A 57,671-nucleotide genomic window follows, 5' to 3' on the forward strand; every position below is an offset into this window, starting at 1 on the left:
CGCATCCAGCCCTGACACCCATGATTGAAGATCATCAGCGGTTAACTCATCAGGCATGACCACAGCCTACAGATCACAAAGCCTGGCTGTAGTACTAGGACTCCGGGACGAAGAACCGCCCGCCTTTGTGGTGGCCCGGCACGAATCCCGGCGTCGCCGCATGTCGTACGGTCACCAGGGAGCATCTGTGCGTCGACCGAGTTGGAGAGAGTGTGAAGATCACCGGAGTAGAGCTGCGCCGGATCGCGATGCCGCTGGTGTCGCCGTTCCGCACGTCGTTCGGCACCGAGACCGCCCGGGACGTCCTGCTGGTCAGGGTGGTGACCCCCGACGCCGAGGGGTGGGGCGAGTGCGTGGCCATGTCCGAGCCGCACTACTCCTCCGAGTACGTCGACGGCGCCGCCGAGGTGATCCGCCGGTTCCTGCTGCCGGCCCTGCCGAAGAACGTGGACGCGTACGGGGTCGGCCACGCCCTCGAACCGGTCAAGGGCCACCGCATGGCCAAGGCGGCGCTGGAGACCGCCGTGCTGGACGCGCAGCTCAGGGCGTCCGGCGAGTCGTTCGGCCACTTCCTGGGCGCGGTCCGCGACCGGGTGCCGTGCGGGGTGTCGGTGGGCATCATGGACTCGATCCCGCAGCTTCTCGACGCCGTGGCCGGCTACGTCGAGGAGGGGTACGTCCGCATCAAGCTGAAGATCGAGCCCGGCTGGGACGTCGAGCCGGTGCGCGCGGTGCGCGAACGCTTCGGCGACGACCTGCTGCTCCAGGTGGACGCCAACGCGGCGTACTCGCTGAGCGACGCCCGCCGGCTGGCCCGGCTCGACGCGTTCGACCTGCTGCTCATCGAACAGCCGCTGGCCAACGACGACCTCGTCCAGCACGCCCGCCTGGCCCGCCAGTTGCAGACGCCGATCTGCCTGGACGAGTCCATCGAGTCGGCCGAGCACGCGGCGGCCGCCATCGCGCTCGGCTCGTGCTCGATCATCAACATCAAGCCGGGCCGGATCGGCGGCTACCTGGAGGCGCGGCGCATCCACGACCTGTGCCGGGCCAACGGCGTGGCGGTGTGGTGCGGCGGCATGCTGGAGACCGGTCTCGGCCGGGCGGCGAACGTGGCGCTGGCGGCGCTGCCGGGGTTCACGCTGCCCGGCGACACCTCGGGGTCGCGCCGGTACTTCGCGACCGACGTGACCGAGCCGTTCGAGCTGGTGGACGGTCATCTTGAGGTGCCGTCGGGGCCGGGGCTCGGCGTCGAGCCGATCCCGTCCGTGCTGGAGGAGGTCACGACGTCCACGGAGTGGATCCCGTCGTAGGCCTGGGCGGAATAATGCGTTGCGCGGGCGTGCTGAGCACCGCACCATGTTCTTCATGTTCCTGCACGCTCGCCGTCTCGCACCCGCCGCGCCGGGTGTGTTCGAGCGTGCCTGCGACGGCCTGGAGCGCTGACCTCTCCTCGTAAGTCCTGATGTGACCCGGCGGGGGGAGGTTGCCGACCCGACACGGGTCACACACGGTCCCAGGTCTTCAGGGAAGGAATCATGGCCAAGCAGGCCTATGTGCGGAACAAGCCGCATCTCAACATCGGCACGATGGGGCACGTCGACCACGGCAAGACCACGCTGACGGCGGCGATCACGAAGGTGCTCGCCGAGCGCGGGCAGGCGACGTACACGCCGTTCGAGCGGATCGACCGGACGCCGGAGGAGGCGTCCAGGGGGATCACGATCAACATCTCGCACGTCGAGTACGAGACCGACACCCGCCATTACGCCCACGTCGACATGCCGGGCCACGCCGACTACGTGAAGAACATGATCACGGGGGCGGCGCAGCTCGACGGCGCGATCCTCGTCGTGTCCGCGCACGACGGCATCATGCCGCAGACCAGGGAGCACGTGCTGCTGGCCCGGCGGGTCGGGGTCGGGCACCTGGTGGTCGCCGTCAACAAGGCCGACGGCGCCGACCCGGAGCTGACGGACCTGGTGGAGCTGGAGCTGGCCGACCTGCTGGCCGAGCAGGGCTACCGCGACGTCCCGATGGTCCGGGTGTCCGGGCTGCGGGCGCTGGAGGGCGACCCGGTCTGGACGGCGTCGGTCGAGGCGCTGCTGCGGGCCGTGGACGAGCACATCCCCGTCCCGGTCCGGTACGTGGACGCGCCGTTCCTGATGCCCGTGGAGAACGTGCTCACGGTCACCGGCCGGGGCACGGTCGTCACCGGGGCCATCGAGCGCGGCACCGTGCGCGTGGGCGACACGGTGGAGGCGGTCGGGTTCGGCGACGGGTTCACGGCGGTGGTGACCGGCGTGGAGACGTTCGGCAAGACGATGGAGCGGGGCGAGGCCGGGGACAACGCGGCCGTCCTGCTGCGCGGGGTGCGCCGCGAGCAGGTGCGCCGGGGCATGGTCCTGGCCGCGCCCGGCAGCCAGAGCGCCCGCACGTCGTTCACCGCCCGGGTGTACCTGCTGACCCCGGAGGAGGGCGGGCGGCGGCGTCCGATCGCCTCGGGGTACCGGCCGCAGTTCTACCTGCGGACCACCGACGTGCCCGGTGAGCTGGCGCTGCCCGCGCCCGCCGAGCCGGGCCGGACGGTGGAGGTGACGGTCGAGCTGGGCCGGCCGGTCGCGGTCGAGCCCGGTCTCGGGTTCGCCGTCCGCGAGGGCGGGCTGACCGTCGGCGCGGGCACCGTCCTCACGGTGCCACCCGCCTGACGGTGCCACCCGCCTGACCACCGGGAGGCCGGGGTCCTGAGGGACCCCGGCCTCTGGCGTGCGTGGTCAGGACGGGGTGAAGCGGAGGTGGAGGGTGGCCGGGGCGGCGTGCAGGTCGTACCGGGGCAGGGTGCCGGGGCCGCAGGTGGCGGTGCCGATGCCCTGCTGGGCGAGGTCCAGGTGGAGGTGCACCCGGTCCCCGGCCACCAGGTCGGGGCGGTGACGGGCGGCCTCCAGCTCGGCGGTGCTCCACCGGCGCGCGGTCAGCCCGAACACCGGGTCGCCCTCCACCCGGAACCCGGGCGTCCCGTCCGGGCCGCCGAACTCGGCCCACCGCACGTCGGCGCGGCGCCCGTTCTCCTGTGGGTAGACGTAGGGCGTCTGGAGGTCGTCGACGGTGGCGCTCCAGCGGCCCACGCGGGCGGCCATGCCGGTGTCGGGGTACGCCTCCCCCGGCCCCCGGCCGAACCAGGTGACGTGCGCGATCTCGCCGGGCAGCGTCAGGTGCACGCCCAGGCGCGGGATCGGGTCGGGCCACTCGCCCTCGGGCTCGACGTCCACGGTCAGGTCCAGGGTGTCGCCGGAGGTCACGGTCCAGGTCCAGGTGGCGCGCATGCCGAGGTCGGTGGCCGCGGGGGCGACCCTGGTGCGGACGGTGAGGCCGTCGCCGGTCTCGACGCCGTCCACGCGGTGGGTGAGACGGTGCAGGCCGAGCTGCCGCCAGGCGCGGCCCAGGCCGCCGTAGCGGTCGTTGTCGGTGGGGGCGCGGTAGAGGTCGAGGCGCGGGCCTTCGACGTCCAGGCCGAACAGGCGGGCCAGTCGGCCGGTACGCGCGTCGAACTCGCCGCCGCCCAGCACCAGCCGCCCGCCGCCCGCCGCCTGCCGGTGGGCGGCGGGAACGGGGGCGAGCAACGGTCCCGCCCGGTCGGCCGGACCGGAAGCCAGGTCAGAGGTCGGGCTGGAAGCCGGGCCGGGAGCCAGGCCAGGTGTCGGGCCGGAAACCGGGCCGGAAACCGCGTCAGGAGCCGGGCCGGGGGTCGGGCCGGAGGCTGGGGTGGGCAGGGGGGTTTGGGACCAGGCGAGTTCGTGGCCTGCGGGGGCCCAGGGCTGGTCGGCGGTCAGGGTGGCGCGGATCGTGAGCCGGCGTTCCCCCGCGCCTTCCCCGGGCGGCAGGGCGGGCAGCTTCACCTCACCGCCGGACGCCGGCACCTCCAGCGGGAACTCCGCCACCGGGACCCCGTCCTCCTCGACGACGGCCAGGAAGCCGAGATGGGCGAGATCGCGGAAGTCGTACCGGTTGTCCACCCGGACCACGCCGTCGCCGAACGCGAACCGTACCGGCTCGAACACCTTCTTCAGGTCCAGCAGGCCCGGGGAGGGCGTGCGGTCGGGGAACACGAGCCCGTCGATGACGAAGTTCCCGTCGTGCACGGGCTCGCCGTAGTCGCCGCCGTAGGCGTACTCGTGGCGGGGATGGGTCAGGCCGTGGTCGATCCACTCCCACACGAACCCGCCGGCCAGCCTCGGGAAACGTTCGTACAGCTCCTGGTACTCGGCCAGGCCGCCGGGCCCGTTGCCCATGGCGTGGGCGTACTCGCACTGCAGGAACGGCATCGCGCGCCGCCGCGCGTCCAAGGCGGGGTCGTCGAGCGGGTCCTCCTCGCCGCGCCCGATGGCCTCGACCTCGGCGTGGGTGGCGTACATGCGGGAGTAGACGTCGGTGTGGGCGCACGACCAGTCGCCCTCGTAGTGCAGGGGCCTGGACGGGTCGCGCTCGCGTGTCCAGTCCGCCATGACGGCGAGGTTGCGGCCGACGCCCGCCTCGTTGCCCAGCGACCACATGATGACGCTGGGGTGGTTCTTGTCCCGTTCGACCATGCGGCGCATGCGGTCGAGCAGGGCGTCGGCCCAGCGCGGGTCGTCGGTGGGGTTGCGCCGCCAGCCGACCTGGCCGAAGCCGTGCGTCTCCAGGTCGCATTCGTCGATGACCCACAGGCCCAGTTCGTCGCACAGGTCCAGGAAGTCGGGGTGCGGCGGGTAGTGGCTGGTCCTGACGGCGTTGACGTTGTGCCGCTTCATGAGCAGCACGTCCTCGCGCATGGTCTCGTACGGGACCGCGCGGCCGTGGCGGGGGTGGAACTCGTGCCGGTTGACGCCCTTGAGCAGCAGCGGGCGGCCGTTGGCCAGGAGCACGCCGTCCTCGACGGAGACGGTGCGGAAGCCGACGCGCAGCCGTACGGTCTCGTGCGGGGTGGTGAGGACGGCCTCGTAGAGGCGGGGCGTCTCGGCGGTCCACGGCTCGGCCTCGACGGTGATCTCGACGCCGGGTTCCAGGTCCCGTACGCCCAGCTCGGGGACGCTCAGGCGGCCCTCGGCGGCCTCGAAGCTCAGCCTGCCGTCGTGGGAAGCGCGCACGAACACGTCGGCCGAGGAGAGGGTGAGGGTGACGTCCCGGAAGATGCCGGGCAGCCACCACATGTCCTGGTCCTCCAGGTAGCTGGCGGCCGACCACTGGTGCACGCGCACGGCCAGCACGTTGCGTCCCGGACGCAACCACGGCCCCGCGTCGAACTCGACGGGCAGCCTGCTGCCGGTGGAGAAGCCCAGCTCGTGGCCGTTCAGCCAGACCCTGGCGAAGGAGTCGACGCCCTCGAACCGCAGCCGGCCGCCGCTCCAGCCGTCCGGCAGGTCGAAGGCGCGCCGGTAGTCGCCGGTCGGGTTCTCGCCGGGGACGTGCGGCGGGTCCACGGGGAAGGGGTAGGAGACGTTGGTGTAGGCGGGGGCGCCGTGGCCGTGCAGGGGCCAGTGGGCGGGCACCGGCAGCTCGTCCCAGGCGGCGTCGTCGAAGCCGGGCCGGGCGAAGTCGTCGGGGACGTCGGCCACGGGCGAGAGGCGGAAGCGCCACAGGCCGTTGAGGTCGAGGGCGGGGGCGTCGGAGCGGAGTGCCGCGCGGGGTTCGAGACGGCCCGAACCGGGGGCGAAGGTTTCGAGATCCATCCCTTTCGACACTAGAGGCCGTCGGCGGTTTCGTCAGCGATGCCCCTTCTGGGGGTGCTTGGACTTCCCTGACGCGGTTGTTGGAGGAATGGACGCGACAGGGTGGCGGGGGTTCAGGCGTTCCTGGAGAACAACATCCCGTTCACTCCGGCGGGGCCGGGCAGCGCGGAGGCCGCCGCCAGGTAACCGGCCAGCAGGCTCTCGGCCACCGCGCCCACGGCGGCGTCGCCGGGCAGGAACTCGGGGCTGTGCAGGCCGGCGGCGGTGTCCACGCCGACGAACATCATGAGCGACGGCGCCACCGAGGCGTAGTGGGAGAAGTCGTCGGCCCCGCACGAGCGCAGGCCGCCGTCGACCGTCCAGCCCTGCTCGCGCAGCAGCCCTCCCGCGCGTACGGCCAGCCCGGCGTCGTTGACCAGCACCGGCTCCCCCGGCAGGATCGTCACCTCGGCCACGCAGCCGCACGCCCTGGCGACGTCCTCGACCACCTGGGTGAACCGTTCGTGCAGCTCCTGGCGCCAGGCCTCGGACATGGCCCGGAGCGTCCCCCTGGCCACGGCCTCGCCCGGCACGGCGTTGGGCGCGGTGCCGGCGTTGACCGTGCCGAAGGTGACCACGGTGGGCATCATCGGGTCGGCGGACCGGCTGACGACCTGCTGGGCGGTCACGATGACCTGCGCCATGGCCACCACCGGGTCCCTGGTGAGGTGGGGGTAGGCGGCGTGGCCCTCCGCTCCCCTGACGACCACCCTGAACTCGTCGGAGGAGGCGTTGACCGCCCCCGGCACGGAGGCGACCACGCCCTCCGCCAGGAGGGGCTGCACGTGCGCGCCGATCATGGCGCCGACCCGGTGGCGGTGCAGCGCGCCCGACGCCACGACGTCGGAGGCCCCGGAGGGGAAGCCCTCCTCGCGCGGTTGCAGCACGACCAGCAGAGGCGGGTCGGCGCCGAGCCGGTCGAGGGTCCTGGCCAGGGCGACCACGGCCGCCAGGTGCACGTCGTGCCCGCAGGCGTGCATCGCGCCGCCGCCGGCGGCCCACTCGACGCCGGTGCGCTCGACCAGCGGCAGGGCGTCCAGCTCGCCGCGCACGCCCACGGCCGGGCCCGGACCGCCGACGCGCAGCACCGCGCCGGTGCCGGCCACGTGCTCGACCGTCCCGGCGGGCAGCGCGTCCAGCAGCCGCGCCCGCGTCGGGCCCTCCTGGCCCGACAGGCGGGGCGCGGCGTGCAGCTCGCGGCGCAGCGCCTGCGCGGCGGGCAGCTCCCGCCACAGCCCTTCCCGCAGCACCGCGTACGCGGTGCTCTCCGTCGTGCCGTTCCCGATGACGGCTCCGTCGACGGGCCCGTTGATCGTACGGCCCCCGAGGTCGTTCACCCCGTGCTCTCCTCCCGTGTTCCCAGTCCGTAGACGCGTCGCGCGTTGTCCGCGCCGACCATCGCCGCCACCCGCATCGCCTGCGCGGCCGACCACTCGCCGTCGAGCACGAGCCGGCCGAGCACCCGCGCCATCGCCCGCCGCCACAACACCGCGCCCAGATGGTGCAGCTCGGCCGGCCCCCACCCGTCGGACGAGAACAGGACCTTGGCGAACGGCGCCACCTCCAGGCTCTCGGCCACCAGCGCCACGCTGCGGGCCCCGGTGTAGGTCACCCCGAGCCCCACGTCGAAGAAGACGTTGGGATAGGCCTGCGCGAGGAACCCCGCGTGCCGCTGGAACGGGTAGCAGTGCAGCAGCACCAGCGGCACTCCGGACGGCTCGGCGCGTTCGACGAGGCCGCGCAGCAGCAGCGGGTCGGCCCGGCGAAGGTCGAGGTCGGGGTCGCCGAGGCCGGTGTGGAACTGGATCGGCAACCCTCGCTCGATCCCGGTCCAGATCACGTGTCGCAACAGCACCGGGTCCGTCAGCTTACCGCCGCCTGAGCCCAGCCAGCGCCCGGCCGCCTCGGTGACCTCGGCCCGGCTCGGCGGCTCGGGGTCCAGGTCGAGGCCGTGACGGTAGGCGGCGACGCTCTTGAGCCCGCGCGCGCCGCCGGTGCGCGCCCACAGCTCGCGCGCGAACGCGTCGGCGAACGAGGACGCCTCGCAGCCGCCGGCCGCGACCTGCTCGGCCACCGTCTCCAGCCGCACCACCTCGTCGGCGGGCACGCCGGTGAGCTCCGCCATGCCGGACGGGCCCACCAGCTCCTCGCTCCGGTAGCCGGTCTCGACCAGATAGTGGGCCACGCCCGTGGCGCCCAGCAGCAGCCGGTTCACCTCACCGGCCCCCAGCCGGGCCCTCCTGGCCAGGTACTCCTCCGGCGTGCAGTGCGGTTCGAGGCCGAGGACGGGCGCGCAGTGGCGCAGGATGGCGTACCCGGTCTGGGAGTCGAACTGCGTCATCCAATCCGGCACCGGCCGGTCGGACTCGGTGATCAGCTCCTCGAACGCGCTGCGCGACAGGTCGCGGGCCACCACGCCGTGGGTGTGGTGGTCGACCAGCGGCAGCTCCTCGATGGCCCGGACGAACCCGGCCGGGGCGAGGTCGAGCTCGGTGGTGGCGTACACGTCGGTCACGGAGAGAGCTCCTCCCCCGTGGGCGCGAGGATGAACCACCCCGTCCCGGTCCGGCCCCTCGTCTAGCGGGCCGTGGCGGGCTCGGCCAGCTGCTGGACCAGCCACGGCAGCGCCTGCGGCAGCTCCCGGTTCCAGGTGTTGAAGTTGTGGCCGCCGCTGGGCAGGATCAGCGACGAGGCCCGCATGGGCGGTTTGACCGCGTTCAGGAACCGCTCGGTCGGCAGGTAGTCGGCCTCGCCCTTCCTGCTGCTGGTGACGAGCACGTCCACGGGCGGGGCGGGCAAGTGGGCCAGGCGCCACATCAGGTCGTTGCGGTCGGCGAGCCCCTTGTCGCCGTGGAACAGGTCGCCGGTGGTGCCGTCCACGATCGTCTTGTAGTAGCCCGACAGGGAGACCGCGGCGGAGAACGCGTCAGGACGGCTCATCGCCAGCTTCAGCGCGCAGTAGCCGCCGGTCGAGCCGCCGAGGACGCCCCAGGAGTCGCCGCCGGGCGCCGCCCGGTAGTGCGCGGTCACGGCCTGCCGGACGTCGGTGGCGAAGTACGTCAGCACCTGCGGGCCGCCCGGCACGTCCACGCACTCGGTGTCGCGCGGCAGCACCACGCTCGGCCGCATCATGACCAGGACGGCCGGGTTGACCTGGTGCAGGGCGATGGCGTGCGCCAGCCGTCCGGGCAGGTCCATCCGGGTCATCAGGTTGCGCGGGTCGCCGGGGTAGCCGGTGAGGGCGAGGATCGCCGGGAACCTGCGCCGCGGGTCCTTGAAGTAGGCCGACGGCAGGAACACGTACGCCTCCTCGCTCAGGTGCGTGGTCGCGCCCGGCAGGACGACCTCCTCGACGCGCCCGCCGGGGACCGCCCGGCTGTCCAGCACCCGCAGCCCGGCCGCGGCCCCGGCGGCGGTGATCTGGGCGGTGCCGGTGTCGGAGCCGAGCAGGTCGGCCCAGGAGCCGTAGAAGCCGAAGTAGTAGTTGACCAGCAGCGCGAGCGCCGCCACGGTGAACGTCTGGCAGGCGGCCAGCAGGCCCGCCCGGCCCAGCACCGGCGGCAGCCCCCGCCCGGCCAGCCGCGGCCACACCCAGACGGTGGCCGCGAGCGCGGCCACCGCGAGCACCGCGGCCGCCGCCAGCAGCGCGATCGAGGTCAGTCCCATGAACAGCAGGAATATCCCGGACGGCGTAAGCGCGTGGTTAACGGCGAGATTAACCGGCAGGAGTTTCAATCAGTATTTGTGAAGCGTCCTTGGATCCCCGCGCTGGCGGGTTACGCGTCGCTGGTCATCGGCCTGCTGGACATCCTCAAGGCCGTGGCGCCGCGGCTGGAGCACACGCGGATGGGGCAGTGGTCGGACCTGCTGCCCGGGACGGTGACGACCGTGGCGCGGGCGACGTCGCTGGTGGTCGGCATCATGCTGGTGATGATCGCGCACGCGCTGCGGCGCGGGAAGGTGCGGGCCTGGCGGGCGGTGGTGGTGCTGCTGCCGCTGAGCGCCGTCATGGGCGTGCTGCACCTGCGCCCGGTGACCGCGGCGATCAGCGTCGTGCTGCTGGCCGTGCTGGTGGCGGGCCGGCGGGAGTTCACGGCGCTGCCCGACCCGCGCTCGCGCTGGCGGGCGCTGTGGAACCTGCTCGTGCTCGGCGCGATCGACCTGGGGCTCGGGTACGTGATCGTGAGCGCCCGGCCGGGCGCGCTGGTGGACCATCCCGGGGTGGCCGACCGGCTGGAGCACGTGGCGCTGGGGCTGGCGGGCATCGAGGGGCCGGTCACGTTCAAAGTGGAACGCGTCTCCGACCTGGTCTACTTCTCCCTCGTCGCGCTGGGCGCGCTCACCGCCGTGACGACGCTCTACCTGGCGCTGCGTCCCGAGCGGCCGGTCGCCGAGCTGACCCCCGACGACGAACGCCGCCTGCGCGCCCTGCTGGCCGTCCACGGCGAGCGCGACTCGCTCGGCTACTTCGCGCTGCGCAGGGACAAGAGCGTGATCTTCTCGCCGTCGGGCAAGGCGGCCGTGGCCTACCGCGTCGTCTCCGGCGTGATGCTGGCCAGCGGCGACCCGATCGGCGACCGCGAGGCGTGGCCGGCGGCGATCGGCGCGTTCATGGCCGAGGCGCGGCGGCACGCCTGGGTGCCCGCCGTCATCGGGTGCGGCGAGACGGGCGGCGAGGTCTGGACGCGGGTGGCGGGGTTGTCCGCGCTGGAGATCGGCGACGAGGCGATCGTCGAGGTCGCCGACTTCACGCTGGAGGGCCGCGCGATGCGCAACGTCCGGCAGATGGTCAACCGCACCCTCCGCGCCGGGTACGTGTGCCGGGTGCGTCGTGCCCGCGACGTGCCCGAGGAGGAGAAGGAGCAGATCCGTCACGCCGCCGGCCTGTGGCGCGGCACCCAGACCGAACGCGGCTACTCGATGGCGCTCGGCCGCTTCGGCGACCCCGCCGACGCCGAGTGCCTGGTGGCCACCGCCTGCAAGGACGGCGACCTCAAGGCCGTGCTGCACTTCGTGCCGTGGGGGACGCGGGGCGTCTCGCTGGACCTGATGCGCCGCGACCGCGACGCCGACCCGGGGCTCAACGAGCTGCTGATCGCCGAGACCCTGCGCGCCGCGCCGTCGCTGGGGATCACGCAGGTGTCGCTCAACTTCGCGATGTTCCGCGCGGCGCTGGCCCGCGGCGACCGGCTCGGCGCGGGGCCCGTGCTGCGGGCCTGGCGGTCGGTGCTGGTGTTCCTGTCGCACTGGTTCCAGATCGAGTCGCTGTACCGGTTCAACGCCAAGTTCCGCCCGATCTGGGAGCCGCGCTTCGTCGTCTACCCGAACGCCCGCGACCTGCCCAGGATCGGCGTCGCGGCGCTCCAGGCCGAGGCGTTCATCCCCTCGGGCCTCCCGCTGCGCGCCCGCCTCCGCCTCCCCCGCCCCTTCCACCACGACCCCGCCGCCGCCGCCCCCCAGACCCCGTGAGCCGCTCGGTTCAGAGCGAGGTGGCGGTGCCCGGGGCGGGCCACATGGTGTTGAGGCGACCGGCGGTGGCCTGGTAGGCGCGTTCGGCCTCCGGGGTGAGGACGATGTCGGCGCCAGGGCCGGCGGCGGCCAGGCGTTCGCGCAGGACGATGGAGTCGGCGGTGTCGGCCAGGTCGAGCAGGCCGGTGAAGCGGGCGGCCGCCGAGACCAGCTCGGTGGCGGGCAGGTCGGTGCCGACCGCGTCGAGGGCCTGGCGGACGACGCCCTTGCCGACCGCGCCGAGGCCGAGCGCCACGGCGGCCGCCGACAGGGTGGCCACGTCGAGCGGGTCGACGTCGACCAGGCGCAGCGGCACGTGCTCGACCCGGCCGCCGGGGGCGTACAGGCGGCCGGCGAGGCGGGAGGCGGCGGCGCGCCTGCCCTGCGTGGGGCCGATCACGCGCCAGAGCCGGCGCAGCGCGCTCAGGGCGATGCCGCCGGCGAGCGGGCCGGGCAGCGGCGAGCCCACGGACTCGGCGGCGCGCAGCACCAGCAGCAGCCTCTCCAGCTCACCCACCGCGCGGGCCAGTTCCTCGCCCAGGTCGGGGACGAGGACCGCGCGCGGGCCGAGGCCGGTCATGTGGGGCTCCTCACGGAGCCCTCGTCGTCGAGCGGTCGTCAGGCGGCGGAGCAGTCAACCGGAGGGTCACCATCGGAGCGTACGCCGCCCCGCCGACGCCGCACACCCCAGCGGAAGGCACGCCCTCGCGGGAGGTGCACGGGCCCCGTGCACGCAGCACCCCATGAGAAGCGGGCGGCCCGGGCGTGTGGGAGGATCTGGCCTCGATGGGTCCATGGTCGGTGGTGCGGTGGCTGCGTGCGGCGAGCTTCGCCGGCACGTGCGCCGCCCTGGCCGCGCTCGCCCACCTGGCGGGCGGCGGCTGCTTCGACCCCGGGGCGCTGCTGGCGGGGTTCCTGCTGGTCCTGGCTCCGGCCCTGGCGCTGACCGGGCGGGAGCGCACGCTGGCCGCCATCGTGCCCGCGACGGGCGCCTCGCAGATCGTCCTGCACGTGCTGCTCTCCTTGAGCTGTGACCATCCCGCCCCCGCGCCCGCCCCGGACGCCGCGAGCCTGGGTCACCTGCACGACACGGGCGTCCCTGGGTTCGGGATGCTGCTCGTGCACGCGGCGAGCGTGCTGCTGACGTCGGTCTGGCTGCGCTGGGTGGAGTCGGGGCTGTGCGCCCTGGTCCGCGAGCTGGCCGGACGGGTGCTGCGCCCGCTGCTGGTGCTGTTCCTCGCCGTGACCGGGTGGGCCGCGCCGGCGCGCACGCCGGTGACCGGGCGCGACGACGTCACCGCGCGCGTCCGGCTGTTCCTGCGGCACGTGCTGGTGCTGCGGGGGCCGCCCGCCGCCGGACCGGAGCCGTGGTGCCCGGTCCGTCCGACGGTCGTGGGCCTGCCCGCCTGAGAGCGCGCCCGCGGTCCTTCGCGCGCCCGTCCTCCGCGGTTCCTCCGACGACATTCCCGGCTCGCCGCCGTGCCCGCCCCCTGGCCGGGGGCCGATGCGGCGTGCGCGCCTCCGGACCCGACTCTGAGGACATCACCCATGAGACCTTCCCGTACCCGCCGGGCCTCGGCGATCGCGCTGGTGCTGCTGGCCGCGGCCTGCGGCGCGCCCGCGGCGACCGGCGGCGAGACGGCCACCGTCGCGCCGGCGTCCGCCGGCCGGACCGTCTACCCTCTCACCTTCGACAACTGCGGCACGCGGGTCACCTTCCGCCGCCCGCCGCAGCGCGTCCTGATCCTGAACGGCACCAGCGTGGGCGAGGTGGAGAGCTTCCTGCTGCTCGGGCTGGACCGCAGCATCCTGGCCAACGCCCAGAGCTACGGCGTGTCCGACGACCCGTCCATGACCGCCCGCATCAAGGCGCTGCCTACCGGCGGGCTGACGATGAACAAGAACTTCGACGTGCCCGCCGAGCAGGTGCTCAGGCTCAAGCCGGACCTGGTGGTGTCCACCTGGTCGGGCGGCTTCGACCCTGCCAGGGGCTTCGCCACCCGCGAGCAGCTCGCCGCGGCCGGCATCACCTCGCTGGTCAACCCGGTCAACTGCGCGATGGGCAAGCCGGAGGCGACCGAGCAGGAGAAGCGCGCCTACCGCAACCAGTCGATCAACTCCTCGCTGGAGTTCCTCGGCCTGCTCGGGCGGGTGTTCGACGTGCAGCGCAAGGCGTTCGACCTGATCGGCGAGCTGCGGGCGCGGGTGGAGTCCGTACGGGCCCGCGTCGCGGCGCTGCCGCCCAGGAAGGTGCTGGTCGCCTATCCCGGCATGGCCATGATGAACGCCAACGGCCTGCCCGCCGTGATGACCGGGGGCATCTACGACGACGTCATCAGGGCGGCCGGCGGGGTCAACGCCTTCGCCGGCCAGACCGCCGACATGACCCGCACCCTCAACCGCGAGCAGCTGGCCACCGCCCAGGTGGACGTGCTGGTCGTCGGGCTGTTCACGCCCGAGGAGAAGGGCGAGGAGGCGGCGGCGAAGCTGTTCGCCGCCTACCCCCACTGGGCCGCGGCCAAGTCCAGGACCTTCACGGTCGTCTCCGACGGCGTCTACCTCGGGCCGCTCAACGCCTGGGCCGTGGAGAAGATCTCCAAGGTGGTGCATCCCGGTGGCTGACGCGCTGACCGCCCCGCCGCGCCGGACGGCGCCCGTCCCGCCGCGGCGGCCGCACGCGGTGTCCGGGCGGGGAACCGGGTTCCTGCTGGCCGGTCTCGGGGCCGCGCTGGTCGGGGCCCTGGTGATCGGGATCTCCGCCGGGTCGGTGAACCTGCCGCCGGACCAGGTGTGGGGGGTGGTGTGGGCGTACCTGACCGGGCGGGGCGGGCAGGCCGATCCGCTGCTCGCGCAGGTCGTATGGGAGATCCGCACGCCCCGGGCGCTGCTGGCCGCGCTGGCCGGGGCCGCGTTGTCGGTGGCCGGGGTGGCGTTGCAGGCGCTGGTCCGCAACCCGCTGGCGGACCCGTACGTGCTGGGCGTCTCGTCGGCGGCCTCGCTGGGGGCCGTCCTGGTGCCCGCGCTCGGCGGCGGCGCGCTGGCCGGGCTGACGGGGGCGCTCGGCGTCACCGGGGCCGCCTTCGCCGCCGCGCTGCTGTCGGCGCTGGTGGTGTACGTCCTGTCCCAGCGTTCCGGGCGGCTGCTGGACTCGTGGCTGGTGCTGACCGGCGTGGCCGTCGGTTACCTGTGCTCGGCGGCCACCACGTTCGTGCAGCTCCAGCTCAACCCGACCGAGCTGCAGGGCATGATGTTCTGGCTGATGGGCAGCGTCGCCGGGGCGTCCTGGGCCGATCTGGGCGTGCCCGCGCTGCTCGTCGTGTGCTGCGTGGCCTGGCTGTCCTCGCAGGCGCGGGCGCTCAACGCGCTGCTGGCCGGTGAGGAGGCCGCCGTCGCGATCGGCGTGCCGGTCGCGGCGCTGCGGATCGGGCTGCTGGCGGCCGGGTCGCTGCTGACGGCGACGGTGGTCAGCGTGGTCGGCGGCATCGGGTTCATCGGGCTGATGGTCCCGCACATGGTCCGGTTCGTGGTCGGGGCCGACCACCGCCGGGTGCTGCCGGTCTCGCTGCTGGCGGGCGCGGTGTTCCTGGTGCTGGTCGACCTGGCGGCGCGGGTGGCCGACCGGCCGAACGAGCTGCCGGTGGGGATCTTCACCACGGGCCTCGGCGTGCCGTTCTTCCTGTGGCTGCTGCGCCGGCGACGGACGGGCGGAGGCGGCGATGCGGCTTGACCTCGCGGGCGTCAGCGCGAGCATCGACGCGCGGCCCATCGTCACCGACGTCACGCTGAGCGCCGGGCCCGGCGAGTTCGTGGCGCTGGTGGGGCCCAACGGCAGCGGCAAGTCCACGCTGCTGCGCACCGTCTACCGGTCGCTGCGCCCGTCGGGCGGCGTCGTCCGGCTGGACGGCGACGACCTGTGGCGGATGCGGCCCCGACACGCCGCGCGGCGGCGGGCGGTCCTGCCGCAGCACAACCCGGCCGGGGACGGGTTCTCCGTGGCCGAGGTCGTCGCGGCCGGGCGGCACAGCCACAAGGGGGCGCTGGACCGGGAGAGCGCCGGCGACCGGGCGGTGGTCGCCACGGCCCTGGAACGGGTCGGCATGGACTGGGCGGCCGACCGGCTGATGACCACGCTGTCCGGCGGCGAGCGGCAGCGGGTGCTGCTGGCCCGCGCGCTGGCCCAGGAGGCGCCGCTGCTGATCCTGGACGAACCGGGCAACCATCTGGACGTGGGCTCCCAGCTCCTCCTGCTGGACCTGATCCGCTCGCTGGGCCTGACGCTGCTGGCCGCGCTGCACGACCTGGACCAGGCCGCCGCCTACGCCGACCGGATCGTCGTCCTGCGCGACGGCCGGGTCGCCGGGCAGGGGCCGCCTCTGGAGGTGCTGACCCCGGCGTTCATCGAGGAGGTCTTCGGCGTGCTGGCGCACGTCGGGCCGCATCCGATCACCGGGCGGCCGCACGTCGCGGTGGCGTCCAGGGCGGGAGGTAAGCGCCTGCCCTAGGGCCGGTCAGCAGTCGTCCCCCGGTGCGGAGCCGTACCCGGCGCCGTCCGTCCGCCCGGCTATAAACGGAGCGGAGTGGATCTTCGTCGTGAAGGGGCCGGGAGACCGTGTCGATCAGCAAAGTAGGACGAATGGCAGCCGGTGTCGGCCTGCTCGCGGCGGTGTGCGTGCCGGAGCGGGCCGTCGCCGTCCCGGCGCGGCCCCCGCTCCCGGCCCCGGTCGGGGCTCCGGCTGCGGCACCGGTGCTGAACCTGGTGCTGGACGGCGGCCGGTTCGCGCTCCGCGACGCCTTCGCGATCCTGGCGGGCCGTCCGGTGCTCGCGCGGGTGTCGGACGCCGCGCGGGCCCGGATGGCCCAGTCGCGGACGGGGGCGCTGGCGGCCCTGAGCGGCCAGCGGGTGTACGGCTGGAACCAGGCGCTCGGCCCGTTGAAGGACCGGCCGCTCTCGCCGGATGAGGCCGAGCAGTTCCAGCGCAACGTGCTGCGCTCGCACGCGGCGGGCGTCGGCCCGGCGTTCCCGGACGACGTGGTCAGGCTGGCCCTGGTCCTCAAGGCCAACCAGCTGGCCAGGGGGAAGACGGGCGTCCGGCCGGAGGTTCCGCAGCGGTTGTTGTCCCTGGTGAACGCCGGGGTCGTGCCGGTGATGCCGCAGATCGGCTCGCTCGGCACCGGCGACCTGCAGCCGCAGGCGGCGGCCGGGCTGGCCGCGCTGGGCGAGGACGCGCCGGTGCGCTACCGGGGCGAGGTGGGGCCGGCCTCGGCGATGTTGCCACGGGCCGGGCTGCCCGCGAGCTTCACCTTCGAGGCCGGGGAGGCGCTGCCGATCGTCAGCGGCAGCACGGTGGTGGCGGCCACGCTGCTGCACGCCGTGCACCGGGCCACGATGCTCGCCGACCAGGCCGAAGGGGCCTTCGCGCTGTTCATGGAGGCGACCAGGGCCGAGCGCGGCTCGCTGGACGCGCGGACGCACCGCGAGCGGCACATCCCGGAGGAGGACGCGATCGCGACGCGGCTGCGGGCCATGGTGGCGGGCTCGGGGTGGATGACCGAGGAGGGCCGCAGGCGGCTCGACCCGGCCGGTTACACCCCGCGCGTGCAGGACGCGGTGTCCGTGCGCGCGGCCCCGCACATCATGGCCGGGCTGCGGCAGGTGCTCGCCGCCACCCGCCGGACGCTGGCCCGCGAGGCCAACTCCTCGACCTCCAACCCGCTGGTCTTCCGGCGCGAGCGCGGCCCCGGCTACGAGTTCGTGATGGGCGGCAACTGGGACGGCTCGATCATGGGCCACCTCGCCGACAGCCTGAACGCCGAGATCACCGACCTCGGCGTCCTGTCCCAGGAGCTGTCGGGACGCCTGCTGTCGCCCCGCTGGAGCTACGGCCTGCCGGCGAACCTGGCCGGCGGCAGCGTGGGCCTGAACTCCGGGATGGTCCAGGCCCAGTCGGTGGCCGCGGCGGTGGTCCCCGAGATGCAGGTCAGGGCCCACCCCGCGGGCACGTTGTCGCGTCCGGTCAAGGACGGCCAGGAGGACCACAACACGATGGCGATGGCCTCGGTCCGCGACCTGCACGAGAACCTCGACCGCCTGGAGATCGTGCTGGCGGTGCAGTACCTGATGGCGGCGCAGGGCATCGACCTGATCGCGGCCCGGATGACCGGCCTGCCGCTCGGGACGGTGACCCGCGCCCTGCGCGACGAGCTCAGGCAGTACGTCGCGCCGCTGGGCGACGACCGCTACCTGACCCCCGACCTGCAGCGGACGATCTCGCTGGTGCACGAGGGCCGGCTCACCCCGTACCCCGCCCGCTGACGCCGCCTACGGCCGCCTGTACGCGGACGGGCGGCCCGCCGGGGTGGGCCTGCGGGACGTGACGTACGTGCCGCGGTTGACCGCGTCGCGAGCCGTGCCGCGGGCTGCCGTGTCACGGGCGGTCACGTCCTGGGCCGCGGGAGCGCCCTGGGCCACGGTGGCGTCCTGGGCCGTCGTGGCGTCGTCGGTCCTGACGGTGGTCACCAGGATCGGCTCGATCTCCTCCAGGTAGCCGTTCGCCAGCAGCCAGCTCACCGGAACCTCGTCGCTGGTCTGCGGGGCCTCCGGAATGTACCTGCTGACCACGTGGTACTGCGTGCCGCCGCCCTGCTGCTCGAACGCGGGCGCCGCCGGGCCCACCTCGACGCGGAACGACTTGAGCACCCGGAACGCGTGGTAATTGCACAGGTGCTGCGGATCCTGCGGATTGGTGTTCAGGTTGCGGGGCGGCAGTGCGCGCTTGATGAACTGGTCGCCCAACGGCGACAGGAACGCTCCGGTGTACCCGCCGAAACGGTCGAGCCTCATGCCGATCTGCAGAAACGTCGTCTTGAGCAGGAGTCTTCCGTTGGGGTAATTACCGGAACGGGCGAATCCGGAGTCGGGCGGGAATCGGTAATTGCCCGTGGCGTAGTCCCAGTAGCGCGAGAGGAAGTGCTGCGGGTTGAGGCCGCCCAGCGGCACGTAGTCACGCAGCAGGGCGCCGAGGTAGCCGGTCCTGGGCAGGATCGTCGGCCCCAGGTCCGGGTCGCCGGTCACGTACGGAGGCCCGCAGACCAGCCCGCCGATCTCCGCGCTTCCCGTGCCGGGAGGAGGCGCGGGCTGGGCGGCCACCGGCCGGATGAGCGGGGCGGTCTGCCGAGGTGTGCTGTCGGCATGCGCGGGCACGCCACCCAGGGCGTCGGCCACCAGGGAGATCGCGGCGGCCAGGACGGCGCTTCGTCGGAGATATCGCATGACTTTTCCCGTTGATTCGTGCGGAAGAAGCGAATGAAGAGAGATCACGAGCGATTCAATGACACCCACGACGGCGGCCTGGACGCTATGTCCGGATATTCATCAATAATGTCCGCGCGTGCGTAAGTCAGGTGTCGAATGCGTTGATCGACAGCTACATTCCCCATCGTCGCCCATATCGCATCTTCGGCATCGCCAGAGAAGAGCAAAGAGTGCAGCCGCGAAAGCGGCTATACTCGCCAAAGGCGAAATATCCCCGAATGACGCGCTACGCGAGCTTCGCCGGGCCGAGCCCGACATCGCTTCGCCGCTATGCGCGATCCTCCCTTCGCCGCTCCGGGCCCGATCAGCCCTTCGCCGGAGGCGCGGCGGGCAGCAGGCGTACCGCGTCCAGGGCCAGGGCGAGGTCCACGATGTCGCGTGGGCGGGTGAGCGAGCGCCCGGTGAGCTGCTCGATCCTGCGGACCCGGTTGATGATCGTGTTGCGGTGGCAGAACAGCCGCCCGGCGGCCCTGGCGGCCGAGCCGTCGCAGGCGAGCCACGTCTCCAGGGTGCTCAGCAGCGTGTCGCGGTCGGCCGGGTCGAGCGCGAGCAGCCGCCCGAGCGCGCCGTCGACGAGATGCCGGGCGACGCCGGGCTGGCCGATCATCAGCACGGCCGGCACCCGCTCGTCCAGGCGGGCGATCTCGGGGCCGCCGTCGGCGCAGGTGCGCATGGCGAGGGAGGCCAGCTCGTGCGCGGTGCCCAGCTCGTCCAGGCCGGTGACGACGGGGCTGACGCCGGCGACGCCGCTGACGATCAGGCTCAGCTCCTGGCACAGGTCGTCCAGGGTGGCCCGGCCGAGCGCGACGACGGCGACCTCGTGCCCGGTGCGCATGCGCCACAGCAGCCGCAGCGCGCCCAGGGTCGCCGGCAGCCGGACGTCGTCGTGGTGCCGCCCGCCGGGGAAGCGCACGGTGACGACGGCGTAGCGGGCGCGTTCGGGCAGGTCGAGGGAGTCGGCGGCGGCGCGTACGACCCCCGCGTCGGCGGCGCCGTCGAGCAGGGCGTCCAGCAGCGCGTTGACGCGTTCCTTGCTGCGGCCGAGGATCTCCTGCTCGCGCCTGCCGTAGACGTCGCAGGCCACCAGCGACTGCCGGTCGATCGCGTGCCAGACGTGGCCGGCGGCGCGGACCAGGACGTCGAGGCGGTCGGGCCGCTCGCGTTCCATGTGGTCCACGATCGCCGACCAGGTGACCTGGCCGGCCAGGCGGTACATGCGCAGCAGCGACTCCAGTGGGAGCCCCTGCTCGGCCCGGCGCTGGGCCATCGCCCGGGTGAAGACCAGGTCACGCCGCTCGGACGGCTCCTGGAGGATCGCGGTCAGCCCCAGGCGCACGCCTTCGAGGGTGCTCTTCCAGTGCTCGTCGTAGGGGACGCAGGCGCTGTAGACGTCGTCGCCGCCGCGCGTCCTGGCGACCAGCTCGCCGGTCAGCTCGGGCAGGCGTTCGAGCAGTGCCCTGGCTGCGGTGCGTAACGTCTGGCGGACGTCCTCGTCCACGACCGTAGGGGGACGCATTCCCCGAGGCTGCCACCGGCCGCCGTACCAGAACAAGGCTCTGTAGCGTTTTGTGACCTCGCGTTGTGCGGCTGCACAACGGGCCCCCGGCCGCGGTGGGCAGGGAGCCCGACTTCGCCGCCGACTCTGGACGGCGGCCCCGGACGCCGGTTTGGGTGGGCCGCCATGGGGTCCTGTGAGGAAGACGAATGGCCGAGCTGAGGGTGGACGGTCTCGTGGTGGACTACGGTCCCGTCCGCGCCCTGGACGGCGTGTCACTGAGCGTGCCGTCCGGGGCGGTGGTGGCCGTGCTGGGCGCGAACGGCGCCGGGAAGTCGACGCTGCTGCGGGCGGTCTCGGGCACGCTGCGGTTTCACCGGGGCCGGATCGCCGCGGGCGGCGTCACCGTGGCCGGGACGCGCGTGGACGGGCAGGCGACCTCGGCCGTGGTGCGGCGCGGCGTCACGCACGTGCCCGAGGGCCGCCGGGTGTTCGCCCGCATGACGGTGGAGGAGAACCTGCGGGCCGGCGGGCTGGGCACGCCGCGCGCGGCCGCCGCGCGGGCCAGGGAGCGGGTGCGCGAGCTGTTCCCCGTGCTGGCCGAGCGGGCGCACCAGCGCGCCGGGCTGCTGTCCGGCGGCGAGCAGCAGCTGCTGGCCATCGGCCGGGCGCTGATGGCCGCGCCGTCGGTGCTGCTGCTGGACGAGCCGACGCTCGGCCTGGCTCCCCGGGCGGCCGCCACGATCGCCGCCACGATCCGGGCGATCAACGCCGCCGGCACCTCGATCCTGCTCGTCGAGCAGAACGCCGCCACGGCCCTGGCGCTGGCCTCCCACGCGTACGTGCTGGAGGTCGGCGCGGTCGCGCTGGAGGGACCGGCGGCCGAGCTGGCCCGCGGCGACGAGGTGCGTCGCCGCTACCTGGGCGTGGACGACGCGGCCCCGGCGGCGCCGACCAGGGCCGGGCTGTCGAGGTGGTCCGCGTGACCCCCACATACCAACCGGATGGTATGCCCGCTCTGGAGGTGAGCGACGTGACCGTGCGCTTCGCCGGCCTGACGGCGCTGGACGGCGTCGGCTTCACGGTCGCGCCCGGCACCGTGCACGCGCTCATCGGCCCGAACGGCGCGGGCAAGTCCACCTGCTTCAACGTGCTGTCCGGCGTCTGCCGGGCGGCCTCCGGCAGCGTCAGGTTCGGCGGGAGCGAGCTGACCGCGCTGCGCCCGCACCGGATCGCCGCGCTCGGCGTGGCCCGCACGTTCCAGAACCTCGCGCTCTCCCCCGGCCGGCCGGTGCGGGACAACCTGCTGCTGGGCCGCCACCGGCTCACCCGGGCCGGGTTCGTCTCGGCCGGGCTCGGCCTGCCGGGCGCGCGCCGCGAGCAGCGCGCCCACGCGGCCAGGGTCGCCGAGATCGCCGCGTTCGCCGGCCTGGCCCCGGTGCTGGACACGCCGGTCGGGCTGCTCCCGTACGGGGTGCAGAAGCGGGTCGAGCTGGCCAGGGCCCTGGCCATGGAACCGCGCCTGCTCCTGCTGGACGAGCCGGTCGCCGGGATGAACGGCGGCGAGCGGTTGGAGATGGCCGAGCTGATCGGGTCGGTACGGGAGAGCCTGGGCATCTCCGTCCTCCTGGTCGAGCACGACATGGGCCTGGTCATGCGGCTGGCCGACCGGGTGACCGTCCTGGACTTCGGCCGCCGCATCGCCGACGGGCCGCCCGCCGAGGTGCGGGACGACCCGGCGGTCGTCGGCGCGTACCTGGGCGTGGAGGAGACGCGGTGATCACCTTCGTGGAGCTGCTGGTCAACGGGCTGTCCCTCGGGGCCGTCTACGCGCTGATCGCGCTCGGCTTCGTCGTCATCTTCAAGGCCACCGAGGTGGTGAACTTCGCGCACGCCTCGCTGCTGCTGGCCGGCGGGTACGTGGTGGCCCGGCTGCACCCCCACCTCGGCTTCTGGCCCGCGCTGCTGGCCGGGGCCGCGTCGGCGGCGGTCCTCGGGGCGCTGGTGGAGTTCCTGGTCATCCGCCGCTCGAAGGCGGGTTCGCACAGCGTGCTGGCCATCGTCACCATCGGCGTGGACATCGTGCTCACCACCGAGCTCACCCGGCGGATCGGCGCCGAGGTGCTGGCGATGGGCGACCCGTGGGGGTCGCGGGTGCTGCGCGTCGGGGCGGTCACGGTCGCCGAGACCAGGGGCGTCGCGCTGGCCGTGGCGGGGGTGCTGATCACGGCGTTCCTGCTGGCGTTCAAGTACACCGGGTGGGGGGTGGCGATGCGGGCCACCGCCGAGGACCCCGAGACGGCCGCGCTCATGGGCGTGCGGCTCGGCCGGGTCTCGGTCGGCGCGTGGGCCGTGGCCGGGGCGCTGGCGGCGGTGGCCGCGCTGTTCCTGTGCGTCTTCCCGACGCCCGGCCTGGACCGCGGCACCTCGGTGGCCGCGCTGAAGGCCTTCCCCGCCGCGATACTCGGCGGCCTGGACTCCACCACGGGCGCCCTGACCGGCGGCCTGATCGTCGGCGTCACCGAGGCCCTGACCACCGGCTACCAGAACGACCTGGCCTTCCTCGGCCGCGGGATCGGCGACGTGGCGCCGTTCCTCGTCATGGTCGTCGTGCTGCTGCTGCGGCCCGCCGGGCTGTTCGGGACGAGGGAGCGGGCCCGTGTCTAGGACCGTCGTGTCACTGGCCGCCCTGGCCGCCTTCGTCGCCGTGCCCTTCTACCTGGAGGGATTCTGGCTGCAGGCGGGGCTGTTCGCCATGGCGGCCGCGATCGGCGCGATCGGCGTCAACCTGCTGACCGGGGCGACCGGGCAGCTGTCCATGGGCCACGCGTTCTTCCTGGCCGTGGGCGCCTACGCGTACGTGTACCTGGCCGCCGAGCCCACCGCGTCGCTGGGCGGCCTGGGCCTGCCGCCGCTGCCGTCCGCCGTGCTGGCCGTGGCGCTGGCGGGGGTCGCCGGCGGGCTGTTCAGCCCGATCGCCGGGCGGCTCAAGGGCGCCTATCTGGGCATCGCCACGCTGGCGCTCATCTTCGGCGGGCAGCACCTGCTGTTCAACGCCGGGCCGGTCACGGGCGGCTTCAACGGGCGGGCCGTGCCGGCGATGGAGGTCTTCGGGTTCGCCTTCGCCGACGGGCCCGAGCTGGTCGTCCTGGACGTGCCGTTCGGCGCGCTGGAGCGGCTGTGGTTCCTGGGCGGCCTGGCGCTGCTGGGGGCGGCGCTGTTCGCCCGCGGCGTGCTGCGCGGACGGCCGGGCCGGGCGCTGAACACGATCCGCGACCACGAGATCGCGGCCGGGGTGATGGGGGTGCCCGTCACCCGCTACCGGGCCGGCGTGTTCGTGCTGTCGTCCATGTACGGCGGCCTGGCCGGCGTGCTGCTGGCCCTGGTCTTCCAGCGGACCGTGCCGGACCACTTCGGCATGCTGCTCTCCCTCGACTACCTGGCGATGATCGTCATCGGCGGCCTGGGCTCGGTGGGCGGCGCGGTGCTCGGCGCCGTCTTCGTCTCCCTGCTGCCGCAACTGCTCACCCGTTACGGCGACGCCATCCCCCTGGTGTCCCCGCCCGGCTCCGGCGGCGGCCTGTCCCCCGCCGAGGCCGCCCGCATCCTGTACGGCGCCGCCGTCGTCGCCGTCGTCCTCTTCCTCCCCGGCGGCCTGCTCGGCCTGCCGCGCGCCCTGCGCCGCGGATCACCGGGCCGCCCGTCGACGTCCCCGGAACCGTCCCCCGAGACCAGGAGCTCACATGTCACGTAACCGAACGGCCGTCCTGGCCGCGCTGCTGGCGCTGGGGCTGGCGGCCACCGCGTGTGGCAGCGGCAAGGCCACCGGCGGCGGCCAGGCGACCACCGCCGCCGGCGGCGACGGCGTCAGGACCGGCCCCGGCGTCACCGCCGACACCATCACCCTCAGCCTGCTCACCGACCTGACCGGCCCGTACGCCTCGCTCGGCAAGAGCCTCACCCAGGCGCAGCAGCTCTACTTCGAGCAGGTCAACCAGGGCGGCGGCGTCTGCGGCAGGAAGATCGAGACCATCGTCCGCGACCACGGCTACGACGCGCAGAAGGCGATGGCCGCCTACGCCGAGGTCGCGCCGAAGACGGCAGCCATCCCGCAGTTCGTCGGCTCGCCGATGGTCACCGCGCTCAAGGACAGGATCACCGCCGACAAGATCCTCACCCTGCCCATGGCGTGGGCCACCGGCCTGCTCGGCAGCGAGGCCATCCAGGTCACCGGCACCACCTACGACGTGGACATGATCAACGCCGTCGACTTCCTGGTGAAGGAGAAGGGCGTCAAGGCCGGGGACCGCATCGGCCACCTGTACTTCGAGGGCGACTACGGCGAGAGCGCGCTGGCCGGGTCCAAGTACGCCGCCGGCGAGCTGGGGCTCACGCTGGTCGAGCAGAAGATCAAGGCGACCGACCAGGACATGACCGCGCAGGTGGCGGCGTTCAGGAAGGCGGGCGTCGAAGCCGTGCTGGTGTCGGTCGGCCCGCGCCAGACGGCCTCGCTGGTCGGCGTGGCCCTGGCCGCCGGGATGGACGTGCCGTTCGTGGGCAGCAACTCGGCCTACAGCCCGCAGCTCCTGGCCACCCCGGCCGCCCCGGCGCTGCTGAAGGACTTCTTCTACGTGACCGCGGGCGCCCCGATCAGCGCGCCGCTGCCGGCCTACGCCAAGCTCATCGCCGACTACCGGGCCAAGTACGCCGGCCAGCCCCTGGACAGCGGCGTCGCGGCCGGCTGGACCGCGGCGGTCATCGTCGGCGACGCGCTGCGCAAGGCCTGCCAGGCCAAGGACCTCAGCCGAGCGGGCATCGTGGCGGCCCACCGGTCGCAGAAGTCGTGGGAGGCCGGGCTGGGCGGCACGCCGATGGACTTCAGCGTCTTCGACCGGCCCGCCTCGCGCGCCTCCTACGTCGTCAAGCCCGACAGCAAGGCGGTGGGCGGCGCCGTCGTCCTGAAGGAGGCGGCGGTGTCGGAACCGGCCGGGAAGTACACCGTGCCGACGGCCGGCTGACCGGGGCCGGCGGGCTCACCGCCCCTCGTCGGTGAGCCGCACCGGGCGGGGGGCGGCCAGCAGGCGGCGGTAGACCGCCTCGTAGGCCGCGGCCATCGCCTCCACGCCGAAGTGCCGCTCGACGTGGTCGCGGCAGGCCCGCGGGTCGAGCCGGCCGGCCGCCTCGATCGCCGCGGGCAGCTCGGCCGCCTCCCGCAGCACGAACCCCGTCACGCCGTCCACGACGATCTCCGGCACCGCACCCCGGCCGATGGCGACGACGGGCGTGCCGCAGGCCATGGCCTCGATCACCACCATCCCGAACGGCTCCTCCCACTGGATGGGGAAGACCATGCAGCGGGCGGCGGCCAGCAGCTCGCGCTTGCGCTCGGCGTCGGCCTCGCCCACGTAGGAGACGCCGGGGCCCAGCCGGGGCCGTACGTGCTCGTCGAAGTAGTCCCGCTCGCACGGCTCGGTGAGCTTGCCCGCCAGCACGATGGGACGGCCCGCCGCGCGGGCGGCGTCGATGGCCAGGTCCGGCCCCTTGCTGTGGCTGAACCGGCCCAGCCACAACACCCAGTCCTCCTTGTGCTCCCGGAAGGGGAAGGTGGCGGCGTCGAGCGCGTTGTGCACGGTGGCGACCCAGTTGAGGTCGGGCGCGTCGGCGCGCTGGGCGTCGGAGACCGCGATCAGGTTGACGTGCTCGCCGAGTGCCCGGTACACCTCGCCCAGCTCGCCGCCGGCCGGGCCGTGGCAGGTGACCACGGTCGGGGTCGCCCGGCCGAGCGCGGTGAGCGGCCCGGCCAGCGAGTGGTCGTGCACGATGTCGGCGGGCAGCCCTTCGAGCGCCCGCCAGGCGTGGGCGGCGTGCAGCACCTCGGGCAGCGACTCGCCGATCCGCTGCGAGGGCGCCTCGGGGTAGGTGGCCAGGAACTTGGCCGGGACCGCCGTGCTGCCCGAGCCGATCAGCGTCACCTCGTGGCCGCGTGCGGACAGGCCCGTGATCAGGTCGGCGAGCATCTGCTCGATCCCGCCGTAGGCCCGTGGCGGCACCTCCTCCCAGGGTGGGGCGACCATCGCGATGCGCAGCGCGCCTGCCCAGTCGTCCTCGGAATCCGTCATCCCGGCACCTCCCCGTGTCGATCCGGTCGTCACAGCGCCGTGTCACCGCGCCGGCAGGTCGTGTGCTCCGCGGCCGGAGCCGCAGGGGCCGCTGATCGGGCGGCGGGGTTCGGTGACCAGCTCGACGCCGTCGGGCAGGCCGGACACCATCGGCGTGCCGCCGTCGCCCCTGACGCGGATGCCGACCCTGGAGCCCCCCACCGGCATGCCCTTGATCGTCACGTCCCCGAACCCCTCGGGCAGCGCCGGGACCAGCCACAACTTGCCGTACGGCACCCCTGGGTCCAGCCGCAGCAACGTGCGCACGAGCTGGATGGGCGCGGCGGCGGCCCACGCCTGCGGCGAGCACGACGTCGGGTACGGCACCGGCCGCCGGTACTCCTCCTTGCCGAACCCGCAGAACAGCTCCGGCAGCCGCCCGCCGAAGGAGTGCGCGGCCTCCAGCAACCCGACGGCGACGCGCTGGGCCTCCTCGACGTGGCCGTAACGCATCAGCCCGGCGGCGACGATCGCGCTGTCGTGCGGCCACACCGAGCCGTTGTGGTAGCTCATCGGGTTGTAGGCCCCCATGGACGAGGCCAGCGTGCGCACCCCGAACCCGGTGAACATCTCGGGCGAGAGCAGGTGGCGGGCCACCTGCTGCGCCTTGTCCTCGTCGGCGATGCCGGCCCACAGGCAGTGGCCCATGTTGGAGCCCAGGCCGTCGATGGGCCGGCCGCGCCCGTCCAGGCCCATGGCGTAGTAGCCGGGGCCGGGCAGCCAGAACCGCTCGTTGAACGCCTCCCTGATCGCCTGCGCCCGCTGCGCGTAGCGCCGCTCGCCGGCCTCGTCGCCCTGCTGGCAGGCGAAGCGGGCGCGGGCCAGGTAGGCGGCGTAGACGTAGCCCTGCACCTCGGCCAGGGCGATCGGCGGGCGGGCGATGGTGCCGTCGGCGAAGTTGACGCCGTCGAAGGAGTCCTTCCAGCCCTGGTTGACCAGGCCGCGGTCGGTCTTGCGCTGGTACCAGACGAAGCCGTCGCGGCTGCCGTACTGCTCGATCCAGTCGAGCGCGGCGTCGGCGTGCGGCAGCAGTTCGTCGACCGCCTCGCCGTGCACGCCCCAGCGGCGCAGCTCGCCGAGGAGCATGACGAACAGCGGGGTGGCGTCCACCGAGCCGTAGTAGGCCCGTCCCCCGTACGGCGAGGAGCCGTCGTGGACGCCGAAGCGCAGCTCGTGCATGATCTTGCCGGGCTCCTCCTCCGACAGCAGGTCTACCTTCTCGCCCTGGAGCCGGGCCAGCCTGCGCAGGGTGCCGAGCGCGAGCGTCTGGTCCAGCGGCAGCGCCATCCAGGAGGTCAGCAGCGAGTCGCGGCCGAACAGCGTCATGAACCAGGGCGCGCCCGCGGCGATGGCGGGCGGCTCGTCGGGGTGGTCGCGGTCGAACAGGCGCAGGCTGCCCAGGTCCTGGCGCGAGCGGTCGAGCGCCTCGACGAGGCCGGCGTTCGTGCTCTCCAGGGTGGGGGTGCCGGCGGTCCACTCGGCCAGGCGGCGGGCCGGCTCGGCGTTGTGGGCGGGACGGGCGACGGGGAACCAGGCCGAGGTCTCCTCGCCGTCGTGGATCGGCGTCACGAGCACGGTGGCGTGCCATTCGCCGCGGGCGGGGACCACGATGTCGAAGGTGAGCAGCCCCTGCGCGGTGACGACCGGCGTGCCGGCCGGCTCGACGGCGATCTTGGCGCCGCGGGCCCGGCTCGACGAGTGGATCTCGATGCCGTGCTCGCCGGGGTTCACCTCGACGTCGTCGGCGGGCCAGATGCGTTCGGACTTCACCTCGAACAGGTCGGCCAGGTCGGCGCCGGCCTGCACGCACACGACGCAGCCCGCGGCCTCCTCGGACATGTTGCGCAGCGTGAGGTCCTCGCGCAGCCCGACGCCGACGAAGCGGTCGCGCACCACGAGCAGCGTGCTCTCCGCCCACCCGGGACGCGGCCTGGCCTTGCCGAGGAACGTGGCGTGGTAGGGCTCGCCCATGATCACTTGCAGCGGTTCGACGGGATGGTCGTCCACCCGCAGCATCCAGCGGGACAGCAGCCGGGTGTCGGCGTGATAGACGCCCTGCGCGCCGCCGGGGACGATGTCACCGCAGTGCTGGGACACGCAGAACGAGGCGCCCTCCACGAGCGTGACCGTGTCCCCCAGCGCGCCGGGTTGTCCCTCGAAGGTCCATGCGTTCACCGACGAGCCCCCCAGTCCTTCCCCCGGCCCCGTGGCCTGCGGGGGCGGGTCCCCGCACGTCAGGAGTGCTATCCGGGGGAAGAATGGGGAATCCCATGGCTGTCTAGATTCTTAACACTTCATCCCGATATTTCGGGATTCAGGGGGTTTTCGGCCAGGGGGGTGGTCCCTCCCTGGCCGGGGGCTCAGGCCGCGGCCTTGGCGGTGATCGCCACGCTCGCCTGGCGGGTGACCCCGCTGACGGTGACGGCGACCGTCACCTGTCCGGCCCGCAGGGCCGTGATCGTGCCCGTGTCCGGGTCGAGCACCGCCACGTGCCACGGCTTGGCCGTCTGACGGGTGCCGACGTGCAGGTTGGGCGAGCCCGACCAGGAGACCGAGACCGGGTAGGCGGCCGGCACGGTCCGGTCGTCCTGCCGGATCGCCGCCGTGACCGGCGCGGGCGCGCCGACCGCGAGGGTCGCGGGCGCGGTGAGCGTCAGCTCGTCCACGTGCGGCCGCACCTGCGTGCCGATCCAGCCGGGCGCGTCGATGAACCAGTTGCGCCGTACGTGCTCGGCCTCGGCGGGCGTCACGGGGTCCACGCCCCACAGCGACCAGCCGGTGAAGCCGCCGTCGTCGGGGGCGGTGGCCGGGTTCTTGCCGGAGTTGCCGTTGACGAAGTACGGCACCGCGTCCACGCGCGAGGCGTTGAACGTGCCCACGTGCCCGCCGATGTAGGCCGCGCCCTTGCCGGTGTCGCGCTGGAAGTCGGCCAGCCAGCCCTCGACCAGCGCGGCCTCCTTCCGGTCGCCGAGCTGGCTGCCCTTGCCCGGCGTCGGGTCGCGCGGCGGCACGTGGAACAGCACGGTGACCGACCCGACGGAGGCGTCCTTGGCCGCCTTGTCGAGCTCGGAGCGGAGCATCGCCACCTGGTCGTAGTCGCCGCCGCGCAGGTTCAGGCGGGAGGTGTCCAGGGTGATGAAGCGGGTGCCCTTGTGGTCGAACGTGCCGTACGTGTCGCCGAAGACGGCCTTGAAGTTGTCGATCTTGCCGCCCATGACCTCATGGTTGCCGGGGATGTAGCGATATTTCAGCTCTCCTCCCAGCTCCTCGTCGAGGATCTTCTTCGCCAGCGCGAAGTCCTCCGGCGACGCCTCGTCCACCAGGTCGCCGTTGATCAGCAGGAAGTCGGGCTTGGCGGCCTTGATCTCCTTGAGCGTGCGGCGGGCGTTCCTGACGAGGTCGCTGTCGGGGTTCCGGGCCACGAACTGGGCGTCCGACATGACCGCGAACCGCCATGGCGCCTTGGCCACGTCCGCCTTGACGACGGGGTCGGCGACCTTGGGCACGGCCGGCGCGGTGATCGACGGCGACACCTTGGCCACCAGGCCGTCGATCAGGATGTCGTTGCCGTACTTGGCGTCGGCCCTGGTCTCAGCCACGTAGAAGCGCCGGAGCTTGAGCGGGTAGTTGACCCCGGCGGGCACCGGGAACTCGACGTACTGCCAGCCGGTCCACGTCATGTACGGCCCACGCAGGATCTGCGACTGGCCGAGCGCGTCGTAGAACTCCAGGCTGGGCCACTCCCCCTTGCCGGTGGAGTTGATCCACAAGCCGAACGCCTGCGGCTGCCCGTCCACCACGATCTGCTGCGGCGGGCTGGCGTAGGCGGCCCGGGTGGCGGTCGAGGTGGTGAAGTCGTAGGACAGCTTGAGCCCGCCGCCGCTCTGGCCGGGCGCGGCCGACAGCGAGCCGGTGGCGCGGGCGGCGGCGAAGGTCCACTTGGCCGCGTCCTCGAAGTCGGCGACCGGCTTGGACTCGAAGCCGACCGTCACCGGGACGGCCGTGGTGATCTTCCCGACCTTGGCGGTGATCAGCCCGGAGCCGGTGGCCTGCCGGGCCTTGACGGTGAAGTACCCGTGCTCGGCCGGGGTGACCTCGAACAGGTTCCGGTCGTAGTCGAGGGTGAGGTCGTCCGGCTCGATGGGCGCGGAGTTGCCGTTGTGGTCGTAGCCGACGACGCCGAAGGCGGCGCTGCCGTCCGCGCCCGAGATGCCGAGCCGGTCGGCCGTGGCGCCGAGCCGCTGCAACGGCTGGAGCACGGTCAGGCCGATCGTGCCCTTCGCGCCGCCGCGCGAGGCGGTGACGGTGGTCTGGCCGGGCACCAGAGCGTGGAACCTGCCATTCCTGATCACGCCGTGCACGGCCGGGTTGGCCCGCCACGACGGCGTGCCGGCCGCGGGCCCGTACGTCTCGTCGTAGCCGGCGGCGGTCAGCCGCCTGGTGAGGCCGGGGAAGACGCGGTCGGGACGGCCGCCCGCGACGGGCCCGACGCCGGGCGCCTTGGCCGGGTCGCTCGCGGTCTCCAGCCAGAAGCCCTTGAGCTTGCCGCTGCCTTCGGGGGCGTACAGCGCCAGGCCATTGGGCACGTGGCGCTCGCCGCCGTCGGAGGGGCTGTTCTCCACCTGCACCTCGGCCGAGCCGGGCTCGCGCGCCAGCAGGGTGGAGGAGCCGCCGCCGTCGAGGTTGAGCGCGTTGGCCGCCCCCAGGTCCACCATCATGGCGGCCAGCTCGTTGAGCGTGACGCCGCGGCTGTCGGCCTGGCGGCCGTCCACGGTCAGCAGGTACATCTTCCTGCCGTCGGCGGAGAAGCCCACGGCGGTGCGCGGGTGCGCGGCCGGGTCGGCGCTGTTCTGCACGACGCCGTCCTTGACCAGGACGTAGTTGCCGCCGACGGCCGCCTTGACGGCGGAGCCGTCCGACGCCTTCGGCTGGTACTTCACGTCCACCCGGTCGCCGGCCTTCAGGGCCGACAGGGCGGCGGCGCCGGCGTCCCGGCCGAGCAGGATCGTGGTGCCGGCCGGGATGGGCCCGGTGCCGGCGGCGTTGCGCACCTCGGTGACCACGCCGTCCACCAGCACGACCTCGGCGACCGTGGCGGCGCCCTCGACGGCGCGGGCCCGGCTGTAGGAGCCCCACAGCGGCGTGAACAGGCCGACGCCGCCGTTCTGCACCATCTGGTTGAACTGGGTGAGCGCGATCGGCGCGCCGCCGGAGGGCGTGGCGGTGCCCTCGAAGTACATCTTGAGCACCCGCCCGACGCCGTCGCCGGTGACGGCGACCGCGTTGTCGTGCCCGGCGACCGGCGACTGGACCAGCGTGCCGTCCTGCACGCCGATGCCCTGGGCGGCGCCGGAGTTGTTGATGTCGAAGAAGTCGCCGTTGACCGCCGCCACCGCGCGGGAGCGCCCGGCGGGGCCGGACAGCGGTTCGGTCCTGGTCACCTCGCCGGAGAAGACGTAGTCGGCCTTGGGCCCGCCCTTGCCGCCGCCGAGGTCGGCGGTCAGCGCGTCGGCGCGCAGCCAGCCCAGCGCGTCATAGGTGTCGAACGAGGTCAGCGAGAGGCCCGGCGCGACCGGCCGGGTCCTCTTGGCCGTCTCCAGCCGGGGCTGCCCTGCGGCGGCCTGGCTGATCAGCGTGGAGGGCGGCGGGTAGGAGGACGCCGTCAGCGCGTCCTCGGCGGGCGTGGTCGGGTCGGCCTGCGCGGGCGCGCTCAGGGCCACCGGCCCTAAAACGAGCGCGGCGGCGGCCAGGAAACGGAGGGTCTGCACGACCGAACTCAATCGCTCGTGGATATAAGTTTCAAGACTTGAGAGTGAACTAAAAGAAAATTTCAGATCTTGTCGCGTCCCCGGCCACGCCGGACGATGGGACGCGTGGATCGACAGGCGCTCTACCGCGACCCGTACCCGCTCTACGCCCGCGCCCGCGCCGCCCCCGGGCTGACCTTCGCCGAGGAGCTGGACGCCTGGCTGGTGGCCCGGCACGACGACGTGCGCGAGGTGCTGTCCAGGCCGGACGACTTCTCCTCCAAGGGCGCCCTGCGGCCGGACGTGATCCCGAGCCCGCGGGCGTTCGCCGAGCTGGCCGGGGTGCCGGGCGGCGCGCCCGTGGTGCTGAGCACGGACGGCGAGGCGCACCAGCGTTACCGCAGGCCGCTCACCCGCGGCCTGTCGCCCGCCCGGGTGGCCGCCGCGCTGCCGTTCGTCACCGCCACGGCCGCCGAACTGGTCGCCGGGCTCGTCAAGGCGGGCGGAGGCGAGTGGATGTCCCGCTACGCCAGGCCGCTGCCCGCCGCCGTGATCGGCCACCTGCTGGGCCTGGACCCGGCCGACGTGCCGGCCGCGATCAGGGGCGGCTTCCGGGCCGAGGAGCTGCTGTTCACCCCGATGCCCGAGGAGCGGCAGATCGCCGCCGCCCGCGAGGTGGCCGCGCTGCGGCGCCTGCTGGCCGCCCACGCCGGCCGCTCAGCCGGGGCCGCCGACCTGACCGGCGAGGTGGTGCGCGGCCTGGCGCCCGGCCCCGGGGAGCCGACGGCCGCCCAGCGCGACGAGATCGCCTCCAACGTCGAGAACGTCATGCTCGCCGGGCACCTCACCACGACCGCGCTGCTCGGCTCGGTCGTGCACCGCCTGCTGCGCGACCGCCGCCAGTGGCAGCTGCTGTGCGCCGCCCCGGCCGAGCTGATCCCGGCCGCGATCGAGGAGGCCGCCCGGTACGAGGCGCCCGTCCAGGGCTTCCGCCGCCGTGTCACCAGGCCGCTCACCCTGGCCGGCACGCCTTTGGAGGAGGGCGCGACGGTGTTCGTCTCCTTCGCCTCGGCGGGCCGCGACGAGGCGGCGTACGAGCGGCCCGACGTCTTCGACATCGCCCGTCCGCGCGCCCGTCACCTGGCGTTCGGTCACGGCGTGCACGGCTGCCCCGGCGCGTTCCTGGCCCGCGAGCAGCTCCGGGTGACGCTGGAGCTGCTGGTGGCGGAGCTGCCCGGCCTCCGGCTGGCCCGCGAGGACGTGGTGATGGCCGCCACGCTCATCCACCGCGCGCCCGAGGAACTCCATCTGACCTGGTGAGCCGGGCAAGGGTCTCCTCGTAGGCGGGGTCGAGCCAGTAGTCGGAGTGCCAGCGCGCCTCGGGCAGCGGCTCGCCCGGCCCCGGCTGGAGCGGGTCCCAGCAGAACCGGTCGACGGTCTCCTCACCCTCGCCCGCCGGACGGGGGCCGAACGGGTCGACCCGGCGGAAGACGGGCCCGCCGATGGGGTCGCTCAGCCGGTAGAGGTTCCGCCAGCGGACGGCGTCGCGCATCGCCGACAGGCCGGGGGTGCCGAAGTAGGCGGGGAAGAAGGCGGCGTACAGGCGGCGCAGCGGCGAGCCGTGGGTGAGCAGCCGGACCCGGGGCCGCAGCTCGGGCCGCACCTGGAGCACGAGCGCGGCGGTGAGCACGCTGCCCTGGCTGTGCCCGGACAGCACGACCTCGTCGTCGGCCGTCCTGGTCAGGATCTTGACGCGGGCCAGCAGCTCGGGGATCACCCGCTCGGTGTAGCAGGGCGGCGCGAGCGGGTGGATGGCCCGGGGCCAGAAGGTCGAGACGTCCCAGAGGATGCCGACCGTGCGCCGCAGCCGCGTGTCGCTGTACGTGCGGCGGCCCAGCAGGACCAGGCCCACGACGATCGCCGTCATGGCCCAGCTCCCGACCGAGGCCAGCAGTCCGGCCAGCCCGCCCACCGGGGCGAACAGGTGGAACCGGTAGATCACGGTCACCGCGGCGGACCCGGCCACGCCGAGGCCGGTGAGCACGGCCAGCACGAGCCCGGCGCGGTCGGTGAGCGAGGCCAGCGCCCACTTGCCCGCCACGTCACGGTCGTAGGCGCCGTAGTAGGGGGTCAGCTTGGGCGTGAGCGCGGCGGCGGCGGACCCGCGGACCATCCACAGCTCGGCCGCCACGGCGACGAACCCGATCACCAGCAGCGGCACGAGCGCGGCCGTCCACCAGACCGGGTCGTCGAGGTAGAGCCTGCGGTCGACCGGACCGGGCTCGGCGACGGAGGCCGGCACGCCGAAGAAGGTGGCGGTCCAGAACAGCAGGCCGAGGGCGAGCACGTTCGCGCTGCCGGCCGCCACCATCAGCGTGAACCAGGCCGCCACGCCGCACAGCGCCCGCCGCTCGATCGGGTCGCCGGTCTCGGCCGGCCGGTCCATGCGGGCCAGGACGATCGACGCCACCAGGATGAACAGCCCGAGCCCGAGCGTCAGCCCGAACTGGAACGCTCCCACGCCGATGCCGGGAAGCTGCCGCCCCGGCAGCGCGGGCGACATCCCGATGAGGGCGGCGGCGATCGTGGCCACGAAGGTCAGCGGCCCGGCCACCCGCAGCACCCGGCACGCGCCGGTGAGCCAGGACGGGACCGCCTCCCCCGGGGCCAGCCGCCTGGCGATCCCGGGCAGCGCCGCCAGCACGGCGGCGGCGACCTGGACGGCGACGTTGGCCAGCGTCAGTGCCAGCCCCCGCGGGTCGCCCACGAACGGCGCCGACACCGCCAGGCTCACCGAACCCAGCGCGAAGGCGACGTGCACGGCCCGCAGCCGCCACACGGGCGCGCCGCCGTGCCACAGCCGCGGCCGGGCCAGCAGCGGCCCCGGACGCGAGCCGCCGCCGGGCGGGACCCCGGTCTGCTCGTCGCGCTCCCAGGTGCGCCGCGCCAGCCACCACAGCAGCACGACCACCGCGAACGGCGCCAGCGCGGCGACGGCCAGCCGCCGCGACGGCTCGGCCCCCCACAGCTCGCTCATCCAGTGGACCCAGGCCGGCGCGCTCTCGCGAGCGCAGGCCCGGCCGGCCGCGGTGCACTGCCAGCCGATGAGATCGACGCTCGCCCGGGTGACGGCGCCGACGAGGGTGCCGGTGAGCAGCAGCGCGAACAGCCGCTGCGCCGCCTCGGCCACGTGCCGCAGGCGGGCGCCGGCCGGCGGCCTCGGCAGCATGAAGTAGGACAGGTTGGCCAGGGAGAAGGGCAGCAGGAGCAGCCAGAGGGCGATGGTCCGGCCGCCCGAGGTGAGGCCGCCCCAGGCGTAGGCCTCGCGGTGGCGGATGCCGGGCAGGTCGTCCTGGTCGCCGTCGGGCCGGCCGCCCGGCCACCAGCGGCGGTAGAAGCCGGTGGTGGCGTCGCCGGCGATCTGGCGGGGGTGGGGGTGGTTGAGGATGCTCGCCGGCGGGGTGCCGGAGACGCCGTGCACACGTAGTTCGGTAATGCCTCCGCAGGTGGGGTCCAGGAATCCGTCCATGAGATCAGGATCACGCAAAGTCACCGATTACGCAAAGTAATGGAATGGTCACTCGAATGGGGTGCCGCTCCGACCCTCTCTTTCCGGCCAGAGCCCAGTGGGGAAAGCCGCATTTCCCCACGAAAACGCCTTGCCGGGCGTACATCTGAAGCCAGGGCACTGTGCGGGTGAAGCGAGGCATGATGACGACGACGCTGCCGCCGCAGAATTCTTCGGGGCCGAACGAGCAGATCCGCACCGCGCGGATCAACGGCTGGTACACCGTGCTCGCGGCGGCGCTGGCGGCCGTGGTGACGTTCGTGGGCACGGTCGCCTACCAGGAGGCCGCCAAGGAGCGGCAGGGGTGCGCCGCGACTCCGAGCCGCGACAACTGCGACAAGAAGTACGCGAGCGTCACCGGCTGCGAGAAGGACGCGATCACCGTTCCCGGCGGCACCGCCGTCCGGACGGTTCCCGCCGGGCGGATGGTTCTGGAGCTTCGCTGGAGCCGTACCTGCCAGACGTTGTGGGCCCGGGCGCAGCCGCAGAACGACGTCTTCTTCCTCCAGCCCTGGATAGAGCCCGACAGGAAGGACGCCACCCGCTTCTTCGCCGCGGGCGAGCGCACCCGGGGATGGCTGGAGTCGCCGATGGCCTTCATCCCGGGAGGGAACGTCGCCGCCAAGGCGTGCTCGTTCGCGGGGCGCGGCCGACCGGACGCCCAATACGCGTGCACGGCCATGCTGATGCCGGACGGCACCGACGTCACCGAGAGCTAGGACCTGCGCCGCACCGGGGCGATGTCCGGCCGTCCGGCGCGGCGTCCTGGCGTGGGCCGCCCACGGACGGGCACCATGATCTACGTGACCGCGGACGGCGACGGCGAGGCGCGGGCCCACTGGATCGACAGGGAGACGGTCGCCTGGACGGTGGATCCGGCGCTGACGCACGCGCTGGCCTGCGCCCCCGACGGCGGCATCGCCTGCCGTGACGGCCGCCTGACCGGCCACACCCTGACCATCCCGCTCACCCCGGGCACACTGGACGACGAGCAGCGGCGGGCCTGGCCGCACCTGGCCGACCGCGCCGCGCTCAAGCTGCCGTCCGCGGACGTCGGGCTGGTGAGGGAGGCCCTGCGCGGCCAGGTCCTGGCCGTGGCCCGCGACGGGTCCGGCGCGGTGGCCGCCGCGACCGGCGTGCAGCTCCCGGGCGTGCTCGACGACGTTTACGCCGGGGCCACGCGGGCCCGGCTCGGGCCGTCGGGACGGCTGCTGCCCCGGCTGGCACTCTGGGCGCCCACCGCCCGGCGGGTGGAGCTGGCGCTCGGCGGCCGGGTCCACGCGATGCGGCTGGACGAGGAGACCGGCGTGTGGTCGATCCGCGGCCTGCCCACCTGGTACGGCAGGGACTACACCTATCGCGTCACCGTCTACTCCCCCGCCGCGGGCCGCGTCGTCACCCGCGAGGTCACCGACCCCTACAGCCTGGCCGCCGCGCCCGACGGCGTGCGCAGCAGGCTGGTCAGCCTGGACGACCCCGCGCTCAAGCCGCCCGGCTGGGACCGGCTGGCCAAGCCCGAGCCGGTCCCGCTGGACCGCGCGGTCGTCTACGAGCTGCACGTCCGCGACTTCTCCGCCTCCGACGCGACCGTGCCGGAGGAGCTGCGCGGCACGTACGCGGCCTTCTGCCGGGACGGCGACGGCATGCGCGAGCTGCGCGCGCTGGCCGCGGAGGGGCTCACCCACGTGCACCTGCTGCCGGTGTTCGACCTGGCCACGGTCCCCGAGCGCCGCGCGGACAGGACCGAGCCGGAGCACGACCTCGCCGCCCTGCCGCCCGACTCCGAACGGCAGCAGGAGATCGTGGCGCTCACCGCGGACCGCGACTCCTTCAACTGGGGCTACGACCCGCTGCACTACACCGTCCCGGAGGGCTCGTACGCGACCGACCCGGACGAGCGGATCAGGGAGTTCCGCGCCATGGTCGCCGCGCTGAACGAGGCCGGCCTGCGCGTGGTCATGGACGTGGTCTACAACCACACCCACTCGGCGGACGTGCTGGACCCGATCGTCCCCGGCTACTACCACCGCCTGCTGGAGGACGGTTCCCTGGCCACCTCCACCTGCTGCGCCAACACCGCGCCCGAGCACGCCATGATGGGCCGGCTCGTGGTCGACTCGGTGCGCACCTGGGCCAGGCAGTACAAGGTGGACGGCTTCCGCTTCGACCTCATGGGCCACCACCCGAAGGCCAACATCCTGGCCGTGCGCGCCGCCCTCGACGCGCTCACCCCCGAGCGCGACGGCGTGGACGGCCGCTCGATCATCCTGTACGGCGAGGGCTGGAGCTTCGGCGAGGTGGCCGGCGACGCCAGGTTCGAGCAGGCCACGCAGGCCAACATGGCCGGCACCGGCATCGGCACGTTCGACGACCGGCTGCGGGACGCGGTGCGCGGCGGCAGCCCGTTCGACGCCGACCCGCGGGTGCAGGGGTTCGGCTCCGGCCTGGCCGGCGCGCCCAACGGCGCCGCGGCCAACGGCCCGGAGGAGCAGCAGCGCGAGCGCCTGCGCCACTGCACCGACCTGGTCATGCTCGGCCTGGCCGGCGGCCTGCGCGACTACGTGCTGCCCTCGGGCCGCAAGGGCTCTGAGGTCGTCCACAACGGCGGTCCCGCCGGTTACGCCGGCCGCCCGGACGACGTCGTGACGTACGTGGACGCGCACGACAACGAGACGCTGTTCGACGCGCTGGCCTACAAGCTGCCGGCGGGCACGCCGATGGCCGACCGGGTGCGCATGCAGGTGTTGTCGCTGGCCACGGTGCTGCTGGGGCAGGGGGCGGCGTTCGTGCACGCGGGCAGCGAGCGTTTGCGCTCGAAGTCGCTGGACCGCAACTCCTACGACTCCGGCGACTGGTTCAACCGGCTGCTGTGGGACTGCTCGGCGGGCAACGGGTTCGGCGCGGGCCTGCCGCCGAGGGCGGACAACGAGGCCGCCTGGCCGTACGCCCGGCCGCTGCTGGCCGACCCCGCGCTGCGTCCCGGCTGCGCGGCGATCGGGGCGGCGCGGGCGGCGTTCGGGGAGCTGCTGCGGATCAGGGCCTCGACCCCGGCGTTCGCACTCGGGACGGCGGAGGAGGTGCGGCGGCGGCTGTCGTTCCCGGCCTGCGACGAGGGCGTGATCGTGATGCGCGTGGACACCGCGGGGCTGGACCCGCGCTGGGACGCGGTCGTCGTGGTGCTCAACGCCACCCCCTCACCCGGTACGCGGGCGGTGGCGGCCCCGCCCGGCCGCCGGGTGGCGCTGCATCCCGTTCAGGCCGCCTCGGCGGACGAGGTGGTCAGGCGGTCGTCGTACGACCCGGCGGGCGGCACGCTGACGGTTCCGGCCCGCACAGCAGCCGTTTTCGTAATAAGTGCCGAAAATCCCTCTTAAATCGAATTTCTGGTGCCATAACCGTGAATAGCGGTTGAGGAATGATCGCCTCGCCTGGGGGAACCATTGCCTGTGGAAGATGCCCGATCACTGGCTTTGACGCGCACGACAGCGCAAACTGGATAGACGGCGATCGCGTGGAGCATGGAGCACCCGTGGACAATCACCTTGATCACATGCCGGTCCTGTCCCGCGGCAGGCATCGCAACCCGAAACGCGGCGCCTGTTTCATGGAACTGGCGTCCTATCTGGCCGGAGAGCGGTGGAGCGACCATCCGGCCTGCACCCATCCGCTGCTGGCCGCACTCGCCCGCCTGGTCAACGACAACACCGGCGACGAGAGCCGCGCCGAGCTGGTCGGGCTGGTGCCGTCCATCATCGGGCTGGCGGGCGACGACCTGCGGATCGACGCCCACATCGCGCTGCGCTGCGCGACCACGGCCCTGCCGGTCGCGGCCGCCGAACGCCAGCTCGCGCTGGCGGTGTCGGTGCTCGCGGCCGAGGAGATGCTGGCCAGGCTCGACGGCGCGCCGTCCGGGCGGCTGAGCGAGGCGAGCCGCAGGGCGATGGAGGAGGTGCCGCACGCGGCCGAGCAGGCCAGGCGCTTCAGCCGGGCGGCCAAGATCACCGAGAAGGGCTTCCGCCGGTACGCGGCGCCCAACGCGGTGCAGCTCGCCGTGGTCGGCATCGTCCAGGCGTGCATCAAGGACCCCGACGCGCTGCTGCGCAGGCTGCTGGAGGAGACGATCGCCGACTGCGAGGCGCTCATCCGCCGCCCGAAGGCCACCCGTCCGGCCGCCACGCCCGATTCCACTGTGCCCGATTCCACCGCGCCGGCACACGCCTGACCCGGTGACGTCCCTCCGGCGCCCGCTCGACGGGTTCCGGGGGGCGTCCGCGTGCCCGTCCCGGAATGGGGGGAACGTGGGTGCGGGGCGGGAAAACCGCAGATCAGGCTAGCCTCTCCTTCGTTGCGGATCATGCCGGAAGGGCCTAGATTCCGTGGCGAATTGCCATTAAGGGGAGGATTGTCATGACTGTCGAGCTTGTTAGGCCCTACTCTCCTGAGAAGCACCACAGCCACCGTGACGTCACCGGCGGCTGGTTGCGTCCGGCGGTGTTCGGGGCGATGGACGGGCTGGTCTCCAACGTGGCGCTCATCGCCGGAGTCGTGGGGGCCGCGGGCGCCGGGCGCGGCGCGGTGCTCGCCGGGTTCGCGGGCCTGGTCGCGGGGGCGTGCTCGATGGCGGCGGGCGAGTACACGTCGGTGAAGTCCCAGACCGAGCTGATGCGGGCCGAGATCGCCGTGGAGCGGCGCGAGCTGGCCCGCAACCCCGACGGCGAGCGGGCCGAGCTGGCCGCCCTCTACCGGTCGCGCGGCCTGGACGCCGACCTCGCGCGCCGCGTCGCCGAGGGCCTGTCGGCCGACCCGGAGCAGGCGTTGCGCGTGCACGTGCGCGAGGAACTGGGCGTGGACCCCGACGACCTGCCCTCGCCCTACCTGGCGGCGGGCTCGTCGTTCCTGGCCTTCGCGATCGGGGCGCTGGTGCCGCTGGCGCCGTTCCTGTTCGGGGCGTCGGGGCTGTTCCTGGCGCTGGCGCTGAGCATGGTGGCGCTGTTCGGGTTCGGCGCGGCGGTGGCCGTGATGACCGCGCGGCCGTGGTGGCTGGGCGGCCTGCGCCAGCTCGGGCTGGGCGCGGGTGCCGCCGCCGTCACCTTCGGCCTCGGGCACCTGCTCGGCGTCGCCGTCTCCTGACGCCGGCACGCCCGCCCAAAAGCGCCCGCCCAGGAGCGGCCCCCGGGAGGCCGTTCAGGGGCGGCCGGCGACGGCCAGGTTGACGCCGAGGGCGATGAGCGCGGCGCCGGTCAGCCCGTCCACGGCCTTGCGCACGCCGGACCGGGCGAACACCCGGCGCAGCGTGCCGACCACGTTCGCCAGCGTGAGGAACCAGACCATCGTGCCGGCCAGCGCGACCGCCGACAGCAGCAGCGTGCCGCCGAGCGCGGTGCCCTCCCCCACGAACTGCGGCACCAGGGCCACGAAGAACAGCGCGGCCTTGGGGTTGAGCACGTTGGTCAGCAGCCCTTCGGCGAAGGCCGCCCACGGGCCGTTGTCCGCGGGGCCCGGCAGGCCGAGGTCGAGCGGGCCGCCCTTGCGCAGGGCCGCGCGCAGCGCCTTGACCCCCAGGTAGAGCAGGTAGGCGGCGCCGACCACCTTGACCACGGTGAAGGCCATGGCCGAGGCCGCCAGCAACGCGGCCACGCCGGTGCCCGCGGCCACCACCCAGACGGCCACGCCCACGGCGATCCCGGCCGCCGCCGCCATGCCGTGCCCCCGGCCCGACAGCGCCGAGCGGCGGACCACGACCGCGAAGTCGGGGCCGGGCGACATCGCCCCGAGCATCACCAGGGCACCGAAAGCCACGAAATGCGGCAAAGAGATCATCATGGCGTCCACCTTACGAGGACCCGGCCCTCCGGGACCAAGGTGGAGACCTCCCACGTCCAGCTCGGCACCGTGATCATCTCGGCGGGCTGGTCGAGCGTGACGGGCGTGTCCAGCAGGACGGAGTGAGGCGTGAGCGGCAGCCCGCCACCGGGGATGACGACGGTGCACAGCGGGGTGCGCAGGCTGGGCCCGTCGGGCTCGTCCGCGTCGCTGGACACCCAGGTGGGCTCGCCGTCGAAGAACGTGCACACCAGCGCCCCCGCCGGCGCCGCGCAGGAGTGGCGCAGGGCACCGGCGGGCAGCCAGGCGTGCTCCCCCGGCAGGTACGTCACTCCTGACACCCGCAGCTCGCCCTCCAGCAGCACGAACTCCTCCCCCGCCAGGTAGTGGCCGCGGCCGGGCCGGCTCCACCGGGGTGGGAGGCGGACCAGCGACGTGCCGCCGCCGAGCGGGGTGACGCGCACCGGCAGGTTGGAGCCGGGCACCAGGGCGTCGTGTCCGGGCAGCCCGGCGTCGAGCAGATCGATCAGCACATCAGTGGATGTGCCCGTTACCTCCTGCGATGCCACTTCTTGAAGATGGTCCGGATCGTCAGCACCAGGGCGAGCCCGACGAGCTGGCCGCCGAGCACGATCCGGTTGACGTCGACGGCCGGACGCCACCGCACCTCGCCGTCCTTGATCACGAACACCCCGGCGGGGGTGGCGCTGTAGCCGAAGCCGCCACCACCGCCGCTGCCTCTCTCCTCACCCTTCTCGTCGAGGCCCTGCCCGTGGCCGGCCCCGCCGCCCTGGGCGACCCGGGCGACGGGGACGACCAGGACGTCGCCGTGGCGGATCGGCTCGCCGAAGACGCGCCTGACCGTGACGACGTCCTTCGACTGCTCCAACAGCTCCTTGATGTCCATGGCCCTCATCGTTCACCCGGATCGGCCGCTAGTCGAACGTGGTGGAGATCTCGTGCCAGCCGCCCGGCGCGATCTTCTCGGCCGGCTCCGGCCCCCAGGTGCCCTTCTCGTACGGCATCGGCCGGTCGGGCAGGTCGAGCAACCGGCCCACGATCCGCCACGACTCCTCCACCAGGTCGAACCTGGCGAAGCGCCGCGGGTCGCCGCTGACGGCGTCGGTCAGGATGCGCTCGTAGGCGGCCTCCATGGGCCCGAGCACCTTGGTGAAGTCGACGCTCACCGGCACCGGGATCGTCCGCTGCCTGCCCGGCTCCTTGGCCAGCACGTCGAAGGTCACCCCGGCGTCGGGCTGCAGGCGGAACCTGATGAGGTTCGGCCCCGGCGGCACGTCGCCGCCCCGGAACATCGTCACCGGCGGCCTGCGCAGCTCGGCCACGATCTCCAGGTCGGTGGTGGGCAGCGCCTTGCCCGAGCGGATGCACCAGGGCACACCCGCCCACCGCCAGCTGTCGATGTAGAGCCGCATGGCGACGAACGTCTCGGTGGTGGAGCCGGGCCGGACGCCGGGGGTGTCGAGGTAGCCGTCGTACTGGCCGCGTACGACGTGGGCCGGGTCGATGGCCTGGACCGCGCGCAGCACCCGCCACTTCTCGTCGAGCTGGGCGCGGGCGTCCATGGACGGCGGCGGGTCCATCGCCAGGATGGCCAGCAGCTGCAGCAGGTGGTTCTGGACGACGTCGCGGACCGTGCCGTTGGCGTCGTAGAAGCCGCCGCGGTCGGCGACGTCGAAGTCCTCGGCCATGGTGATCTGCACGCTGCGCACGTAGTTCCGGTTCCACAGGGGTTCCAGCAGCATGTTGGCGAAGCGGAACACCATGAGGTCCTCGACCGGCTCCTTGCCCAGGAAGTGGTCGACCCGCCGCAGGTGGTCCTCGTCGAAGTACTTCAGCAGCTCGTCGTTGAGCCTGCGCGCCGAGTCCAGGTCGTGCCCGAACGGCTTCTCCACCACGAGCCTGGCGTCGTCGTTGAGCCCGGCCCCGGCCAGCCCCTCGGCGACGACGGAGAACAGCGCGGGCGGCACCGCCAGGTAGTGGACGAGGAACCCCTTGCCCTCCACCTCCGCCTTCAGCTTCGCGAACGTCTCGGGATCGCGGTAGTCGCCCGCCACCAGCCGCAGGTTGCCCGCCAGCTTCTCGAACGCCGCGTCCTGGACGCCGCCGCAGGCCTCGCGGGCGTGCTCGCGCAGCCCGTCGAGGTCCATGTCGGTCTTGGCGACGCCGATGATCGGCAGGTCGAGCCTGCCGTCGGCGCTCAGGTGGTAGAGCGCGGGAAGCAGCATCTTGCGCGCGAGGTCACCGGTGACGCCGAACAGGACCAGCGCGCCCGCCTTCCCCTCCCCCATCTCAGACCTGCCTTCCGCGCAGCTCGCGGTACCTGCGGACGAGCTGTTCGGTCGAGGAGTCGGGGAAGGTCTGCGGCGGCTCCTCGGAGGTGAGCGCGGGCGCCACGTCGAGCGCCATCTTCTTGCCCAGCTCGACGCCCCACTGGTCGAAGGAGTCGACGCCCCAGATCGTGCCCTCGACGAACACGATGTGCTCGTACAGCGCGACGAGCTGGCCCAGCGTGGACGGCGTGAGCTTGGTCACCAGGATCGTCGAGGTGGGCCGGTTGCCCGGCATCACCTTGTGCGGCACGATCTCCGGCGGCGTGCCCTCGGCCGCGATCTCCTCGGCGGTCTTGCCGAAGGCCAGCGCGCTGGTCTGGGCGAGGAGGTTGGCGGTGAGCTGGTCGTGCATGCCCTCGCGATCCTCGAACGGCTCGGCGAAGCCGATGAAGTCGGCCGGGACGAGCCGGGTGCCCTGGTGCAGGAGCTGGTAGAAGGCGTGCTGGCCGTTGGTGCCGGGCTCGCCCCAGAAGATCTCGCCGGTCGGGACGGTGACCGGGCTGCCGTCGGCGCGCACCGACTTGCCGTTGGACTCCATCGTGAGCTGCTGGAGGTAGGCGGGGAAACGGTGCAGCCGCTGGCTGTAGGGCAGCACGGCGCGGGTCTCGGCGCCGAAGAAGTCGGTGTACCAGATGCCGAGCAGGGCCATCAGGACCGGCATGTTGGCGTTGAACGGCGCGGTGCGGAAGTGCTGGTCCATGCTGTGGAAGCCGGACAACATCTCGCGGAACCGCTCGGGCCCGACCGCGATCATCAGGGACAGGCCGATGGCGCCGTCGTAGGAGTAGCGGCCGCCCACCCAGTCCCAGAAGCCGAACATGTTGTCGGTGTCGATGCCGAACTCGGCGACCTTCTCGGCGTTGGTGGAGACGGCCACGAAGTGCTTGGAGACGGCGTCCTCGCCCAGCGCGCCGACCAGCCAGGAGCGGGCGACCCTGGCGTTGGTCAGCGTCTCCAGCGTGGTGAAGGTCTTGGACGCGACCACGAACAGCGTGGTGGCCGGGTCGAGGTCGCGCAGGTTGCCGAGGATGTCGGCGGGGTCGATGTTGGAGACGAACCTGGCCTCGACGCCGGCGTCCACGTAGTCGCGCAGCGCCTCGTAGGCCATGGCCGGGCCGAGGTCGGAGCCGCCGATGCCGATGTTGACCACGGTCCTGATCGGCTGCCCGGTGGCGCCCTTCCACTCCTTGGACCTGACGCGGTCGGCGAAGGCGCTCATCTTGTCCAGCACCGCGTGCACGTCGGCCACGACGTCCTGGCCGTCCACGACCAGCTCGGCGTTCTTCCGCATGCGCAGCGCGACGTGCAGGACGGCGCGGTCCTCGCTCACGTTGATGTGCTCGCCGCCGAACATCGCGGCGATGCGCTCGCGCAGGCCCGCCCGCTCGGCCAGGGCCACCAGCAGGCCGATCGTCTCCTGGGTGGCGCGGTGCTTGGCGTAGTCGAGGTAGAGGTCCCCGGCGCTCACCGTCATCCGCCCGGCCCTGCCCGGGTCCTCCGCGAACAGCTCACGCAGCTGCTTTCCCGCCAGCTCCTCGTGATGCTTGCCCAGAGCCGCCCACTCCTGGCTCTGGCTGATGTCGCCGTTCACCGCTTCCTCCTCATGTGTCGCCAAACCTGATCACATCGTCCCGTACTCGCGGGAGATCCGCTGAGCCGGGCTCCCGACAGGGAACCCCGTACCCCACGGGGATGATTCCGCGCACGGCGGCGGTCACTCTTTGCCTTCAGTGGGACTCGCGGCCGACGGCGTCGCCGGAGGAGCCCGTCAGGAAGTCGAGATCGGCGCCCTGGTGGGCCTGGGTGACGTGGTCGACGTACAGGCGCTCCCAGCCGCGGGCCGGGCGGGCGTGGCCGGTCATGACCGGTTTCCTGGCGGCCAGCTCGGCCTCGGGGACGTCCACGTCGAGCCTCCTGGCGGCCACGTCGAGCACGATCGGGTCGCCGGTGCGCACCCTGGCCAGCGGGCCGTCGGCCGCCGCCTCGGGCGAGGCGTGCAGGACGACCGTGCCGTACGCGGTGCCGCTCATCCGGGCGTCGCTGACCCGCACCATGTCGCGGACGCCCCTGGCCAGCAGCTTGCGCGGCAGCGGCAGGTTGCCGACCTCCGGCATGCCCGGGTAGCCCTTGGGCCCGCAGCCGCGCAGCACCAGCACCGAGGTCTCGTCCACGTCGAGGTCGGGCGAGTCGAGCCGGGCGCGGGCGTCCTCGACGCCGTCGAAGACGATCGCCCGGCCGCGGTGCCGCAGCAGCTCCGGCGAGGCGGCCGCGGGTTTGATCACGGCGCCGTCGGGCGCGAGGTTGCCGCGCAGCACGGCGATGCCGGCGTCGGGCAGCAGCGGGTCGGAGCGCCGCCTGATCACGGCGTCGTCCCAGATCTCGGCGCCGGCCAGGTGCTCGACCAGCGGCCTGCCGGTGACGGTGATCGCCGCCGGGTCGAGCAGGTCCTCGACCTCCCGCAGCAAGGCGGTCAGCCCGCCGGCCCTGAACAGGTCGTCCATCAGGTGGCGTCCGGCCGGCTGGAGGTCGGCCAGCAGCGGCACGCCGGAGCCGGCGCGGTCGAAGTCGTCGAGGCCCAGCTCGACGCCGAGCCGCCCGGCGACGGCCAGCAGGTGCACGACCGCGTTGGTCGAGCCGCCGATCGCGGCCAGCGTCACGATGGCGTTGAGGAAGGAGGCCCTGGTCATCACATGGCTGGGCCGCCGGCCCGCGCGGACCAGCTCGACGGCGAGCCTGCCGCTCTGGTGCGAGCGCTCCAGCAGGCGGCTGTCGGGGGCGGGGGTGCCGGCCGTGCCGGGCAGCGTCATGCCCAGCGCCTCGGCCATGCAGGCCATGGTGGAGGCGGTGCCCATCGTGTTGCAGTGGCCGCGGCTGCGGATCATGGACGACTCGGAGGCGAGGAACGCCTCGCGGGAGAGCGTGCCGGCCCGCACCTCCTCGCTGAGCCGCCACACGTCGGTGCCGCAGCCGAGCGGCACGCCGCGGAAGTGCCCGGTCAGCATCGGGCCGCCGGGCACCACGAGCGCCGGCAGGTCGACGGAGGCGGCGGCCATGAGCAGCGCGGGAATGGTCTTGTCGCAGCCGCCGAGCAGCACCACGCCGTCGATCGGGTTGGCCCGCAGCAGCTCCTCGGCGGCCATCGCGGCCAGGTTGCGCCAGAGCATCGCGGTCGGGCGCACGTTCGTCTCGCCCAGGGACAGGACGGGCAGGTCGAGCGGCACGCCGCCGGCCTCCCACACGCCGTTGCCGACGCTGCGGGCTATCTCGTCGAGGTGGGAGTTGCACGGCGCGAGGTCGGAGGCGCTGTTGGCGATCGCGATGTGCGGCCGCTCCCCCTCGAACGCCTCGCGCGGCAGGCCGCGGCGCATCCAGGCCCGGTGGATGTAGGAGTTCCGGTCGTCACCCGCGTACCAGAGGGAACTGCGCAGTGCCATGTGACGGCACATTATCGGCAGTCCGGGGGATTCAGCATCGCCTGTAGAGGAATGGGCAGGGCATGGACCACATAGACGCGTACTGGCGGGCGGCCAACTACCTGTCCGTCGGGCAGATCTACCTGCTGGACAATCCGCTCCTGGCCGAGCCGTTGCGTCCCGAGCACATCAAGCCGCGCCTGCTCGGCCACTGGGGCACCACCCCGGGGCTGAACTTCTGCTTCGCCCACCTCAACCGGGTGATCTCCGAGCGCGACCAGGACATGATCTACATCGCCGGGCCCGGGCACGGCGGACCGGCCGCCGTGGCGCACGCCTGGCTGGAGGGCACCTACACCGAGCGTTATCCGGACGTCTCGCAGGACGTCGAGGGCATGCGGCGGCTGTTCCGCCAGTTCTCCTTCCCCGGCGGCATCCCCAGCCACGTCGCGCCCGAGACCCCCGGCTCCATCCACGAGGGCGGCGAGCTGGGCTACTCCCTGGCCCACGCCTACGGCGCCGCGTTCGACAACCCCGGCCTGGTGGTGGCCTGCGTCATCGGCGACGGCGAGGCCGAGACCGGCCCGCTGGCCGCGAGCTGGCACTCCGGCAAGTTCCTCGACCCCCGGCACGACGGCGTCGTGCTCCCCATCCTGCACCTGAACGGCTACAAGATCGCCAACCCCACCGTACTGGCCCGCATCCCCGAGCAGGAGCTGTTCAAGCTCATGGAGGGGTACGGCTACCGCCCCCACCTCGTCGGCCCCTCGCACGAGGAGATGGCCGCCACCCTCGACACCGTCTTCGACGAGATCGCCGAGTACAAGGACGGCCAGGACCGGCGGCTGCCGATGATCGTCCTGCGGACGCCGAAGGGCTGGACCGGCCCGCGCGAGGTGGACGGCAAGCCGGTCGAGGGCACCTGGCGGGCCCACCAGGTGCCGCTGTCGGCGGTCCGGGAGAACCCGGCGCACCTGGCCATGCTGGAGGAGTGGATGCGCTCGTACCGGCCGGAGGAGTTGTTCGGCTCCGGCGGGAAGCCGGTCGAGGAGGTGCTGGCGACGGTGCCGCGGGGGCCGCTGCGGATGAGCGCCAACCCGCACGCCAACGGCGGCGAGCTGCTTCAGCCGCTGCGGCTGCCGGACTTCCGCAGGCACGCCGTCGAGGTCAAGTCACCGGCCGACCGGCTGACCGAGCCGACGCGGGTGCTCGGCGCCTTCCTGCGGGACGTGATCGCCGGGAACCCGCGCAACTTCCGGCTGATGGGCCCCGACGAGACCGCCTCCAACCGGCTGCAGGACGTGTTCGAGGTCACCGACCGGGCGTGGGAGGCCGAGCTGCTGCCCACGGACGAGAACCTGGCCCCCGGCGGCCGGGTGATGGAGGTGCTGAGCGAGCACCTGTGCCAGGGCTGGCTGGAGGGCTACCTGCTGACCGGCCGGCACGGGCTGTTCAACTGCTACGAGGCGTTCATCCACATCGTGGACGCCATGTTCAACCAGCACGCCAAGTGGCTGGAGTCGTCGCAGAAGATCTCGTGGCGGCGGCCGGTGGCGTCGCTGACGTACCTGCTGTCGTCGCACGTGTGGCGGCAGGACCACAACGGCTTCAGCCACCAGGACCCGGGCTTCCTGGACGTGGTCGTCAACAAGAAGGCGTCGGTGGTGCGGGTCTACCTGCCGCCGGACGCCAACACCCTGCTGTCGGTGGCCGACCACTGCCTGCGCTCGCGCGACTACGTCAACGTGATCGTGGCGGGCAAGCAGCCGGTGCTGGACCTGTTCACGATGGAGGAGGCGATCGCGCACAACACGCGCGGCCTGGGCATCCTGCCGTGGGCCTCCACCGACGAGGGCAGCGAGCCGGACGTGGTGCTGGGCTGCGCGGGCGACGTGCCGACGCAGGAGACGCTGGCCGCGGCGGCGCTGCTGCGCGAGCACCTGCCCGAGCTGAAGGTGCGCGTCGTGAACGTGGTGGACCTGATGCGGCTGCAACCGCGGTCGGAGCATCCGCACGGCATGCCGGACGCCGAGTTCGACACGCTGTTCACCACCGACCGGCCGATCATCTTCAACTTCCACGGCTATCCCTCGCTCATCCACCAGCTCGCCTACCGCCGGCGCGGCCACGCCAACCTGCACGTGCGCGGCTACAAGGAGGAGGGCACCACGACCACGCCGTTCGACATGGCCATGCTCAACGACATCGACCGCTACCACCTGGTCATCGACGTCATCGACCGGGTGCCGGGGCTCGGTTCCAAGGCGGCGCACCTGCGGCAGCGGATGAGCGACGCGCGGCTGCGGGCCCGCGCGTACACCAGGGAGCACGGCGAGGACCCGGCGGAGATCAGGTCGTGGACATGGCCGGCCGAATTCTCGTCCTGAACACCGGCTCCTCCTCGATCAAGTACGAGCTGGTGGACCTGGGCACCGGCGGGCGTCCGGCGCGCGGGCTGGTGGAGCGCATCGGCGAGGAGCGCGGGCGGCTGACTCACCAGGCGGGCGGCGGGCCGCCGTACGTGCGGGAGGAGCGCTTCCCGGGGCACGCCGAGGGGCTGGAGGCCATGCTGAAGGCGTTCGCGGAGGCCGGGCCCGGGCTGGATCCGGACGCGGTCGGGCACCGGGTCGTGCACGGCGGCACCCGCTTCACCGGCCCGGCGCTCGTCGACGACGACGTGATGGCCGCGATCGAGGACCTGGCGCCGCTCGCGCCGCTGCACAACCCGGTGAACCTGGCCGGGATCCGGGTGGCGCGGGCGGCCTTCCCCGGGGTGCCGCAGGTGGCGGTGTTCGACACGGCGTTCCAGCTCACGTTGCCGCCGCAGGCGTACACGTACGCGGTGCCGCGGGACTGGCGGGAGCTCGGCGTGCGCCGCTACGGCTTCCACGGCACCTCCTGCGCCTACGTCTCCCGCCGCGCCGCCGCCTTCCTCGGCCGTGACCTCGACGGCCTCGACCTCGTCGTGCTGCATCTGGGCAACGGCGCCAGCGCGACGGCGATGTCCGGCGGGCGCAGCGTGGACACCTCCATGGGGCTGACCCCGCTGGAGGGGCTGGTGATGGGCACCCGTTCCGGCGACGTGGACCCCGCGATCGCCGGCTACCTGGCGCGGGTGCGCGGCATGGGCGGCGAGGAGGTGGAACGCGCGCTCAGCCACGAGGGCGGCCTGCGCGCCCTGGCCGGGACGCTCGACATGCGCGAGGTTCGGGCCCGCGACGATGAGGAGGCCCGGCTGGCCCTGGAGGTCTACACCCGGCGCATCCGCAAGTACGTCGGCGCCTACTACGCGCTGCTCGGCCGCCTGGACGCGATCGTGTTCACCGGCGGGGTCGGCGAGCACGACGCGGCCACCCGCGCGGAGTCCCTGGCCGGGCTCGACCGGCTCGGCATCACCGTGGACCCGGAGCTGAACGCGGCAGGCCCGGACGGGGAGCGGGCGGTGTCACCGCCGGGCGCGGAGGTGGCGGTGCTGGTCATCCCCACCGACGAGGAATGGGAGATCGCCCGCCAGGCCCTGGAGGTCCTCCCCCGCTCGTGAACCTCGTGCGGTCAGGGCCGGTGGGGGACGGCGGGGACCCAGAAGTCGACCGTGGTCCCCCAGCCGGGGCGGCCGCTCAGGCTCCACCAGCCGCCCGCGATCTCGGCCCGCTCGCGCATCTCGACCAGCCCGAAGTGCCGCAGCGGACCCTCCGCGTGCGGCGGCGGCCCGGCGCCGTCGTCGGCGACCCGTACGTGCACGCCGCGGTCGAGCGAGACCAGCGAGAGCCGGATCGAGGTGGCGCGGGCGTGCTTGCGCACGTTCGTGATCGCCTCCTGGCAGATCCGGAAGATGGTGACGGCGGCCTCGGGCGGCGGGTCGGCGTCGAGGCGATGGGTGATCTCGAACGTCAGCCCGGTGCCGGCCGTCACCTGCCGCAGGTAACCGGCCAGGCCCTCGACCAGGCCCTCCTGGTCGAGGGCCGGCGGGCGCAGCTCGAAGGTCAGGTCGCGCAGGCGGGCGACGGCGGCCTCGACCGCCTCGCCGACGCCCCGGAGCTCGGCGGCCTGCTCGCGGCCGAGGCCGCCCTCCATCGCGCGCAGGCGCATGCCGACGGCGACCATGGTCTGGATCGTGTCGTCGTGCACGTCGTAGGCGATGCGCCGACGTTCCATCTCCTGGGCCCGCACCAGGTGGGCCAGCAGCATGCCGCGCTCGTCGAGGGCGCGGGCCACGTTGCGGCGCTCGGTCAGGTCGCGGGTGACCTTGCCGAACCCGCGCAGCTCGCCTCGGTCGTCGTAGAGGGCGGTGATGACCACGCTGGCCCAGAACCTGGTGCCGTCCTTGCGGACGCGCCAGCCCTCCTCCTCCCACCGGCCGTCGGCGACGGCGACCTCCAGCTCCATGGCGGGCTTGCCGGCCGCGACGTCCTCGGGCGGGTAGAAGACCGAGAAGTGGGTGCCGAGGATCTCCTCGGCGCGGTAGCCCTTGATGCGTTCGGCGCCGGCGTTCCAGCTCACGATCCGGCCCTGGTCGTCGAGCATGAAGATGGCGTAGTCGACGACGTTCTGGACCAGCAGGCGGAAGCGCTCCTCGCTGTCGCGCACCGCCTGCTCGGCCAGGCGGCGCTCGGTCAGGTCACCGGTGACCTTGCCGAACCCGCGCAGCAGGCCCCGCTCGTCGCGGAGGGCGGTGATGACCACGCGGGCCCAGAATCTGGCGCCGTCCTTGCGGATCCGCCAGCCCTCGTCGGCCACCCGGCCGACGGCCGCCGCACGGCCCAGCAGTTGCTCGGGCCTGCCGGCCGCGACGTCCTCGGGCGGGTGGAACACGGAGAAGTGCCTGCCGATGATCTCCTCGGCCCGGTAGCCCTTGATGCGTTCGGCGCCGGCGTTCCAGCTGGTCACGTGGCCGGAGGAGTCGAGAAGGCAGATCGAGTAGTCGACGACGCTTCGGACGAGCAGCTGAATGTCGTCTGACTGCCTGTCTTGACCGGGCATACTGCAGCTTCGCACGGTCCGGCGGAAGACCGGAACCCGGTCAGGCTCGGGAGTGCTCCTGGGCGGGCGCGCCGACGTGCTGCGCCATCTCGCACCACACCACCTTGCCGCCGTCCTCGCCGTCGTCGCCGTCCTCGGCGCGGGAGAAGCCCCAGCCGGTGGACAGCAGCTCGATGACGTGCAGACCCCAGCCGTTGTCCGGTCCGGGCTCGCGCGGCTCGGGCAGGCCGGCGCCGGAGTCGCGCACCTCGATCCGCACGTGGGAGGAGGTGCAGCGGATGCGTAAGGCGGGCGGGCCGTCGCCGTGGACGAGCGCGTTGGTCACCAGCTCGGAGACGGCGAGCAGGACGTCCTCGCGACGTCCGCGGTAGCCGCACTCGGCCAGCGCCTCGCGTGCTCTCTGACGCGCCGCGGTGATGCTGCCCATTTCCTCCGGCAGCCGGGTGTCCACCTGGTACGGCGCAGCGAAACTGCCCATTCTCCAACTGTCGGGCAGTACAGGGTCGATCACGAGACGCAGTGGAACCAGCGCGTCCGGTGCGGATGCGGGACGTGTACTGGTGCATCTGCGTCAGTCGAGCAGCCCTTCCCTGCGCGCGACGGCCACGGCCTCCAGCTTGGACCGGGCCCCGAGCTTCTCCAGGACGTGCTGGACGTGGTTGCGCGCGGTGTTGCGGGCCACGCCGAGCCGCGCGCCGATCTCGATCGTGCTCGCCCCTTCGGCCAGCAGCCGCAGCGTCTCGCGCTCGCGCGCGGTCAGCGCCGCGCCGGGGCTGCGCACCCGCCCGGTCAGCCGGTCGAGCACGCCGGGCAGCAGGCCGGGCGCGAACACCACACCGCCGGCGGCCACCTCGCGCACCGCCGACTCCAGCTCCTCCAGCCTGGACGACTTCACCAGCAGGCCCGCGCCGCCCGCCTCCACCACCCGGGCGGCGACGGAGGCGGTGGCCTCGCCGGTCAGCACCAGCACCCGGGCCATGGGCGCGGCGGCCCGGAACCGGCCGATGGCCTCGACGCCGTCGCCGTCGGGCAGCCGCCGGTCGAGCACCACGACGTCGGGCCGGCGGCGGGCGGTCTCGGCGAGGGCGGCGGCGACGGTGCCCGCCTGCGCCACGACCTCGATGCCCGGCGCCCGGCCGAGCGCCAGGCCGATGGCCTCGGCCACCATCGCGTGGTCCTCCACGAGCAGCAGCCGGATGGAGGCGGTGGTCGGCATCGCTTCGTCTCGCTTCTCCCGCGGCAACGTCCCCAGCAGTCTGCCACCCGCGTCCGGCCGCTGCTTCCCGTTCGCCTCCCGTTCGCGCCGCCCGTTCCCCCAGGCCGGACGGGCGGTGCGACGCCGCGCCCGTTCCCCGCCGGGCGGGGGCGGGCGGGGTTCGAGGAGGTCGGAGGGCCGGGAGCGTTGGTAGTGTTGTCCAGAAATATGCGCATTTTTTAGATGGGTGGGATAGGTGGAGGTTGAGCAGACAGCGTTGCCGGGCATCGGGCTTCGGCACGATTTCACCACCCGCGCCGGCCAGCGGGTAGGCATCGTCTCGCACCGCACCGGCCGCCGGGACCTGGTGATCTACGACAAGGACGACCCCGACCGCGCCTGTCAGACGGTCAAGCTGAACGACGAGGAGGCCGACGCCCTGGCCGAGCTCCTCGGCGCCCCCCGGATCGTGCAGCGGCTCAACCAGCTGCACCAGCAGGTCGAGGGCCTGGTCAGCGTCCAGCTCCCCATCCCGTCGGGCTCCCCCTACGCCGGGCGTACCATGGGCGAGGCGCGGGTCAGGACCCGTACCAGCGCCTCCATCGTCGCCGTCGTACGCGGCGGCCAGGTGTTCGCCAGCCCCGGCCCCGACTTCGTCTTCCGCGAGGGCGACGTCGTGGTCGTGGTGGGGAGCGCGGACAGCACCGCGGACGTCGCCGGCATCCTGGCTGACGGGTAGGACCGCGGGTGCACGAAACCGCGGTCATCTTTCTGGAATTCGGTGCTGTTCTTCTGGGTCTGGGGGTTCTGGGCGCGCTGGCGCTGCGCGTCGGCATCTCCCCGATCCCGCTCTATCTGATCGCCGGTCTGGCGTTCGGCACGGGTGGTGTGCTGCCGCTGGCCACCAGCGAGGAGTTCATCTCGGTCGGCGCGGAACTGGGCGTCGTCCTGCTGCTGCTGACGCTCGGTCTGGAGTACAACGCCGACGAACTGGTCACCAGCCTCACGAGCAACGCGCGGGCCGGGATCGTCGATCTCGTGCTCAACGCCGCCCCCGGCGCGATCTGCGCGTTGCTGCTGGGCTGGGGGCCGGTCGCGGCCGTCGCCATGGCCGGCGTCACGTACGCCACCTCCTCGGGCATCACCGCCAAGGTGCTGTCCGACCTCGGGTGGATCGGTAACAGGGAGACGCCGACGGTGTTGTCCCTGCTGGTGTTCGAGGACCTGACCATGGCGGTCTACCTGCCGGTCCTCACCACGTTGCTGGCGGGCCTGAGCCTGGTCAGCGGGGCCATCTCGGTCGGCATCGCGCTGGGCACGGTGAGCGTCGTGCTCGTCGTGGCGCTGCGGTTCGGGCGCTTCATCGAGGCGTTCGTGTCGAGCCCCAACTCCGAGGTGCTGCTGCTCAAGGTGGTCGGGCTGGCGTTGCTGGTGGCCGGGCTGGCGCAGCAGCTGCAGGTGTCGGCGGCGGTCGGCGCGTTCCTGGTCGGGATCGCGCTGTCGGGGCAGCTCGCGCACGACGCGCAGGCGCTGCTCGCGCCGCTGCGGGACCTGTTCGCGGCGGTGTTCTTCGTGTTCTTCGGGTTCCAGACCGACCCGGCGAAGATCCTGCCGGTTGCGGGGCTGGCCGCGCTGCTGGCGCTGGTCAGCATGGTGACCAAGCTCCTGACGGGCGCGTACGCGGCCAGACGGGCGGGCATCGGCAAGGCCGGTCAGGCACGGGCGGGCATCGCGCTCATCCCGCGCGGTGAGTTCAACATCGTCATCGCGGGCCTGGCGGTGGGCGCCGGCGCCCATCCCGACCTCGGGGCCCTGGCGGCCGCGTACGTGCTGATCCTGGCGGCGTTCGGTCCGCTGGCGGCCAAGCTCGTCCAGCCGCTCATCACGGCCATCGCGAGCAAGGCGTGATCCGCTAGTTTGTTCGCATGGCCGACCGCAAGCACGGGGTGCCCGCGCCCCCGATCGAGACGACGATCCACGCCGACGACTGGGACAGGACGGAGATCACCGGTGAGACCTTCCACCGGGTCCTGTTCCAGGGCGTCGACCTGACCGAGCTGGTCGACCAGGGGTCGTCGTTCGAGGAGTGCACGTTCAGGAACGTGCGGCTCAACGTCTCCACGCACGAGGACGCGCGGTTCCTCAACTGCCTCTTCAGCCGGTGCTCGCTGTTCGACGCCACGTTCAAGGGCTGCAAGCTGACCGGCAGCATGTTCGACGGCTGCACCTTCGGGCTGCTGAAGGTCGACGGCGGCGACTGGTCCTACACCGGGCTGCCCGGCGCCGACCTGCGCGGCAGCACCTTCCACGGCGTCCGGCTGCGCGAGGCCGACCTGACCGGGGCCCGGCTCGCGGGGGCCGAGCTGCGCCGGGCCGACCTGTCGGGGGCCTGGCTGCACGGCGCCGACCTCACCGGGTGCGACCTGCGCGGCAGCGATCTCGGCACGCTCGACCCGCACGCGGTCACCCTCAAGAAGGCGGTCATCGACCCCTTCCAGGCCACGGTCATCGCCGAATCCCTGGGCCTGGAGGTCCGCTCCTGACCCCAGGCCCTGATCGCGGGCGGTTCGGCCGTGGGAGCGGGGTCGGGGATGATGGCGGTGTGCCGATCGCCGATCTCAACGACGCCGAGCGGGCCGTGGCCGCCGCGCTCGCGCACGGCCGCGCGGTCGACCTGCGCGCCGGCGACCCCGCCGCCGACGACCCCGCCGCCGCCACGTCCTGGGACGCCGGGCGTACGGTCCGGGGCGAGGTGCTGGCCGGGCTGCTGCTCGGCGGGTTCGACGAGCCCGCCGCCAAGCCACGGCTGATCCTGGCGGGGGCGCGGATCACGGGCGTGCTCCAGCTGGCGTTCGCCGAGCTCGCCTTCCCCGTCACCTTCCAGGGCTGCGCCTTCGACGCCGCCCCCGACCTCTACCACGCCCGCACCCGCTTCCTCAGCTTCAGCGGCTCGCTGCTGCCCGGCCTGACCGCCTCGAACGTCCAGGTCGAGGGCAACCTGCGGCTGGCCGGCACCCGCGTCACCGGCGAGTTACGGCTGCCCGGCGGCCGGATCAGCGGCAACCTCGTGCTCAACGGCGCCCACCTGAGCCATCCGGCGGGCACGGCGTTCAACGGCGAGCACCTCGACGTGGCCGGCCACCTGCGCGCCCAGGACGGCTTCGCCTGCGACGGCACGCTCGTCCTGTCCTCCGCCCGCATCGGCGGCGCGGTCGAGCTGGACCGGGCCCGCCTGAACACGCCGGGCGGCACGGCCCTGGAGGCGTCCAACCTGATCGTCCAGGTCGGGCTGTTCGCGCGGAAGATCGAGGCCGACGGCGAGGTCAGCGTGCGCTTCGCCCGCGTGTCCGGCCCGCTGACGCTGCGCGGCTCGCACATCCGGCGGCCGGGCGGGCTCGCGCTGCGCGCCACCGGGCTCAACGCCGAGGCGGGGCTCTTCCTGGCCGGGCTGACGACCGAGGGCCAGGTGCGCCTCAACCGCTCGGTCATCGTCGGCACCCTCGGCCTGGAGGGCGCGCGGCTGAGCGCCCCCGGCGGGCTGGTGGTCGGCGCCGACGGGATCACCGTGAACGGCTCGCTGCTGGCCTGGCGGGGGCTGCGCGCCGAGGGCGAGTTCAGCCTGCTCGACGCCACGGTCACCGGCCCGGTCCACTTCGAGGGCGCGACCCTGGTCAACCCCGGTGGGGCCGCCCTGTCGGCCAACGGCCTGTCGGTGGGCAAGGTGCTCAACCTCTGCGACGGCTTCTCCGCCCACGGCCGGATCAGGCTGACCAGCGCCCAGATCGGCAGCCGCCTGTGCCTCGACGACGCCACCCTGGCGGCGCCGGGCGAGGTGGCGCTGAAGTGCTGGCGGCTGGAGGTCCGCGAGCTGGCGCTGCGCCCGGCCGCGCCGGTCGAGGGGCTGGTGGACTTACGCTACGCGCGGATCGGCGTCCTGCGGGACGACCCCGGCGGCTGGCCGCGGGCGACGCGCATGGACGGGCTGTCGTACGAGGTGCTCGACCCCATGCTGCCGGCCGCGCGGCGGCTGCGCTGGCTGCGTACCGACGCCGACGGCTACCTGCCGGGCGCCTACGAGCAGCTGGCCTCCATGTACCGGCGGCTCGGCGGCGACGCCGACGCCCGCGAGACCCTGCTGGCCGGCCAGCGGCAGCGCCGTGCGGCCCTCCCCTGGTACGCCCGCTCCTGGGGTCACCTCCAGGACGTCACCGTCGGCTACGGCTTCCGCCCCCTGCGCGCGGCGGCCTGGCTGCTCGCGCTGCTGGCCGCAGGCACGGCCGTGTTCGGGCTCGACGTGCCGCCGCCGCTGAAGGCGGGTGAGGCGCCGCCGTTCCACGCGCTGGTCTACACCCTCGACCTGCTGCTGCCGATCATCGA

The 57,671-nt window shown here is 73.4% G+C and carries 44 protein-coding genes (1 of these 44 running past the window's edge); 24 read left to right on the plus strand and 20 right to left on the minus strand.

Annotation, left to right across the window (positions count from 1 at the left end):
* Positions 1 to 212: 212 nt before the first annotated feature.
* Positions 213 to 1,313 carry an o-succinylbenzoate synthase gene (gene menC, locus ABZ815_RS39875; RefSeq protein ID WP_357706446.1) on the plus strand — a complete coding sequence of 367 codons (1,101 nt, stop codon included), beginning with the start codon at positions 213 to 215 and terminating at the stop codon, positions 1,311 to 1,313.
* A 225-nt stretch (positions 1,314 to 1,538) separates the two neighbouring features.
* Positions 1,539 to 2,708, plus strand: coding sequence for an elongation factor Tu (tuf, locus tag ABZ815_RS39880; protein WP_357706447.1), 1,170 nt, complete (start codon positions 1,539 to 1,541; stop codon positions 2,706 to 2,708).
* A gap of 66 nt (positions 2,709 to 2,774) precedes the next feature.
* Here the strand turns inward: tuf and ABZ815_RS39885 are convergent, their stop codons facing one another.
* From ABZ815_RS39885 to ABZ815_RS39900, 4 genes are all read right to left on the minus strand, one after another.
* The gene (locus ABZ815_RS39885) at positions 2,775 to 5,705 is read right to left on the minus strand and encodes a glycoside hydrolase family 2 TIM barrel-domain containing protein (protein WP_357706448.1); all 2,931 of its coding nucleotides are present in this window, start codon (positions 5,703 to 5,705) and stop codon (positions 2,775 to 2,777) included.
* Between the two features lie 113 nt (positions 5,706 to 5,818).
* Positions 5,819 to 7,081, minus strand: a complete 1,263-nt coding sequence (locus ABZ815_RS39890) for a M20 family metallopeptidase (RefSeq protein ID WP_357706450.1) — start codon at positions 7,079 to 7,081, stop codon at positions 5,819 to 5,821.
* Positions 7,078 to 8,259 carry an amidohydrolase family protein gene (locus tag ABZ815_RS39895; protein WP_357706451.1) on the minus strand — a complete coding sequence of 394 codons (1,182 nt, stop codon included), beginning with the start codon at positions 8,257 to 8,259 and terminating at the stop codon, positions 7,078 to 7,080. Before ABZ815_RS39895 ends, ABZ815_RS39890 begins: the two co-directional genes overlap by 4 nt.
* A gap of 62 nt (positions 8,260 to 8,321) precedes the next feature.
* Positions 8,322 to 9,410 (minus strand): alpha/beta hydrolase-fold protein, encoded by a 1,089-nt coding sequence (locus ABZ815_RS39900; RefSeq protein ID WP_357706452.1) that lies wholly within the window; start codon positions 9,408 to 9,410, stop codon positions 8,322 to 8,324.
* 78 nt (positions 9,411 to 9,488) lie between these two features.
* Between ABZ815_RS39900 and ABZ815_RS39905 the strand changes: the two genes are divergently transcribed.
* Positions 9,489 to 11,213 (plus strand): phosphatidylglycerol lysyltransferase domain-containing protein, encoded by a 1,725-nt coding sequence (locus tag ABZ815_RS39905; RefSeq protein WP_357706454.1) that lies wholly within the window; start codon positions 9,489 to 9,491, stop codon positions 11,211 to 11,213.
* A gap of 10 nt (positions 11,214 to 11,223) precedes the next feature.
* Here the strand turns inward: ABZ815_RS39905 and ABZ815_RS39910 are convergent, their stop codons facing one another.
* A complete protein-coding gene (locus ABZ815_RS39910) occupies positions 11,224 to 11,832 on the minus strand; it encodes a hypothetical protein (RefSeq protein ID WP_357706455.1) in 609 nt (202 codons plus the stop codon).
* A 206-nt stretch (positions 11,833 to 12,038) separates the two neighbouring features.
* Between ABZ815_RS39910 and ABZ815_RS39915 the strand changes: the two genes are divergently transcribed.
* The 5 genes from ABZ815_RS39915 to ABZ815_RS39935 all read left to right on the plus strand — a co-directional run bounded on the left by ABZ815_RS39915 (position 12,039) and on the right by ABZ815_RS39935 (position 17,565).
* Complete coding sequence (locus ABZ815_RS39915; RefSeq protein ID WP_357706456.1) at positions 12,039 to 12,662, plus strand: MFS transporter; 624 nt, start codon at positions 12,039 to 12,041, stop codon at positions 12,660 to 12,662.
* Positions 12,663 to 12,800: 138 nt separating this feature from the next.
* Positions 12,801 to 13,874, plus strand: coding sequence for an ABC transporter substrate-binding protein (locus tag ABZ815_RS39920; protein WP_357706457.1), 1,074 nt, complete (start codon positions 12,801 to 12,803; stop codon positions 13,872 to 13,874).
* On the plus strand, positions 13,867 to 14,979 hold the full coding sequence (locus ABZ815_RS39925; RefSeq protein WP_357706458.1) for an iron ABC transporter permease: 1,113 nt from the start codon (positions 13,867 to 13,869) through the stop codon (positions 14,977 to 14,979). The genes ABZ815_RS39920 and ABZ815_RS39925 overlap by 8 nt, the downstream gene beginning before the upstream one ends.
* Positions 14,969 to 15,754: an ABC transporter ATP-binding protein gene (locus ABZ815_RS39930; protein ID WP_357706460.1), complete on the plus strand. Its 786-nt coding sequence runs from the start codon at positions 14,969 to 14,971 to the stop codon at positions 15,752 to 15,754. Before ABZ815_RS39925 ends, ABZ815_RS39930 begins: the two co-directional genes overlap by 11 nt.
* 131 nt (positions 15,755 to 15,885) lie before the next feature.
* Positions 15,886 to 17,565, plus strand: coding sequence for an aromatic amino acid ammonia-lyase (locus tag ABZ815_RS39935; RefSeq protein ID WP_357706461.1), 1,680 nt, complete (start codon positions 15,886 to 15,888; stop codon positions 17,563 to 17,565).
* A 6-nt stretch (positions 17,566 to 17,571) separates the two neighbouring features.
* Here ABZ815_RS39935 and ABZ815_RS39940 read toward each other — a convergent pair whose 3' ends face one another.
* Entirely contained in the window at positions 17,572 to 18,522 is a 951-nt protein-coding gene (locus ABZ815_RS39940; protein WP_357706462.1) for a TNT domain-containing protein, read from the minus strand.
* Between the two features lie 346 nt (positions 18,523 to 18,868).
* On the minus strand, positions 18,869 to 20,080 hold the full coding sequence (locus ABZ815_RS39945; RefSeq protein ID WP_357706463.1) for a helix-turn-helix domain-containing protein: 1,212 nt from the start codon (positions 20,078 to 20,080) through the stop codon (positions 18,869 to 18,871).
* Between the two features lie 188 nt (positions 20,081 to 20,268).
* On the opposite strand from ABZ815_RS39945, the gene ABZ815_RS39950 reads away from it, so the two are divergent.
* The 5 genes from ABZ815_RS39950 to ABZ815_RS39970 are packed head-to-tail and all read left to right on the plus strand — an operon-like array spanning position 20,269 to position 25,077.
* Positions 20,269 to 21,045: an ABC transporter ATP-binding protein gene (locus ABZ815_RS39950; protein ID WP_357706465.1), complete on the plus strand. Its 777-nt coding sequence runs from the start codon at positions 20,269 to 20,271 to the stop codon at positions 21,043 to 21,045.
* A gap of 23 nt (positions 21,046 to 21,068) precedes the next feature.
* Positions 21,069 to 21,839 (plus strand): ABC transporter ATP-binding protein, encoded by a 771-nt coding sequence (locus ABZ815_RS39955; protein ID WP_357706468.1) that lies wholly within the window; start codon positions 21,069 to 21,071, stop codon positions 21,837 to 21,839.
* A complete protein-coding gene (locus tag ABZ815_RS39960) occupies positions 21,836 to 22,726 on the plus strand; it encodes a branched-chain amino acid ABC transporter permease (RefSeq protein ID WP_357706470.1) in 891 nt (296 codons plus the stop codon). The genes ABZ815_RS39955 and ABZ815_RS39960 overlap by 4 nt, the downstream gene beginning before the upstream one ends.
* Positions 22,719 to 23,813: a branched-chain amino acid ABC transporter permease gene (locus tag ABZ815_RS39965; RefSeq protein ID WP_357706473.1), complete on the plus strand. Its 1,095-nt coding sequence runs from the start codon at positions 22,719 to 22,721 to the stop codon at positions 23,811 to 23,813. The genes ABZ815_RS39960 and ABZ815_RS39965 overlap by 8 nt, the downstream gene beginning before the upstream one ends.
* Positions 23,803 to 25,077, plus strand: a complete 1,275-nt coding sequence (locus ABZ815_RS39970; protein WP_357706475.1) for an ABC transporter substrate-binding protein — start codon at positions 23,803 to 23,805, stop codon at positions 25,075 to 25,077. The genes ABZ815_RS39965 and ABZ815_RS39970 overlap by 11 nt, the downstream gene beginning before the upstream one ends.
* A 15-nt stretch (positions 25,078 to 25,092) precedes the next feature.
* Here ABZ815_RS39970 and ABZ815_RS39975 read toward each other — a convergent pair whose 3' ends face one another.
* The 3 genes from ABZ815_RS39975 to ABZ815_RS39985 all read right to left on the minus strand — a co-directional run bounded on the left by ABZ815_RS39975 (position 25,093) and on the right by ABZ815_RS39985 (position 31,985).
* A complete protein-coding gene (locus ABZ815_RS39975; protein ID WP_357706476.1) occupies positions 25,093 to 26,178 on the minus strand; it encodes a glycosyltransferase family 4 protein in 1,086 nt (361 codons plus the stop codon).
* A gap of 42 nt (positions 26,179 to 26,220) precedes the next feature.
* Positions 26,221 to 28,392 (minus strand): glycogen debranching N-terminal domain-containing protein, encoded by a 2,172-nt coding sequence (locus ABZ815_RS39980; RefSeq protein ID WP_357706477.1) that lies wholly within the window; start codon positions 28,390 to 28,392, stop codon positions 26,221 to 26,223.
* A 185-nt stretch (positions 28,393 to 28,577) separates the two neighbouring features.
* Positions 28,578 to 31,985 (minus strand): phosphodiester glycosidase family protein, encoded by a 3,408-nt coding sequence (locus tag ABZ815_RS39985; RefSeq protein WP_357706479.1) that lies wholly within the window; start codon positions 31,983 to 31,985, stop codon positions 28,578 to 28,580.
* Between the two features lie 105 nt (positions 31,986 to 32,090).
* On the opposite strand from ABZ815_RS39985, the gene ABZ815_RS39990 reads away from it, so the two are divergent.
* A complete protein-coding gene (locus ABZ815_RS39990) occupies positions 32,091 to 33,284 on the plus strand; it encodes a cytochrome P450 (protein ID WP_357706480.1) in 1,194 nt (397 codons plus the stop codon).
* On the opposite strand, the gene ABZ815_RS39995 is transcribed toward ABZ815_RS39990, so the two are convergent.
* On the minus strand, positions 33,244 to 35,493 hold the full coding sequence (locus ABZ815_RS39995; RefSeq protein ID WP_357706483.1) for a hypothetical protein: 2,250 nt from the start codon (positions 35,491 to 35,493) through the stop codon (positions 33,244 to 33,246). The two genes, ABZ815_RS39990 and ABZ815_RS39995, sit on opposite strands and share 41 nt — an antisense overlap.
* A gap of 179 nt (positions 35,494 to 35,672) precedes the next feature.
* Here ABZ815_RS39995 and ABZ815_RS40000 point away from each other — a divergent pair, with 179 nt between their 5' ends.
* The 4 genes from ABZ815_RS40000 to ABZ815_RS40015 all read left to right on the plus strand — a co-directional run bounded on the left by ABZ815_RS40000 (position 35,673) and on the right by ABZ815_RS40015 (position 40,662).
* Positions 35,673 to 36,251, plus strand: coding sequence for a hypothetical protein (locus ABZ815_RS40000; protein WP_357706484.1), 579 nt, complete (start codon positions 35,673 to 35,675; stop codon positions 36,249 to 36,251).
* Between the two features lie 75 nt (positions 36,252 to 36,326).
* Positions 36,327 to 38,906 carry a pullulanase-type alpha-1,6-glucosidase gene (gene pulA / locus ABZ815_RS40005; RefSeq protein WP_357706485.1) on the plus strand — a complete coding sequence of 860 codons (2,580 nt, stop codon included), beginning with the start codon at positions 36,327 to 36,329 and terminating at the stop codon, positions 38,904 to 38,906.
* A gap of 155 nt (positions 38,907 to 39,061) precedes the next feature.
* Complete coding sequence (locus ABZ815_RS40010; protein ID WP_357706486.1) at positions 39,062 to 39,754, plus strand: hypothetical protein; 693 nt, start codon at positions 39,062 to 39,064, stop codon at positions 39,752 to 39,754.
* Positions 39,755 to 39,939: 185 nt separating this feature from the next.
* On the plus strand, positions 39,940 to 40,662 hold the full coding sequence (locus tag ABZ815_RS40015; RefSeq protein ID WP_357706488.1) for a VIT1/CCC1 transporter family protein: 723 nt from the start codon (positions 39,940 to 39,942) through the stop codon (positions 40,660 to 40,662).
* A 54-nt stretch (positions 40,663 to 40,716) separates the two neighbouring features.
* Here the strand turns inward: ABZ815_RS40015 and ABZ815_RS40020 are convergent, their stop codons facing one another.
* The 6 genes from ABZ815_RS40020 to ABZ815_RS40045 form a co-directional block, all read right to left on the minus strand.
* On the minus strand, positions 40,717 to 41,355 hold the full coding sequence (locus ABZ815_RS40020) for a LysE family translocator (protein WP_357706489.1): 639 nt from the start codon (positions 41,353 to 41,355) through the stop codon (positions 40,717 to 40,719).
* Positions 41,352 to 41,888, minus strand: coding sequence for a hypothetical protein (locus ABZ815_RS40025; RefSeq protein WP_357706491.1), 537 nt, complete (start codon positions 41,886 to 41,888; stop codon positions 41,352 to 41,354). The genes ABZ815_RS40020 and ABZ815_RS40025 overlap by 4 nt, the downstream gene beginning before the upstream one ends.
* A gap of 17 nt (positions 41,889 to 41,905) precedes the next feature.
* Positions 41,906 to 42,262 carry a spore germination protein GerW family protein gene (locus tag ABZ815_RS40030; protein ID WP_357706492.1) on the minus strand — a complete coding sequence of 119 codons (357 nt, stop codon included), beginning with the start codon at positions 42,260 to 42,262 and terminating at the stop codon, positions 41,906 to 41,908.
* A gap of 28 nt (positions 42,263 to 42,290) precedes the next feature.
* Positions 42,291 to 43,664 (minus strand): glucose-6-phosphate dehydrogenase, encoded by a 1,374-nt coding sequence (zwf, locus tag ABZ815_RS40035; RefSeq protein ID WP_357706493.1) that lies wholly within the window; start codon positions 43,662 to 43,664, stop codon positions 42,291 to 42,293.
* 1 nt (position 43,665) lies between these two features.
* Entirely contained in the window at positions 43,666 to 45,297 is a 1,632-nt protein-coding gene (gene pgi, locus ABZ815_RS40040; protein WP_357706495.1) for a glucose-6-phosphate isomerase, read from the minus strand.
* Between the two features lie 136 nt (positions 45,298 to 45,433).
* Positions 45,434 to 47,140: an IlvD/Edd family dehydratase gene (locus ABZ815_RS40045; RefSeq protein WP_357706497.1), complete on the minus strand. Its 1,707-nt coding sequence runs from the start codon at positions 47,138 to 47,140 to the stop codon at positions 45,434 to 45,436.
* Positions 47,141 to 47,202: 62 nt separating this feature from the next.
* On the opposite strand from ABZ815_RS40045, the gene ABZ815_RS40050 reads away from it, so the two are divergent.
* The gene (locus ABZ815_RS40050) at positions 47,203 to 49,506 is read left to right on the plus strand and encodes a phosphoketolase family protein (RefSeq protein WP_357706500.1); all 2,304 of its coding nucleotides are present in this window, start codon (positions 47,203 to 47,205) and stop codon (positions 49,504 to 49,506) included.
* Entirely contained in the window at positions 49,482 to 50,660 is a 1,179-nt protein-coding gene (locus ABZ815_RS40055; RefSeq protein WP_357706501.1) for an acetate kinase, read from the plus strand. The genes ABZ815_RS40050 and ABZ815_RS40055 overlap by 25 nt, the downstream gene beginning before the upstream one ends.
* Before the next feature lie 11 nt (positions 50,661 to 50,671).
* Here ABZ815_RS40055 and ABZ815_RS40060 read toward each other — a convergent pair whose 3' ends face one another.
* From ABZ815_RS40060 to ABZ815_RS40070, 3 genes are all read right to left on the minus strand, one after another.
* Complete coding sequence (locus tag ABZ815_RS40060; RefSeq protein ID WP_357706502.1) at positions 50,672 to 52,099, minus strand: PAS domain S-box protein; 1,428 nt, start codon at positions 52,097 to 52,099, stop codon at positions 50,672 to 50,674.
* 40 nt (positions 52,100 to 52,139) lie between these two features.
* Positions 52,140 to 52,577, minus strand: coding sequence for an ATP-binding protein (locus ABZ815_RS40065; RefSeq protein ID WP_357706504.1), 438 nt, complete (start codon positions 52,575 to 52,577; stop codon positions 52,140 to 52,142).
* A gap of 93 nt (positions 52,578 to 52,670) precedes the next feature.
* On the minus strand, positions 52,671 to 53,315 hold the full coding sequence (locus ABZ815_RS40070; protein WP_357706505.1) for a response regulator transcription factor: 645 nt from the start codon (positions 53,313 to 53,315) through the stop codon (positions 52,671 to 52,673).
* 235 nt (positions 53,316 to 53,550) lie between these two features.
* Between ABZ815_RS40070 and ABZ815_RS40075 the strand changes: the two genes are divergently transcribed.
* The 4 genes in view from ABZ815_RS40075 to ABZ815_RS40090 are tightly spaced (at most 59 nt apart) and all read left to right on the plus strand, a layout consistent with a single transcriptional unit that may run on beyond the window.
* Positions 53,551 to 54,033 carry a cation:proton antiporter regulatory subunit gene (locus ABZ815_RS40075; protein WP_352351134.1) on the plus strand — a complete coding sequence of 161 codons (483 nt, stop codon included), beginning with the start codon at positions 53,551 to 53,553 and terminating at the stop codon, positions 54,031 to 54,033.
* 8 nt (positions 54,034 to 54,041) lie between these two features.
* A complete protein-coding gene (locus ABZ815_RS40080) occupies positions 54,042 to 55,202 on the plus strand; it encodes a cation:proton antiporter (protein ID WP_357706507.1) in 1,161 nt (386 codons plus the stop codon).
* Between the two features lie 17 nt (positions 55,203 to 55,219).
* Entirely contained in the window at positions 55,220 to 55,837 is a 618-nt protein-coding gene (locus ABZ815_RS40085; protein WP_357706509.1) for a pentapeptide repeat-containing protein, read from the plus strand.
* 59 nt (positions 55,838 to 55,896) lie between these two features.
* Positions 55,897 to 57,671, plus strand: partial view of a hypothetical protein gene (locus tag ABZ815_RS40090; protein ID WP_357706510.1) — the 5' portion only. The gene runs 130 nt beyond the window's last position; the window shows 1,775 of its 1,905 coding nt (coding positions 1-1,775); its start codon is at positions 55,897 to 55,899; its stop codon lies off the right edge, out of view.

The organism is Nonomuraea sp. NPDC047529 (assembly GCF_040642995.1).
In the GTDB taxonomy this organism is placed as follows: domain Bacteria; phylum Actinomycetota; class Actinomycetes; order Streptosporangiales; family Streptosporangiaceae; genus Nonomuraea.

What these genes read in the sequence shown, in the direction of transcription:
- tuf (WP_357706447.1), top strand. Translation starts at nt 1,539, where the DNA reads ATGGCCAAGCAGGCCTATGTGCGGAACAAGCCGCATCTCAACATCGGC.
- ABZ815_RS39885 (WP_357706448.1), bottom strand. Translation starts at nt 5,705, where the DNA reads ATGGATCTCGAAACCTTCGCCCCCGGTTCGGGCCGTCTCGAACCCCGC.
- ABZ815_RS39900 (WP_357706452.1), bottom strand. Translation starts at nt 9,410, where the DNA reads ATGGGACTGACCTCGATCGCGCTGCTGGCGGCGGCCGCGGTGCTCGCG.
- ABZ815_RS39910 (WP_357706455.1), bottom strand. Translation starts at nt 11,832, where the DNA reads ATGACCGGCCTCGGCCCGCGCGCGGTCCTCGTCCCCGACCTGGGCGAG.
- ABZ815_RS39915 (WP_357706456.1), top strand. Translation starts at nt 12,039, where the DNA reads ATGGGTCCATGGTCGGTGGTGCGGTGGCTGCGTGCGGCGAGCTTCGCC.
- ABZ815_RS39920 (WP_357706457.1), top strand. Translation starts at nt 12,801, where the DNA reads ATGAGACCTTCCCGTACCCGCCGGGCCTCGGCGATCGCGCTGGTGCTG.
- ABZ815_RS39930 (WP_357706460.1), top strand. Translation starts at nt 14,969, where the DNA reads ATGCGGCTTGACCTCGCGGGCGTCAGCGCGAGCATCGACGCGCGGCCC.
- ABZ815_RS39935 (WP_357706461.1), top strand. Translation starts at nt 15,886, where the DNA reads ATGGCAGCCGGTGTCGGCCTGCTCGCGGCGGTGTGCGTGCCGGAGCGG.
- ABZ815_RS39940 (WP_357706462.1), bottom strand. Translation starts at nt 18,522, where the DNA reads ATGCGATATCTCCGACGAAGCGCCGTCCTGGCCGCCGCGATCTCCCTG.
- ABZ815_RS39945 (WP_357706463.1), bottom strand. Translation starts at nt 20,080, where the DNA reads ATGCGTCCCCCTACGGTCGTGGACGAGGACGTCCGCCAGACGTTACGC.
- ABZ815_RS39950 (WP_357706465.1), top strand. Translation starts at nt 20,269, where the DNA reads ATGGCCGAGCTGAGGGTGGACGGTCTCGTGGTGGACTACGGTCCCGTC.
- ABZ815_RS39955 (WP_357706468.1), top strand. Translation starts at nt 21,069, where the DNA reads ATGCCCGCTCTGGAGGTGAGCGACGTGACCGTGCGCTTCGCCGGCCTG.
- ABZ815_RS39970 (WP_357706475.1), top strand. Translation starts at nt 23,803, where the DNA reads ATGTCACGTAACCGAACGGCCGTCCTGGCCGCGCTGCTGGCGCTGGGG.
- ABZ815_RS39975 (WP_357706476.1), bottom strand. Translation starts at nt 26,178, where the DNA reads ATGACGGATTCCGAGGACGACTGGGCAGGCGCGCTGCGCATCGCGATG.
- ABZ815_RS39995 (WP_357706483.1), bottom strand. Translation starts at nt 35,493, where the DNA reads ATGGACGGATTCCTGGACCCCACCTGCGGAGGCATTACCGAACTACGT.
- ABZ815_RS40000 (WP_357706484.1), top strand. Translation starts at nt 35,673, where the DNA reads ATGATGACGACGACGCTGCCGCCGCAGAATTCTTCGGGGCCGAACGAG.
- pulA (WP_357706485.1), top strand. Translation starts at nt 36,327, where the DNA reads ATGATCTACGTGACCGCGGACGGCGACGGCGAGGCGCGGGCCCACTGG.
- ABZ815_RS40015 (WP_357706488.1), top strand. Translation starts at nt 39,940, where the DNA reads ATGACTGTCGAGCTTGTTAGGCCCTACTCTCCTGAGAAGCACCACAGC.
- ABZ815_RS40020 (WP_357706489.1), bottom strand. Translation starts at nt 41,355, where the DNA reads ATGATGATCTCTTTGCCGCATTTCGTGGCTTTCGGTGCCCTGGTGATG.
- ABZ815_RS40030 (WP_357706492.1), bottom strand. Translation starts at nt 42,262, where the DNA reads ATGGACATCAAGGAGCTGTTGGAGCAGTCGAAGGACGTCGTCACGGTC.
- zwf (WP_357706493.1), bottom strand. Translation starts at nt 43,664, where the DNA reads ATGGGGGAGGGGAAGGCGGGCGCGCTGGTCCTGTTCGGCGTCACCGGT.
- ABZ815_RS40045 (WP_357706497.1), bottom strand. Translation starts at nt 47,140, where the DNA reads ATGGCACTGCGCAGTTCCCTCTGGTACGCGGGTGACGACCGGAACTCC.
- ABZ815_RS40050 (WP_357706500.1), top strand. Translation starts at nt 47,203, where the DNA reads ATGGACCACATAGACGCGTACTGGCGGGCGGCCAACTACCTGTCCGTC.
- ABZ815_RS40055 (WP_357706501.1), top strand. Translation starts at nt 49,482, where the DNA reads ATGGCCGGCCGAATTCTCGTCCTGAACACCGGCTCCTCCTCGATCAAG.
- ABZ815_RS40060 (WP_357706502.1), bottom strand. Translation starts at nt 52,099, where the DNA reads ATGCCCGGTCAAGACAGGCAGTCAGACGACATTCAGCTGCTCGTCCGA.
- ABZ815_RS40065 (WP_357706504.1), bottom strand. Translation starts at nt 52,577, where the DNA reads ATGGGCAGTTTCGCTGCGCCGTACCAGGTGGACACCCGGCTGCCGGAG.
- ABZ815_RS40070 (WP_357706505.1), bottom strand. Translation starts at nt 53,315, where the DNA reads ATGCCGACCACCGCCTCCATCCGGCTGCTGCTCGTGGAGGACCACGCG.
- ABZ815_RS40085 (WP_357706509.1), top strand. Translation starts at nt 55,220, where the DNA reads ATGGCCGACCGCAAGCACGGGGTGCCCGCGCCCCCGATCGAGACGACG.